This window comes from Aquabacter albus (genome assembly GCF_040049275.1).
Taxonomy (GTDB): Bacteria; Pseudomonadota; Alphaproteobacteria; order Rhizobiales; family Xanthobacteraceae; genus Aquabacter.
In genome coordinates this window covers 1-54,933 of sequence record NZ_JBDZDT010000012.1, presented here as the reverse complement: position 1 = coordinate 54,933, position 54,933 = coordinate 1, and the positions used below count along the sequence as shown (strand labels likewise).

Sequence of the window (54,933 nt, the reverse complement as noted above, 5' to 3'; positions counted from 1 at the left end):
ACTGGCCGAGCTCGCCGCGGGTGATCGGCTGGAAGTAGGCGATCGCCAGCAGCACCAGTTGCTCGGACTTGGACAGCGGCTTGGGATCGGCGGTGCCAAGCCCCGTCGCCACTTGGATCGCTTCCGCAAACCCCTTCCTGGTGCGGTGCTGCCAACCGCCGGCGACCGCCACCAATTCGTAGGGCCGGCCGCGCAATTCGGCACGAAGGTCGTCGATGAGGAGGTCGAGGCTGCACTCGCGGCCGACGACGCGGGCCAACACCTCGCGTGTCACCGGCGCGGGCGCGGCGAAGATCACCGCTTCCACCCGGCCCATCCATTCGCGCCAGCGCAGTTCCGGCGGCAGGTGCGCCAGCTCGGTGTCGAAGGGTTCGGATGCGCGCGGGCGGCGGGCCATGTCACAGCCCGAACAGCTTGAACTGCGGCCGGCCGGACAGCTCGCGCACCGCGCCGAGCGCGACCAGGCGGTCGAACAGCCGCCGTGCCGCCCAGCGCGACAGCGCGTCGGTCTGCAGGGTGCCGGGCACGACGTCGTCGTCCAGCAGCCGCCGCACCGCGTCGCCAGCGCCCTTGGCACGCAGCTTGGGCACCACGGCTTCCAGCCGGGCGGCGCGCGGCGCGATCTCGGCGGCCAGCCGGCAGGCGCGGACGGCACCCTGCGCAGCGGCGACGCAGACCGTGGCGTCGAGACCGTCCGCGTTCGGAGGAAGCTCCCCTCCCCGCCCCGCCCGGCGCACACCGCCGGCGTTCGCCATCAGCAGCGGCACCGGCAGCGGCCAGCGCAGTCGCAGCGCCAGCACCTGGTCGGCGAGCCACCAGCCGAGCAGCGGGGCGCCCGGCTGCGCGGCATCGACGGCGCGGACGATCGCAGCGGCCGCCAGCGGCGCCGGCCGGCTGCCGGCAAGCAGTCGCTCGATCTCCACCGGGAGAGCAGCCAACCGAGCGCCCCAGCTGACGCCCAGCAGCGCACACACCGACTGGAGCGCCACGGTGTCGACGCCTGGCGAACGCTCCGCGAGCCGACGCCACGCGACCAGCAGGCGACCGGCCGGCCCGGGATCGTCGCCCGGCGCGCACAGAACCCAGGCGTCGCGGAGCGCGTTCTCGTCTTCCGATCGACCGGCTTGGCGGCCGGCCACGACGGCGCATTGGAGGGCCAGCCGGGCGCGCCAGGCGCCGGCCCAGGTGGGGTCCGCGCGCACCAGATTGTCCAACGCATTCAACGCCGCGCCGGCGAGAAACGCGGCCTCGACCGGGTCCGGTACCGGGCCGCGCGGGACCGCCCAGCTGGGGACGGCCGGCACTCTCTGAGGTGCTTTAGAGTGGGGAATCGGCGCGAGATCCATGTGCCGAGCCTAACCGCGTCGTGCGGTTTTAGCTACCGGAGTTCAACTTAACCGCACGCCATGTCGGAAGAAAAGAACGTCCGATAATCTTGCATTATCGGACGTTTTTCACCTTTATATGGAAGAGCGCCGCGGATGCAGCAAAAACACCCCTCCCGGGGCACGGAAATCGGCGCATTGACGTGTCGGAGTCGGATCTTATATAGCTAGACAGTCTAGCTAGAAAGGTGTGCGCATGGAGTGGCCGCTGCAGGATGCCAAGAACCAGTTCTCTAAGGTGGTGCAGAAAGCCCGCGCCGAGGGCCCGCAGGTCGTCACCCTGCGCGGCGAGCGCGCGGCCGTCGTGCTCTCGGCCGCCGACTATGACGCGCTGCGGGCCGGCCGGCCGACGCTGGTCGACGATCTGCTGTCAGGACCGGCGTGGGACGATGCGCTCGCCGAGACGGTGACACAGCGGGCCGTGCGCCCCAGCCGTGATGTGGCCTTCTGATGTACCTCGTGGACACCAACGTGGTCTCCGAGGCCCGGCGCGGCACGCCGGCGGCGGTCTCGTGGCTGCGCGCAATCGACCCGCTCAGCGTCCACCTCAGCGCCCTTACCCTCGGCGAGATTATGCGCGGGATCGCGCTGAAACAGAAATCCGACCCGAAGACCGCTGGCCACCTCGCCGAGTGGCTGCGCAAGCTGCGCCATGATCATGCCGATCGGATCCTGCCGGTCACCGACCAGATCGCCGTCGAGTGGGGGCGGATCGCCGCGCTTCGGCCACGCGGTGACATCGACGGGCTGATCGCGGCGACGGCCATCGTCCACGACCTCATCGTCGCCACCCGCAACGTAGCGGATTTCGAGGATACCGGCGCGTCGGTGATCAATCCGTGGGATCTCGAATAATGACGGTCGAGACCGAACCGGAGCTGCGAGAGGGAAACCCGATCACACCCCCCTCCCCTGCCCTCCCCGAACCGGTGAATCCGGTGCAAGCCGCAGTGCCGGCGCATCTCGAGCGCCTCACCGAACGGGCGCGGGAGTATATCGAGGCGGCGAGCTCGGCGAACACCCGCAGGGCCTATGCCTCCGACTGGAAGCATTTTTCCGCCTGGTGCCGGCGGCAAGCTCTGGAGGTCCTCCCTCCGTCCCCCGAGGTCGTCGGGCTTTACATCACCGCCTGCGCGTCTGGCGCCGTCATCCCGGGCGACAAGCCGCACGCAGTCTCGACCATCGAGCGCCGGCTGTCGGCCATCTCCTGGAACTACACCCAGCGCGGCACGCCGCTCGACCGCAGCGATCGCCACATCGCCACCGTGCTCGCCGGCATCCGCAACACCCATGCTTCCCCTCCCCGGCAGAAGGAGGCCGTCCTTCCTGAAGACCTCGTCGCCATGCTGGAGACGCTCGACCGCGGCACGCTCCGCGGCCTGCGCGACCGGGCCATGCTGCTGCTCGGCTTCGCCGGCGGCCTGCGGCGCTCCGAGGTCGTCGGGCTCGATGTCGGCCGGGATCACACCGAGGACGGCCGTGGCTGGGTCGAGGTCCTCGACAAGGGGCTTCTCGTCACGCTCCGTGGCAAGACCGGCTGGCGCGAAATCGAAGTTGGCCGCGGGTCCTCCGACGCCACCTGCCCCGTCGTGACGCTCGAGACCTGGCTCAAGCTCGCGAAGATCGGCCATGGCCCGCTGTTCCGCCGCGTGACCGGCCGGGGCAAGGACGTCGGACCCGATCGGCTCAACGACCGGCAGGTCGCGCGACTGGTCAAGCAGACCGCGCTCGCTGCCGGCGTCCGCGGCGATCTCAGCGAAGGCGACCGGGAGGAAAGGTTCGCCGGCCATTCGCTGCGCGCCGGCCTCGCCTCCTCGGCCGAGGTCGACGAGCGCCATGTCCAAAAGCAGCTTGGCCACGCCTCGGCCGAAATGACCCGCCGCTATCAGCGCCGGCGCGACCGGTTCCGGGTGAACCTCACCAAAGCCGCCGGGCTTTAGACCCGGATTCGGGGTTCCGCAGCCATCCATCCGCGCCGAGGGCCGCATCACGGCGTCTCCTCGGGGATCCGGCGGCCAGGGCTCGCTGATCCCCGCACCGCGCCGCCGCCCCCTGCCCCATCGGCTTTCGCATCCAGCTTCGCACGCAGCAGCGCCATCACCATCGGCCAGGTCGAGAATTTCCCGTCCTGCGCTCGCTTCGTCAGGCTGCGCAGATAGCCCCCATGGCTCGAGATGTGCTCGGCCCGCTGCAGGATCGCGGCGATGACCGTTGCCGCATGGGATTCACCCATGGCGGCGCAGGCGTCCTGATAGGCGCTCGGGCTGATCCCAAGGTAGCCCCGCGCAAGCTGCGCCGTCGCCAGGAGATCGCGCCAGCTTCGGATCTCACCTCCCGGCGCCAGCGCCACAATCTCCGGACAGGCTTCGAGGACGATTCCAAGTGGCAGATCCCGCTCTGGGAGCGGACGGACGTTGTCGGGAGCTACCGGCTCCGCCTTCTCACTCTTCCGTAGGCCCTGTTCAGATTCATTTTTGGAGTCTGTGTTTGAATTCTGTTTGTGGCGCTCATTATGAGACTCATTGGCGTTTTGATTTTGTGATTTTACGAAGTTCTCCAGCACTTTATGCACAAGGGCGCGGAGCTCGTTTAGTTCAGCCAGAATGGCTTCAACCGTTGCCTTTGACGCCGACCGCGGCAGCCGTGCCATGAGCCCCTCATAGACCACGCGATATCCACGCCAGTCGCCAGGGACCCCCTCCTCGATGCCGACGGCGATCATCTTCACAACGTCCCGCCGCGCGATCGTCAGCCGCTCGCGCAGGACCTGGAAGGCCTTCTTCTCCGCCTGGGTGGTTTCCGCCAGTCTTTTGAACTCATCCGCCCGGGCCACGATGGGCGCCAGGTCGAAGCCGTAGGCCTGCTCGATCTCACCCGCCGGTCCTTTGCGCGCGAAGCGCTTACCGTTCGGGCTGTCTCTGCGAATGACCAGGCCACAATGCACAAGGACGGCGATATGTCTGCGGAGTGTCGCCGGCGCCATGCCGTTTGCGCGGTCGCTGAGCTGCGCATTGGACGGAAAGACGACGAGATCTCCATCTGCGCACATCGTCGTCTCCTGGTGGAACGATAGTAACGCGGTGAGGATCGCGAGCGCGCGGTCGGTCGCGCCGATTGCTTCCCTCGCCTCCCGGATATGCTGGAAGACCTTCCATTTGTGAACCACCACATCGGGCGCGACGGCCTGAGCTGCCACTTGGCTGGCCAACAGGCCAAGCGACATCGACCGCCGCCCGAAGGGCGTCGTGGGTAGCTGCTGCGTCATGGTTCAGCCCTTCAGCTTTTTGGCAAAGCGAAAGCGCTCACCGAAACGGCGCCAATCTCCTTTCGGAGACTCTTGACTGTGATTCGCGAAAGTGAGATTCTCGGAGTTGCGACACTAACGAGAAGGGCTTCCGGGACACCTGTTTCGGGGGCCTTTCTTTTTACCTCATGCTTCCTCTTCAGTTGTTGCGACTAACAGCGACGTCAGCCGAGGCCTCCGCCATTTCCAGTGGTCCCGCCCAACCTTGTCAGCTGACAAGGTTCTAGCGCGCGACCCTGAAATCACTCATCGCCCTCTCGAGCGAAAAACCGCTCCATCAGGCCCGGCAGCTCCTCCTCCAGGAAGGCGCCAAATGCCCGCGCATGGCCGCTCGAGACCGAAAACTTGATGTCGCCCGCCGAGAACGTCGCCTTGCCGACCACCTTTCCCTTGGGGCTTTTGAGTTCGAGCTCGGAGCGCGCGCGCTCTACCGGTGCCTTGACTGCTGCCAAAGCACTCTTGAACCGATCGTCCGACGGCAGATCCAAAACCTTGTCAGCTGACAAGGTTTTCCGGATGCGCAAGAGCGCAGCCTTGTCTTCCTCAACTGCCGACGCCAAAGCAATCCAGCGCGGGCGCCCCACCTTGGGTGCCCGCCCGATTGCCTCGATCACATCTGGCGGAAGCACCTTGGTGACTGCCCGAAACCGTGCAAGCTCGGGGTCATCAATTGAAAGCGCCGCGCGAATATCGCGGGTCTTGATCCCTGCCTGATCCATGCGCCACGCAAAAAGCGAGCGCTCGATCCAGGAAAGATCCTGGCGAGCCGCATTCTCGATGCCCTGGGCGACGACCAGCTCGCTATCCGACAGATCGAGAATTGTCGCTTTGACTTTAATGCCCAATTCCGATGCCGCGCGCCAACGCCGGTGCCCGTAAACGACTTGATAGCGCCCCTCCGCACTCGGATGACGACGCACCTGAATGGGAACCTTCTGGCCTTCCTCCGATATCAGCGCCTTCAGCGATTCAAAGTCCGCGCTGCTGTCGTCGGGCAATCGGTCCGGGAAAGGGGAGGGGTCAATCAGCATCGGGTCCAGCTCGGCACCGCCGCCCGCATCCACCATAGTGCGAAGCCGATCACGCTCTTCTCTCAACTCCGAGAGCGAACGCTGTGTCGCCCCGATTACACCCGCACCTACACGCGGCAACGGTTGGGCTGCCGAGAGCCTGCCCCCCTCTCGGAGATTGTCCGCACCACCTTCCGGCGCCGGATCGGAGAAAGCGCCGAAATTTTGCAGTATCGACTTCCCAATAGGGCGCTTGTTCATCACGTCCGTCCCCAGCTGCTCTTGATGAGGTCCAGGATCTGATCGTTGACGGCATCAATCGATTCGCGAGCACGCTTTACCGTCGACGCCGCGATGTTCCCCGCTTCCAGCTCATAGAGCGTGCGCTTCGCGAGGCCCGCCGTCTCGATCGCAGCACTCTCGACCGCGGTCGAGGTCAGCACGTCTTGTCCAAAAAGGTGCCGAAGCATCGAAACGACGTGGACTTGCGACTGATCCATCGGATCATGGCGTGTCACCACGTAGCGCAGGAAGTCCTGCTTCATGGTTGCACCGGCGTCACGGATGACGGAGATTAGATCCCCCATCATCAGCAGGAACTGGCTCATAGACATCACGTCGAGCATAGCCGGATGGACTGTGACGAGGAGACCTGTCGACGCGTAGATGGCACCGAGAGTCAGAAATCCGAGGGAAGGGGGGGTGTCGAGAACGACGACGTCGTAATTGTCCTCGACCTCCGCCAGAGCCAAACGCAAGCGTTCGAAGAAAATGCTCTCCGTGTCCGCCTGCCGCCTCGACAGAAAGCGCGGCGTCTCGTGTTCGTACTCCATGACTTCGATATTGCCGGGGATGAGGTCGATCCCGGTGAAGTAGGTCGGCCGGATAATGTCGGCGATCGGCCGACGGTGTTCGTCATAGCGAAGAGCCGCATAGATCGTCTCGTTCTGCTGAACATCCATCTCGGGCTGCGCGCCGAACATAGCGGACAGCGATGCTTGGGGATCCAGATCAATCGCCAGAACCCGATATCCGTGCAGGGCAAGATAGTGGGCTAGGTGTGCGCTGGAGGTCGTCTTCGCGCTGCCGCCCTTAAAATTGGCAACGGCCAGGATCTGCAGGTGTTCGCCCTCACGGCGGTGGGGCAAAAACCGCAACGCCTCGCCGGGTCGCTGGGAAGCAAATAGCTCGCGGAGCTCGTTGATTTGCGCGAGCGTATAGGCCCGATGGTTGTTCTCGAGCCGTGCCGGCACTGGGCCCTTGCCCTCATTCGACATCAGCTTAAGAGTCGATTCTGGGATCGAAGTCAGCTTCGACACCTCATGAATCATGAAGTACCGGAGGCCCTTCTGAGCATCCGGCGGATACATCTGCTGCCTGCGAGCCTGCAGGTGCTCCGAGAGCAGGCCGGCGTGACGAACAATCTTGTCCGCCGGATCCTCCGCCTCAATGATGGTCATGGCTGGTGCAGCCATTGTCGCTCCGGCTCCTATTTGTCGGCCGCGATGCGCTTTAGCGCCCTGCGCCCGACAAAAGGTAGGCCACGATTCTGCCGTGCCGTCCAGAGATTTAGTATTAACAAGTACTTAATATGGCGGGGTGTCTATCCTGCCCTCTCGCTCACTCCACACAGTATCCACTAATGGCTCCAGCCACTTAGCCTCTGGCATGCCGCCGGCATCTGTGGCCTCCATCCTGGCGGGAAAGCCGGGTCCCTGGTCTTCGCCACCGTCTCCGCGACAATGCACGCGATAGACGGGACCAGCGATCCGGTTAGCAGGGGAGGGGGCTTCACGCGAAGTCCGGGACGGCTCGAGAACTCCCCATAGCCATTGGCTGCCACCGCAGACCGATAATCGGCGCGACCCGCTACTCCGTATCGCCACCAAGCGAAATCTTCATCTACCCGGCCGGCCCGGCACCCGTCGGCGCGAGCACAACCGCGCTGGTGCCGCCCCATTCGGTAATCTACGGCTCGGTCTCTTTTAGACGGTGCTACGGCGCCCCGATGTCGCCACGTTCCCTGGCAACCTATTCCGTCATCCACGATTGCAGCTCGCCGATCCCAGCGCCGTCCGGCTGGATCACACTGCGGGCGTTGCGGCGATAGTCGTCATCGATCTGGGTGAGGTGAATTTAAAAGCGGGGAACGTTCGGGTGAAGCCAGGGATCAGCGTCAAGTCGCCGACGCCGAATGAAGCCCGACGAGGACGGTTTCAAGCGATACGACGTCGGGTATAGGAAAGCCGTCAGCTCGATTGGCTGCCGTCGATCCAGGGGTTGAAAAGCGACACGCCGAGCGGTGCAAAGCCCTCAGTGTTGCGGGTGGCCAGAACGAGGTCGCGGTCGAGCGCCGTGGCAGCGAAAAAACCGTCCATCACGGAGAGCGCAAAGCCGCTCATGCGGGCCTCCACCATCAGGTCTCCCCAGCGTCCGGCAATCGCGGGGTCGATAGGCAGGATGCGACCAGCGAAGCGCTCTAGGAGATCCTGTGCAAGCCAATCGGAGAGCGCGCTGCGCCGACGGCCGTCGTCCATTAATGCGATCCCGCGCTTGAGCTCGGCGATCGAGGCTACGCTGATGTAGGTCCGGTCCTCGTCGATCGCATCGAGCCAAGCGAGAACCCGGGGGTCGGGCACCGGTCGCCGGACCTCCGACAAAACATTGGTGTCGAGCAGAACATTCACAGGTCGAGGTCGCGGGGCTGATCACGGACGCGCTCGAGATCGAGATCGACGTCTCGCAACGGTGAAGCAAGCAGAAACTCGGCCAGCGTGCCCTTGCGCGCCGTCTTGCGGGACCATTCCTCCGCCGAAACGACAACGACGCTCGGCTTGCCGTGCCGCGTAATGACCTGGGGGTCGCGTTGCGCCCGCTCGATGACCTCGGACAGACGCGCCTTGGCATCGGCGACCGTCCAGCTCTCCGATTGATCGGGTGCGGGCTTTCTGGGCGTTGCCATGAGCTCCCTCACGATGACCATAATGACTAATGTAACCATATATGGCCGGCGGGTTTTTTCAACGTGCAGTCAAATGCGGGTACCGAGACAGGAGCGACGTACCCCGGGAAATGCCGGACGCGCGACCAGATGCACTGACCTGCCAGCCGTCCCTCGGGCGCAGCCCGAAGCAGGAAGCGGAGGGGAGGGCTCAACAGGCGCCACGGTCCGGACGACCCTTGGTCTCGCCCGCCAAGAACTGCCTACGTGCGATTCGGCCTGAGCGCGGGGCACTGACCGAACTCGACCACAGGCGCCATACTATCACAAATCCGATAGTTTGAGCCGACGCCGGCTCTCGGCCGCCGTGTGGCCCGACCCATCAACCGCCCTGTAGGCTGCGGAGCCTCTTGAAGATATCCGGCGCAATCTTGAATTCGCGCGCCTGCCCACGCCCCATCGAGTTCTTCACCATTGTCTCTGTCAAGATCTTACGACTAACAAGCTGATCAATCGTCTCTGTGACGCCGCCGCGTGTTAATGCCGTCAACTCAATTATATTCGTTAGCGTCAGGCGCTGATTACCCTGGTGCATATAATATAGAACGCTCATCATTCCGATTTGCTTGAGCCGCGACTGAGGCGTCTCATCGTCGAGCGGATTATCGAGGATCAGCCGCAGGATAAGTGCCGAGAACGAGAGGTTATGCCATTCGGCGTCGAGTGCTCTTGGCATCGGCTTAACTGCTCTGTATATGATAGTTAACCCGGCATGAGATTGTGGCCGCCAAGCCTTTCCGGGATCGTTTCGGGAGGGTGGTGGGCATGATTTCCCCTACTGCTAGGGCGCTTTTCTGCGCGTTCGTATTGCTGTCATCCTACTGCATTTCCAGCAGTAAAGCGCGAGCCGACGATTGGGGCTGCCAGGTTCTTCTCTGTCTTTCAAATCCAGGCGGTCCCATGCAGTTCGCCGAATGCGTCCCTCCAGTTCAGAGGCTTTGGAACGAACTCGCCAGAGGACGCTCCTTTCCCACCTGCAGTGGAGTCGGATTCCAGGCCTCCAGGCCTGGATACGAACCGTACCCTTGCGAGGCTGGCTACCGCCTGACCGCCCGGTTCGGACCCCAGGGGCAAGAAGCGGCCTGTGTGTCGGGTTCCCGCCAAGCCGTCGACGGGAGCCAGTGCGCGGCAAGCGCCGGCAATGGGACGCCTCGTTGGGTCTCCGTCGGCGGGCAGAGCCAGTGCATGGCCTATGTGACGATGCCTCCAACGCTGCGGCCGCAACCCAATTTCGTCGATGTGACGATCGATGGAGTCGGAACCCAGCGGGTGTGGTTCTAGCCTATGCCCATAGCATTCGCAGACCTCGCGCAGACATGCGCACCGACCGTTCAGGTCGAGATCCTCGCGGCGGTCGTGAGCCTCGAAAGCGGCTTCTCACCATTTGCCATCCGCATCAATAGCGGCGCGCCCCAGCACGATCCGCCAAAGAGCAAGGCGGAGGCGATCGAGGTTGCCAGCACGCTGATCGCGGAACGACAGGACGTCGATCTCGGCCTTGGCGGCATCAATGCCGATGATCTCGGCCGCCTCGCGCTCACCGTTGCCGATGCGTTCGACCCCTGCCTGAACCTCAAGGCGACCGCCCGATTGCTTGACGGCTACTACCGGGCGCCCATCCGCGGCGGTGCCCGTCCAGCCGAGGCGGCCACCGTCATGCTGCAAGCCCATTACGGCCGTGGCGATGCCTCCCTCGGCGAGATGGTCGGCCACGACAAGCAGGTGCGCGCCGAGGCGAAACGCCTCGCACCGACACTGGCTTCGCTGACAATCGACCCGGCCAGCACGTCCGCCTCAAATGATCGAGTGGGGGAGGGGGCCGCGGCAGCGCCTCCGGCTGCCACGCCACACGTCTCCCGGCGCGAGGCGAAACCGGCGCCCTGGGATGTCTTCGCGACAGGGCGGATGTCTTCCGTCCTCGTCTTCCAGAACAAACAATCGGAGTGAGCCGAATGAGTGAGAGTATTCGCGTACGTCCCATCGTAGCCATCATGCTGATGGCAGCCGTCTTCGCGATCGGGATGGCCGAGCCGGCATTTGCCCAGGCATCTGGTGGTATCGAGACCGTCCTTCAGAACATCGTCACCCTGCTCACGGGCAACGTCGCCAAGCTCCTCGCGACGATCGCCGTGATCGTCGTCGGCATCGCCTGGATGTTCGGTTATCTCGACCTGCGCAAGGCCGCCTACGTGGTGCTGGGGATCGGCATCATCTTCGGCGCCGCTGAGCTCGTCAGCACGATCTCAGGCGGCTGACGGTCATGGCGCAGACGGTGTCCCTCGAGGAAGACACGCTGTTCCTTGCCTGCACGCGGCCGGCCATGGTTGCGGGCGTGACCATGGAGGCCATGGGCATCAACGTTATCCTGACGACGCTGCTCTACATCCTCGCGGGCTCGATCGCCTACGCCCTGGTCGGCATCGTGTTCCACCTCATCTTCAAGGCCCTGGTGAAGCACGACCACAACATGTTCCGCGTGCTGCTGGCGTGGGTCGAGACCCGCGGCCGCTCACGCAACGGAGGCTTCTGGGCCGGCACGACGCTGACGCCCCTCAAGCTCGTGAGGCGCTACAACGAAAAGGACCTCGGCCTTGCCTAGCGTCGCCATCGTCAAAGCCCGCGAGCTCGAGCCCGAAACCTTCATCCCGTATGTCCGCCACGTGGACGAGACGGCGATCGCGCTCGATTCCCGGGCGCTGATGGTCATGATCGCCCTCGACGGCGTGTCGTTCGAAACTGCCGATCCGCTCGACCTCAACGGTCTTCACCGCGACCTCAACACCCTCTACCGCAATCTCGCCGATGAACGCCTTGCACTGTGGACCCACATCATCCGCCGGCGCGACAACGAGTATCCCGATGGAGCGTTCGCCAATCCCTTCTCCGCGAGCCTGAACGCAAAATATCGCGCCCGCATGGTGGAGGAGGACCTGTTTCGCAACGACCTCTATTTGACCCTGCTCTGGTATCCAACCCGCGATCCCGTTGAGAAAATGACAAAGCTCCTATCCCGCCTTCGCCGGGCGCGCAGAGCGGGGCGGGAGCTCGAAGAAGAAGCGCTGAAGCAGCTCCACGACAAGGTCACCGACGTGAGCGCCGGTCTCAAGCGTTTCCAGCCACGGGTGCTTTCTCTCTACGAGCACAACGGCCTCCTGTTTTCCGAGCCGAGCGAAGTGCTGCACCAGATCATCGGAGGCCGGCGGGAGCGGGTGCCCCTCACGGAGGGGCGGGTTTCATCTGCGATCTATTCCGACCGTGTCATTATCGGGCGTGAGACGGTGGAGATCCGCCACGAGGCCGAGACCCGCTATGCGGGTGTGTTCAGCTTCAAGGAATATCCCGCACGGACGAGGCCCGGCATGCTCGCCGGCATCCTCACCACGCCGTTCGAACTCATCCTGGCGCAGTCCTTCGCTTTTGCCTCGAAGGCCGATGCCCGGATCATCCTCGGACGCAAGCAGAACCAGATGGTGAGCGGCGGCGACAAGGCGAACTCGCAGATCGAGGAACTCGATGGCGCGCTGGATGATCTGGAATCCAACCGCTTCGTGCTCGGCGAACATCACCTCACGCTGTCCGTCTTCGCCCCATCGGTGAAGGACCTCACCAACAACCTCGCGAAGGCGCGTTCTCACCTGACCAATGGCGGAGCTGTCGTGGCGCGTGAGGACCTCGGCCTTGAGGCCGCCTGGTGGGCACAGCTGCCGGGCAACTTCCGCTACCGCGCTCGCTCTGGAGCGATCACGTCGCGCAACTTCGCAGCGCTGTCACCCTTTCATTCCTATCCCGTGGGCAAGAAGGACGACAACGAATGGGGTCCGGCCGTCGCCATGCTCAAGACGGCATCGGGCTCGCCCTTCTATTTCAACTTCCACCACGGGGATCTCGGCAACACGTTCGTGTGCGGCCCCTCGGGATCGGGCAAGACCGTCATCCTGAACTTCATGCTCTCGCAACTCGAGAAGCATGATCCGCATATGGTGTTCTTCGACAAGGACCGCGGCGCCGACCTCTTCGTGCGCGCCGCTGGCGGCACATATCTGCCGCTGAAGAATGGTGTGCCGACCGGCTGTGCGCCTTTGAAGGGGCTCGAACTCACCCCCGAGAACAAGGTGTTCCTGGCGCAATGGATCGCCAAGCTTGTCGGCTCGAAGTCGCGTGAGCTTTCCGTGAGCGACCTGCGCGACATTGCCGGCGCCATCGACGGTCTGGCGGATCTTCCGGCCCAGCGCCGCACCATCGGCGCGCTCCGCACCTTTCTCAACAACACCGACCCGGAAGGCATCGCCGCACGGCTTCGCCGGTGGGAGAGGGGAGGGCAGTTGGGCTGGGTCTTCGACAATGAGACCGACGACATCGGCATCGGTGCCAAGTTCCTCGGCTACGACATGACGGACTTCCTCGACAACGAAGAGATCCGCACCCCGCTCATGTCCTACCTGTTCCACCGAGTGGAGCAGCTGATCGACGGCCGCCGCATCGTCATTGTCATCGATGAGTTCTGGAAGGCCCTGCTCGACGAGGGCTTTCGCGACCTCGCCCAGAACAAGCTCAAGACGATCCGAAAGCAAGGCGGCCTCATGTTGTTCGCGACTCAGAGCCCGCGCGACGCCATCGCCTCGCCGATCGCCCATACGATCATCGAGCAGTGCCCAACGCAGATCTTCATGCCGAACCCACGCGGCAACCACGCCGACTATGTGGAGGGGTTCAAGCTCACCGAGCGGGAATATCAGCTCATCGCGCGCGAGCTGTCTCCTGAGAGCCGTCGCTTCATCGTCAAGCAGGGGCACAACAGCGTCGTCGCCGAGCTGAACCTCACCGGCTTCGATGACGAACTCGCCGTCCTCTCCGGCCGCACTGCCAATGTCGAGCTTGCGGATGCGATCCGCGCCGAAGTCAGCACCGGCCACGAGGACTGGCTTGCCCTGTTCCAGAAAAGAAGGAGTGTCGGCTGATGTCCACACGCACCATGCTGCTGGCGGCCGCGGCCGCACTTCTCATCTCCTCCGGCGCGGCCCAGGCGCAGGGCATCCCCGTGATCGATCAGGCAGCCCTTGCCAAGCAGCTGGAGAGCATCGCGCAGCTCAAATCCCAGCTCGACACCTTGAACCAGCAGCTCCAGCAGGCGCAGCAGCTCTATGGCTCGTTGAACAAGCTGACGAACATGGCGGACGTCGCGAGCGTTCTCAACGACCCCACGATCCGCAAGGCGCTGCCCCAGGACTTCAATGCGATCGAAAGCCTGCTGAGCGGTGCGGGCTCGGGCGCCTTCGGGGATTCCGCCTCGAAGTTCCTGCAGGCCAATTCCACCTATCAGACCAGCGCCAACGACTTCTACGCCCAGGAGCTGTCGCGGATCCAGAACAAGAACGCCGGCCAGATGAGCCTTGGCCAGCAGATTTACGATGCCGCCACGAAGCGGATCGACGGAATCGATCAGCTCCGGCAGCAGATCTCGTCGGCCGGCACCTCGAAGGACGTGGCCGACCTGCAGGCCCGGCTTCAGGCGGAAGCGGCCTTCCTTCAGATCGATGTGGTGCGCATGCAGGGCCTGCGCATGGTGCAGCAGGCCCAGGCCCAGGTGAACGACCAGCGCAAGGCCGAGGACTGGCGCCGGCGCGTCGATACGATGAGGGCGGCGCTGCCATGAGGAGGATCCTGGCCCTGTTCCTGATGCTTCCTCTCGCCGGGTGCTCTGAGCCAGGGGAGGGGACCCGCACCGTCAGTGACTACCTCGGCGACGACGCCCTGCGCGCCTCGCAGCTGGCGAAGTGCCGGGAGAATGCGGGCACGCTCGCTGAGACGCCGAACTGCAAGAACGCGACCGAAGCCGACGGCAAGGCCCGCCTCCAGCGGATGAACAAGGCGCTCGGAGGGTAGGGCATGTACCAGGTCTTCTCGTTCCTCGACGACCAGTTCAAGGCCCCGCTGGAGAACTTCATCAGCTCGGGGACTTCGGGCATCGCCTCCTGGGTGACGGGGCCGCTGACCGTCGCCCTGACGCTCTACGTTGTCATCTACGGCTTCCTCGTCCTGCGCGGCTCCATCCCCGAGCCCATCATGGAGTTTGCGTTTCGCGCGATGAAGCTCGCCATCATCCTGATGCTCGTGCAGAACGCGTCCAACTATCAGACCTACGTCACGAAGGTGTTCTTCGAGGACCTGCCCACCGAGATCTCCGGGGCTCTCAACACGGGGTCAGCGCCGAGTGCCTCGGCTTTCGACTCCCTCCTCGACAAGGGCCAGAAATCAGCGAACGACATCTGGGCGAAAGGGTCTTGGCCCGTCGACGTCCTGACCGGCGCGGCCGGGCTGGTGGTGATCGTCATGACCTTCATCGTCGCGGCGATCGGCTACGTGGTGTCGCTCTATGCGCGCGTCGCGCTCGCGATCGTCCTGGCCATAGGTCCGATCTTCGTCGCGCTGGCCATGTTCCAGTCGACCCGCCGGTTCACCGAGGCGTGGATCGGCCAGATGGCGAACTTCGTCATCCTGCAGGTCCTCGTGATCGCAGTCGGGTCGCTGCTGGTGACTTGCCTCGATGCCACCTTTGCGACCATGGACTCCTATGCCGACGTGCTGATGCGGCCGATCGCGCTCGGCGCCATCGCGCTCGCCTCGCTGTACGTCTTTTACCAGCTCCCTGGCATCGCGTCCGCGCTCGCGGCGGGCGGAGCTTCGCTGACCTATGGCTACGGCGCCGCCCGCGATGCGCATGACAGCACAGTCGCCCGGAGCACAAGACGCGCTGCACGCGCCATCGGCCGCGGCATCCGCACCGCGGGCGGCAACGCCCGATCGGGCGGAGCAAGCTGACGCGAATTGCCGAGATCAGAATTCAAACCCAGGTGGTGCATGTTGCGTGTGTTCGTATTGCTTAGCGTGGCGTCTGTCCTCAGCGGATGCGCATCGCTGTCCTACCCCTTGCCGAGATGCGACGGCTACGCTCGCCGGCCACTCAACCGGGCCATGTGGCAATGGGAGGAGAGCGGCAGCCCCAAACGCCAATCCGAGGCCGTGCCCGCAGCCGCAGGCGGTGCCACAGCATTCACCGAAGAGGCATCGCCGTCGTCGGCTGGGCTATTCGCGCATCTCGACATCGCCCATTCGTATCGAACTTGCGCGGGGCAGGGATGATGGTGACGAACGAGAGCCTCAAGAGCTACTTCGACAAGGCGCGGCGCTTCGACCAGGATCGCTTGATCAGGGCGGAGCGCTCGGTGCGGATCGCCTGGTTCGTGGCAATCGTCGCAAGCATTCTCGCGGCCACAGCCATCGCCGCCGTCGCGGGCCTGACGCCGCTGAAGACGGTGCAGCCCTTTGTCGTCCGGGTCGATAACTCGACGGGCATCGTCGATGTGGTCTCAGCGCTGACCTCGACCGCGGGAACCTATGACGAGGCCGTCACCAAATACTTTGCGGCGCGATACGTTCGGGCGCGGGAGAGCTATGTCTGGAGCGAGGCGGAGGAGAATTTCCGCACCGTTTCCCTGCTGTCCACCCAGGCGGAGCAGCAGCGCTTCGCCGCGCTCTATCGCGGGAGCAATCTGGAATCGCCGCAGAACATCTATGGGCGCAACGCCACCGCCCGGATCAGCATCGTCTCGATCTCGCTGATCAATCCGCATGTGGTGTCCGTCCGCTATATCCGCACGGTCACCCGCGGAGAGGATGTGCGCACCACCCATTGGGTGGCGACGCTGACCTTCGCCTATGTCAATGCGCCCATGTCCTCGACGGATCGCCTGGTCAATCCCCTCGGGTTCGTCGTGAGCGAATACCGGGCCGATCCGGAGGCCATCAATTGAAGCGCGCCGCTCTCATCTCCGCCATGGCCTGGGTCTGCCTTGTGACGTCCACATACGCCCTGGAAACGCCCACAAGCGCGCCCCAGGATAACAGGGTCCGCTTCGTCGATTACGAGCCCTACAACATCACCAAGATCGTCGGCTCGCTGCGCTCCTCGGTTCAGGTCGAGTTCGCGTCGGACGAGGAGATCGCCCATGTGGCGCTCGGCAATACTGTGGCCTGGGAGGTGGCCCCCGCCGGAAACATCCTGTTCCTGAAGCCGCGAGAAAACCAGCCGGTGACGAACATCTCGGTGGTGACGACGCGGCGCGATGGGTCGACCCGCAGCTATCAGATGGAGCTTACCGTACGCGATGGCTCGGTCGCCTCGGGCCAGCCCACCTACTTCTATGTGAAGTTCCGCTATCCGGCCGACGAGACGGAGCGCAGGCGCCAGGAAGCAGCTGCGCGGGCGCAGGCAGCCCAGGCCGGCTATGCCGATAAGGTGCTCACCTTCCACGAGCAATATGGCCCGCGAAACTGGCGCTATTCGGCGCAGGGCTCGGCCGCCATCGAGCCCGAAGCGGTCTACGACAACGGCAAGCTCACGACCTTTGCCTTCACCGGCAATCAGGAGATGCCGGCGATCTACATGGAGAACTCGGACGGGACCGAGAGCCTCGTGCCGAAATCGGTCGAGGGCGGCCTGGTGCTCGTTCAGGCCATCAGCCGCAAGTTCATCCTGCGACGCGGCGGGGACGTGCTCTGCATCTTCAACGAGGCTTACGACCAGGTCGGGATCAACCCGGGCACCAACACGACCTCTCCCTCGGTCGAGCGGGTCGTGAAGCCACAAGCGGCGCCCAGGGCGCAATAGGGGCAGGCGATGGCGGACGAAATCGAAAGCGGCGTGCCGGGAGAGCGAGGGCAGGCGGTCACAGGCCGGCGGCAGGACAACCCGCTGCTGAAGCGCGGTGCAGTGGTGCTGGCGGTCATCGCATTCGTCGGCTTTGCCCTCTGGTCAATGCGAGAACTAGGGCCGCAGACCGAGAACGAGAAGCCGGAGCGCGTCGTCATCCGGCAGGCGACGGATTTCGAGCCGGCCCGCCAGCCGCCGACACCGCCGCCTGCAGTGCCGCAGGTGCAGTTGCCGACACCCGTCGCCACGCCGCAGCCGGCTCCAGCGCAGGACCCGATGCTCGACGCCGCCCGGCGCGCACCGGTGATGGCATTCGGTGCCCAGCGGAGTACGGCCGGTGGCCGTCCGACCGCCGACGCGCCAGCCGATGCGCAGGCGGGCTATCTACCCCTTAATGCCGCTCGCGGCGGCTTCAACGGTCCCGGCGAGAACGAGGACCAGCGCTTCGGCCGGATAATGACGCCGACGCGCCTCGAAGGGTCACGCGCCGGCACGCTGGGAAATCGAGACTTCATCATTGCCATGGGCACGTCGATCCCCTGCATCCTGGAGACCGCCTTGTCCTCGGACCAGCCGGGCTTCGCCAGCTGCGTCATCAATCGCGACGTGCTGTCGGACAATAGCCGCGTCGTACTGATGGAGAAGGGGACGCAGGTCATCGGAGAGTATCGCGGCGGCCTGCGCCGGGGGCAGGCGCGTCTCTTCGTACTGTGGAATCGGGCCAAGACCCCGAAGGGCGTCATCATCACGCTCGCCTCGCCGGCCACCGACGCTTTGGGACGAGCCGGCATGGACGGCTATGTCGACACCCACTGGTGGGAGCGCTTCGGCAGCGCCCTGTTGCTTTCGATCGTCGGCGATGCCGCCAACTATGCGCAGGGCCAGCTCCAGCAGAGCGACATCCAGGTACAGAACAGCGCCAATGCCGGCCAGCAGGCGGCCGCCATCGCGGTCGAGCAATCCATCAACATTCCGCCGACGCTGGAGAAGCACCAGGGCGAGCTGGTCTCCATCTTCGTCGCCCGCGACCTAGACTTCTCCAGCGTCTACGGTCTGCGCGTCACCGAGCCTCGCAACACGATCTACGATCGCGGCGTGCTCGGAGACTTCAGCCGTCGCTCCACGCTGGTCACGAAATAGGCGAGGGGAGGGGGATGAGCGATGCCGCCGACGTCGGCGTTGTCCGTGAGCTGCTCTCACCCCTAGGACACTTTCTGAAGGATGAGTCGCTCTATGAGATCGTGATCAATCGCCCAGGCGTGGTGCTGACTGAGGGTCCCGGTGGATGGCGCACGCACGACGCGCCGGAACTGACCTTCGAAAAGCTGATGCGCCTTGCGCGCGCCGTCGCCAGCTACTCGCACCAGGCCATCGACGAGGCCCACCCGCTCTTGTCCGCTACGCTGCCGGACGAACACCGCATCCAGATCATCATTCCGCCCGCCACCACGAAGGGCACGGTGAGCATCACGCTCCGCAACCCCTCGGCGGTGACGCTGACGCTCGACGATCTAGAGACAGGGGGCCTCTTCTCGGAGGTCAGCCCGCTCGCCGACGAGCTCTCCCCCACCGACGTGCGGCTGCTCGGCCTCTACCAGGCCGGCAGCTACATGGCCTTCCTCCGAGAGGCTGTTCTTGCTCGGAAGAACATCATCATCTCGGGTGCGACGGGGTCGGGCAAGACGACGCTCTCAAAGGCATTGATCCAACATATCCCGGAGGACGAGCGCCTCATTACGATCGAGGACACACGGGAGCTCGTGATCCCTCAGGATAATCACGTACGGCTGTTTTACTCCAAGGATGACCAGGGGCTCGCAAAGGTCGGCCCGAAGGAACTCCTTGAGGCTTCGCTGCGCATGCGTCCGGATCGCGTCCTGCTCCAGGAGCTTCGGGACGGAACGGCGTTCTACTACATCCGCAATGTCAATTCCGGGCATCCGGGCTCAATCACCACCGTTCACGCAGATTCAGCACGGCTCGCCTTCGAGCAGCTCACGCTGCTCGTCAAGGAATCCGATGGCGGGCGCAACTTGGAGCGCGGCGACGTCCGTGACCTGCTGAAGATCGCAATCGATATTATCGTACAGTGCAAGAGGGCAGGGAGTCGGTTTCGCGTGACGGAGATCTATTTCGATCCGCATAGCCAGGCCAGAATACACGCCACCCCTCAGCCTAAGCACGCATTTATGAGAGGTAGTTTTTTTAAAGCTTAATCGCCGGTACATAATTGATCGATCCTCACACTCGATACTCGCGAATCCGGAATATTAGCGACTGATCAGCTCTACCGGTAGATAGAGATTGACAGCGGCGGCGCTCGCCCGTAACTATTTCAAGTAGCGATCTATCGATAGATAGATTCCGAAGGTGGAATTCGGCGAGCCCCGGTACATGAGGCGCGTCACACGCGCGGGTTCGCGAGGTCTAGAACAGGAGAGCCACAATGAGCCAAGCCAAGAAAGCCAAGGAGTTCACCGCCCTTCACGTCAAAGGGAAACCGGTGATTCTGTATAATGCCTGGGATGCGGGCAGCGCCAAGGCGATCGTCGAGGCGGGAGCGAAGGCGATCGCGACGAGCAGCTGGTCTGTGGCGGCCGCGCAAGGATTCGATGACGGCGAAGACCTTCCGATCGCGATCGCCGAGCAGGTCGCCGGCAAGATCGCCGCGAGCGTCAATGTGCCGGTCACTGTGGATTTTGAAGGCGGGTACACCGACGATGACCACGAGCTCGCGTCCAATATCTCAAAGCTTCTTGATCTCGGCGTGATCGGCATCAACTTTGAGGACCGCGTCGTGAAGGGCAAAGGTCTTTACGACATCGGCCGGCAGGCCAAGCGCATCGCCGCAATCCGTCGCGTAGCCGAGCACAAAGGCATCCCATTTTTCATCAACGCTCGAACCGACGTCTTTCTTGGGAACAGCGCTGATGTCGAAGAGGTCCTGCAGCGCGAAAAGGCCTATGCGGTCGCCGGCGCGTCCGGCTTCTTCATCCCCGGTCTGACGGACGCCGATCAGATCAAGCGGATCGCGAACGAAGCGACGCTGCCGGTCAATGTCATGGTGATGGAAGGCATGCCGTCGAATGACACGCTCGCGAAGCTAGGCGTCTCTCGTGTGAGTTTTGGGCCGATCCCGTATATTGAGGCGATGCAAGCGCTAACCCAGAAGGCGGCCAAAGTCCTTTAGCGCTCAATCGCCCGTCGAAGAAACGGCTGGTCTCCGGCGAGCCGAGCAGGGCTCGCCGAGATTGCTCAGCATTTCGTTGGATTAGGAGTATCGATCATCGCACCTTTGGTCAGATCGCCTCAATGCCGAGGAGACATTCTTTGGCCGCGAGACCTCCCGCAAAACCAGTGAGCGACCCGTCCTTGCCGATCACGCGGTGGCACGGGGCCACGATGGATAGTGGATTCTTTCCGTTGGTCGCACCGACCGCCCGGACGGCGCGGGGCCTACCGATCGCGTTGGCGATTTCGCCATAGGTTCGGGTTTGTCCGAACGGAATCTTGAGAAGCTCGAACCAGACTTGCTTCTGAAAAGGTGTGCCGGAAAAATCGAGCGGCAGGTCGAACGACTTGCGTGTGCCGGAAAAATATTCCCCGAGCTGCTGTTCCGCCAGCAACAAAACGGGATGGCCGACGTCCTCGACGAGCGGCGCGAGACGCACCCGCCTCGGATTGTCATTCTCCCAAAGGATAGCGATCAGCGCAGCGTCGCTCGCTACGAGCTTGAGCAAGCCGACCGGGGTCGCGACGGTCTTGAACGCACAGGTCATGCGCTTCCTCCAGAAAATGCATTTGAGAGATGCGATGCGAGCGGCCCCGCATGTCAGCAGTAAATATGGGATAGCAACCGGCACATCTGAAGCGCTCAACGCTGTCTGCGGTGATCAGCTGACACTTTTCGTCTTGCGCAATCCCGGAACGGGTCGGCTCACGAAGCGCGACCCTTCCAACCAAAAGCGCCACAGCTTTTCCTTTCCACGCGAAAGGCCGATACGCGGCCCCACCTGGATGGTCGTCAACGCGCTGCCAGAGAGCTCAAATGGCGGCCGGTCGAGCGCGCGGCCGTCGAAACTCCCATCGATCCCGAGTGCCTGGCATAGTCGCCCGGGCCCCGAGCAGAGCCCACGCAAATCGTCAATGCCGCGCCTTGCAATCATCGCAGCGACGCCGGCGGATGGCTCGATCGCCCTGATGAGAACAGCTCCGCCGACCTCGGTGCCGCAGACGACGTTGAGACACCAGTGAATGCCGTAGCTGCGATTGACATAGGCATGGCCTGGCGGCCCGAAGACGGCGGCGTTTCGGGCGGTTCGCCCGCGATAGCTATGTGCTGCCGGGTCGAGGGCATCATAGGCCTCCGTCTCGACGATCCACCCGCCAACACCGTCGATGAGCAGCGACACACCGATCAGTCGGCGCGCGACTGTCTCAACGTCCTGCTTGAAAAATTCGAGCTGGATGCGGTCCATTGGCGAAATACCATCGTGCTCAGCGGGGTCGCCCTTCACGTCCCGCCTCCGGCGAGCAGATCTCGCAGCTCCGGGTGATGCTCGACATAAGTCGTCACGAATGGGCAGATCGTGCGAAACTTCAGTCCACGCGCCCGCACATCCTCCAGGGCACCTGCAATGAGGCGAGCGGCGATGCCCCGCCGCCGTATCTCGGGCGGGACTTCCGTGTGGATGAAGGTGATGACGTCGCCCTTCATGCGATACGTCGCGACCGCCAGGCCTTGATCGGTTTCCAGCTCGTATCGCGCGGCGCTTTCATTATCGCGTACGTCCATGCGCTCTTCCTCGTTTACATCTCACGGACAACGGGCCAGCAGCCAGCGCCGCCGCCCGCTCGATAAAGCGACACCTACCAATGTCGATGCGATTGACGTCGATGGTGGGATGATGTGACCTGCCCCGCCTATTGCCGTCCAGCCATAATGCCGCCATCGACGGACAGGACGACGCCCGTGATGAAGCTCGCCTGATCAGAGGCGAGGAAGAGGAGGGCTTCAGCCGCGTCGGCCGGCTGGCCATTGCGGCCGAGAGGATGCATTCCGTTGAAGGTTGGAAGCACCTGGGCGACCTGCTCGTCGGTCAGGAAGGTCCTGAACACCGGTGTCTCGATCACGCCCGGCGCGATCGCATTCACACGAATATTGTCGGATGCGAGCTCGATGGCGAGGTTCTTCGTCAGGGCATGGACACCCGCCTTCGCAGCCGAATAGGCCGCGGAGGGCGTCGCACCGATCGCCTGGAGCGCCCACATCGAGCCGGTCTGGACGATCACGCCGCCACGGCCCGCTGCCTTCATTGCCTTCGCCGCGGCTTGAGCGGTGAAGAAACTCCCTTTCAAGATGCCGTCGGCGAAGCGGTCGTACTCGCCTTCATCAACCTCGAGAAAGGGCTTTGGCGTAAAAATTCCCGCGTTGTTGAAGAGCACGTCGAGCCGCCCGAAGCGGTCGAGCGCCACTTTCACGACCGCTGCGCCGGTCGCCGGCAACGCGACATTGCCGAGCTGCGCGACCGCTCGCTTGCCCGTGGGATCGATATCTCTGACCGCCGCTTCTGTTTTCTCCGCGTTCCGGCCGTTGACCACCACACGGCCGCCTTCCGCCACGAAGCGCCGCGCCACTTCTTTGCCCATCCCAGAGTTTCCGCCGGTCACGATCGCTACTTTGTCTTGGAAACGCATGTCCATCCTCCTCGCGTTCGAAACCTATCGATAGATAGAATGCTGTCAGATATCTTGGGGCAGAATGACGGTCAATCCCTATCTATCGATAGACAGATATGTCGATGCGCGCTAATGAGGACGCACGAAGCGACGTGTACAGCCAGGACGACGATCACGGTCACTTCCGCTCGAACGATGGAGCGCCCAATGGACGACATGTCCGATGCGATGGACTCTCGATCTTTACCGGGCGGGACCGGCTGCGTCGAATGCCTAGCGACCCGCCAGCGGTGCTACGCGAAATGCGGCTACATAGGTTGCTGTGATACGTCCTCCAATCAGTACGCGGCCGCGCACTGCCGGGAACCGGGTACTTCGTCGTGACGAATTTCGAGCCCAGTGAAGACTGGTTCCGGAGCTATCGCACCAACAAACCGCCACCGACCCGGCCTCGCACCGCTGGCGTCACGGCGTCTCGACCAGTCGTGTTCGGCGGGACCGAAGGACGCGTTCCGCCGGAGTGGGAAGATCGGCTCAACAAATGAACTGCGATTCCCATCTTGTTCGCGGAAGCCATGATACTCGAGAGAGAGGATAAATTAATGTACTATGAAGTTGTGTCGCAGTGCACGCAGTCCTTGAGACTGCTTGACGGCTGGCTTGATAAAGCCGTGGCATTCGCCGAAGCGAAAAATATCGACGTTGATTCTTTGTTGAACGGTCGGCTGGCGCCGGATATGAAGCCATTGATCTATCAGGTCCAAAGTGCTTGCGATTATGTCAAAGCTGCCGCCGCCTGGCTGTCGGGACAGACGCTGCCCAAGCACGAGGACAATGAAACGACGGTGGAAGAACTGCGCGCGCGCATCCGCAAGACGGTCGACTTCGCCGAAAGCGTTCCTCAAACAAAATATCAAGGCGCGGACGGCCGAACAGTGAAACTTTCGTGGGCGCAGGGGAAGGTCATGGGCGGCAAGGACTATCTGCTTCAGATGACGATTCCGAACGTCTATTTCCACATTGCAATGGTCTATGCGGTGCTCCGCAGCAGCGGCGTCGACGTCGGCAAGATGGACTTTCTTGGAACGCTCAATTTCATCGAAGCCTGAAGCTGTGCATACCCCTGAAGGATGGTTTGCCGCGCCCCGAAAGCGCAGCGCTGACATGGATCGTTCAGGCAGGATCTGCGGAATGGTCGGGGCCTCGGCGATCCTCGCGATCGCCGAGGCCGCGGCCGCTCTCAATCTCGGTGCGGAACGCCGAATACGCCTTGACCAGAGCATCAAGGCTATAGCCCCGATTGAGACCACTGGGGTTCGGCAGCACCCACGCCGGGACGCCGCCGAAGGCCGTTGGTTGACGCCCCCAAGCGACGTCCCTGACCTGAAGCATTCCCGCGAGCGCGCGTTTGCCAAGAAATGCGACCGAACGCGGCGCTAGGCCGCGGATTCGCTGCTCGAAACTCGCACGGGCATCAGCGAATTCGCTTGCCGAGATCTCGCTCGCGCGACGCGTCGGGCGACGCACCACAGCTGTGATCCCACAGCCATAGGCGAGAAGTTGCCGCTCGTCGTCGGGCGCGAGCCGCACGTCGGTGAAGGATGCGAGGTGGAGGACGTTCCAGAATCGATTGCTCGGCGTCGAAAAGCTATGTCCTGATCTCTCGGTGCTGATACCTGGGTTCAGACCGCAAAAGATGACATTCAGGTGCTTCGCGAGGATGTCAGGCTGATATCCGCTCATATCGATCGTTCTTAACTTTCCGTTCGGTCAGCGGGCCCATCGGCTTTGATCGCCCACTCGCCGGGCCGCCAGGTCGGTCTGATGGCGAAGAAGACCTATGCTGCCAGCGCGGGTGTGACCAGGCTCGCTGTTGCGTGGTCGAATGCGCTGATGTCGCCGTAAGCGCGCGCGAGGATCAGACCGCCTTCGAGCGCCGCCATGACATGAAAGGCCTGGCCAATCGCGTCCGGTCCGCCGATTCTGCTCGAGAGATCGTCGATGCATCGGCGAAAGTAAGTCTCGATCTCGTTGACGACTTCCGGCGGCAAGCCTCCGGCTTCGGCGCCGAGCATGCCGTTGAGGCACATCCGGCCGTCGCGCTCGATCTCCTGGCGAAAGATCGCCCGATAGATCCCGATCACATCGTCCTGAGTTTCGTCTTCACGCCGGCCGACCAGCTCGAAGAAGCGCTCGCCATATCGTCGCGCCACCGCCGCGGCCATCCCCGCTTTGGTGGGGAAGTGGTGGTGAACGCTCGCGCTCTTTATCCCGATCTCCGCAGCGAGATCGCGGAAACTGAACCCTCTATAACCAGCCTCGCGTATGCGGGCCTCGGCAAGGTCCATTAACCGATCGGCAGTCTCACCCATCTCTAAATCTCCTGTCTATCGATAGATAGATTATGATGACGACAATTTCCAGAGGCATCGGTGCTTTACCTATCGATAAGATAGATCCGCGGGGAGCAGCACCGGCCGTCGTCATCAAATGTTTCGAGACGGTGTCGGTTTCTCAGGAACGGAGGCTCTGACTCATCTGAGTGTGAGGCCACCCTGAGAAATCGTCCAACACGGTCGAGAGATTATACCGGTCCCAGCCGGTGATCTTCGAGTAGATCAAGTCGATCTGCCAGAGCCGGTTGGGCACTGTGATCTTGTTCTTGAGCTCCGACGCCTCCTTGATGACGGCGTAAGGCCGGGAAGGAGTCAGGTCATGCCCTTTAGGAGCTGATGCACTGTGGCTTCCGAGAGGAAGTTTGTCTTTCGCTGGCGAGCATCAGTGCAACCCCGCGCTGATCGGCGACACCGGTAAGACCCATCTCATCATCGCCATCGCCCGCACGAAGGCCCATAAGCGCCACGGCGGAGACGGACTTCCTCCGCCACTTCCCCGAGGGATTGTCACGATGCCTGCGGCATCATCGTCGGCGCGGCCATAAAACGCGCCGACCCTATCGGAGGACCATTCAAAATGATCTATCGATAGATATACCGACGGGACAAAATAAGTTATTCGGCGGCCACAAGGCGCGAGGATTGCAGGCCTCCCATCGGCCGTCGGTGACGCCCGGATCACGGGGACAAAAGAATGACGAAGGTCGCTTCCTGGATGCCGCTCGTTGCCCTGTGGACCTGTGGAGCAAACCTGCGACTGACCATCCTTGCGGTTCCTCCCGTGATCTCCATCATCCAGGCGGAGCTGGGTCTGTCGGGGACCGAAGTCAGGCTTCTGTCCGCCATACCGGTTATCATGTTCGCGATCGCGGCCACGCCAGGGTCGAGCCTTGTCAGCCGATTTGGGGTGAAGCGGGCCCTTCTCACGGGGCTGGTCATCACGGCAGCCGGAGCCGCCTCGCGAGCTGCGTCGTCGAACATCTGGCTGCTCTGCGCAACGAGCCTCGTCATGAGTTCCGGCGTGGCGCTGATGCAGCCCACGATGGCAGCTGCGGTGCGGGCCTGGGTTCCAGCGCGCGCCGCGTTCGGAACTGCCGTCTACACGAACGGATTGATCGTCGGCGAAGTCCTTCCCGTTGCAATAATGCTTCCGCTGCTCCTGCCCGCACTCGGCGACTGGAGGCTGGCTTTGGGGATTTGGGCCATCCCGGTCGCGGCGGCCGCCGTTTTCGTGGCGACGCTTCCCTCGACGTGGGATCCGGCCGCGGCTGCCCCCGAGCCGATCCGGTGGCTGCCGGAACTGAATGGCCAGCTCAAATGGCGCGTCGGCCTGATCCTGGGCAGCGTCAGCAGCACCTACTTCTGTACGAACGCTTTCCTTCCCGCTCTGTTGAACGGAAACGGGCATCCAGAACTCATAAGCGCGGCGCTCACCGCCCTCAACCTCGGGCAGTTTCCCACCTCATTCCTGCTCCTGTTCGTGGCCGACAGAGTGCAGGGCAAGCGCTGGCCTTACCTATTGCTCGGCCTGCTCCTCATCGTCGGCCTCGCCGGTCTCGTGTGCTTTGGAGCGAGCTGGAGCGTGTTCTGGGCGGCAATCCTGGGAGCAACGTGCGGAGCGGCACTGGCCCTCGCGCTCGCGCTGGCTCCGCTCCTCTGTGGTAATCCCGACGAGGTCGCACGCGTATCCGCCGCGGCCTTCGCCATCTCCTACAGCTTCGCGATGCTGGTGTCCTTTGCGTCCGGCGTCGCGTGGGACGTCACCGGAAACGTGAACGCCGCATTTGCACCGATCCTGCTCGCGACAGTGCCGATCTTGGCGTTGCCGCCGACGCTCTTTGCGTGGCGACGTTGAGGATATCCTGCCCGCACTGGCAGTGCGTAGGACAAGTACCTAGGGGCTCAGGACAGCGCCGCTTTCGGTCGCGAGGCCCTTTGCCTGCATGTAGTAGCCCCACAACAGGAGCGCGGCGACCCCGCGATAGGGCTTCCACATCTCGGCGCGCGCGTAGAGCGCCTTCTCGGTCGGACGCTGCTCGGAACCCTCGAGCAGCCGGAATCCTTCCTGCAACGCGATATCGCCAGCGGGAAAGAAATCAAGCCTTCCCTCGGAGAACATGAGGTAGGTCTCGGCCGTCCATCGGCCAATGCCTTTGATCGCGATCAACGCAGCCGACGCTTCGGCGTCTGTCAGCGCCTCGAGCCGCTCGAAGAGCTCGGCCGCCTCGGCGATCGCCCGCAGATAGCGGACCTTCTGGCCCGACAATCCAAAGCCTCGCAGTCGAACGTCGTCCGCGGCGAGCACGGTCTCAGGGCTGAGTGAGCCGAGGCCCTCGATCATTTTTCGCCGGATCGAGTCGGCTGCAGCGACTGAGACCTGCTGGCCGATGATCTGACGAACGAGCCCTTTGAACCCCCGCTCGCGGACGATCCAAGTGCTAGGCAGGACTTCGGTGTGGGCCTTTGCCATCAAGGGATCGATGCGGGCGAGCGCAAGACGACCAGCTAAGAGTTCAGCGTCGGTGGGGGTCACGGCGTTGCAGACCTTCTAGGATTGACTTCATTCGCTTGGCGCTTCAGCCTGCAAATCCGCCGCCGTCGAGGAATGCTTGTTCCTCCGGTGTCGTATCGCGGCCGAACATGGGATTTCGGTGCGGATAGCGGCCAAAGCGCGCGATGATGTCCTGGTGGATATGCGCGAATTTGATAGCTTCTGCATCGAGCGACGCGTGACAGAGTCGGACCGCCCGGTCCTGGTCCTCGAGCTCCTCCGAGTGCTCGAAGGGCAGATAGAAAAAGACGCGGAGCTCTTGCTCGATCTGCATATCAAGACCGCGATCGACGGCGATCCGGGCAAAGCGCAGTGCAAGCTTGTCGGTCGCGAACATGTGCCCCGTATTCCGATAGCTGTTCCTCGGAAACTGGTCGAGCAACACCATGAGCGCGAGCGCGCCCTCGGCGGTATCGACCCAATGGTCAAGTTGGCGGGCGGCGGCAGCGAAGTGCAGAGCTTCGAAGCGCTGCCGGAAATCCGTGTCGAAGGTCGGGTCTTTCGCGAACCACTTGTCGATGCCGGCGTGACGCCAGAAGGCGTTGACGGCGGCGATGCGCGGATCGACGTCGGGGACGTGCCGTGCGCTTTCGTTTTCGAGCGAATGCGGAGGCGTTTCGGTCATTGCGGTTCGGCTCTTTCGCGCCGCGCTTCAAGACGGGCTGTTACCGGCGGTCCAGATCAGCCGCCAGCTCGCCAAGCTTGAAAGGACGGCGATGAACGCCGCGACGAAAAGCGCCGCACCGAAACCGGCACCCACGCTGGCATGCACGGAGCCGGCGAGGGCGTTCTGGATGGGAGCCGGCAGCGCGGCCAACGCGCCTTGCGCGTCGCCGCCGACGATGCGCAGGCTGAGATCGTGCCAGTCGACCGCGTGGTCGGGCACAAGCGGCGTCCCGAGCTTGCGCAGATGGGCTTCCGCGACGCCGGCGAGGACCGCGCCGAGACCGGCGACGCCGGCGATGATGCCGATAAACCGCGTCGTGCTGGCGAGGCCGGAGGCCATGCCGGCGCGCTCGGGCGGCACCGAGCTGACTTGCGCTTTCGCGGTCTCGCTGTTCAGCGGCCCGGCGCCCGAGCCGGTTACGAACATGCCGATCGCGGCCGCCCAATAGGCGAGGTCAACGAGGACGGCGGTTGCCGCGATGGCATTGCCGATGGCGACCAGGCCGAGGCCGAAACACAGGATGGCCCGGCTCGACATGCTCGCGGCAAGCCTGCCGCCAATGCTCGGACCGATCAGCAGCGGCAAGGCGAAGGGCGTCATGGCAAGGCCGGCGACCGCCGGCGAAAGAACGTAGGCATCCTGCAGATAGAGCGGCAGGATCGTCATCATGACCTGCGCGGCCGCCGCATAGCCGAGCATCGCGACCGCGGCGCCGACGACGGTCGGATCGCGAAAGATCGATAGGTCAATCATCGGGTGCGGATGCCGGCGTTCGGCGAAGACGAAGGCGACCAGCAGGACCGCACCGACGACGAGGCGCAGGATCGTGCGTGCGCTCTCCCAACCGACGCTGTTGGCGTCGATGAGCGCCCACACCACGCTGAACAGGGCGGCGCCGAAGAGCACGATGCCCGGATAGTCGAGACCCGACGCTTTCGGATCGCGCGACTCGCCAACCGAGGCGAGCGCGAGCGCGATCAACCCCGCGCCCAAGGGCAGGTTGATGTAGAAGGCCCATCGCCATCCGAGATAGGTCGTGACCAGGCCACCAACGATCGGCCCGAGCGAGGGCGCCATTCCCATAACGGTGCCCCAGATCGCATAGACCTGGGCGCGCTCATGCGTCTCGAAGCCCTGGGCGACAACGGCGAGCGAGGACGTGAGCTGCAGGGCGGCGCCGACCGCCTGCAGCGCGCGCGCCGCGTTGAGCGTGAGCAGATCGGACGCGGCTCCGCACAGGAAAGAGGCGAATGTGAAGATCGACAGTCCGAGGAGCAGCATGCGCCGGCGTCCGAGTCGATCGGCGAGCGCGCCGGCGGGCATCAGGAGCGCCGCGAAGGGAAGGATGTAGGCGCTGACGACCCACTCGACGTCGGTGAAGCCGCCCTTGAGATCGCGCGCGATCGACGGCAGCGAGACCGCGACGATGTTGGTGTCGAGCATGATGAGGAACGGCGCGCCGGCGCAGCACAATAACATGCGCAGCTTTCGGCCCGAAAACGGCGCCGTCGCCGACGGCTGAAGTATCTCGCCCCCTGGCGCCGGCGTCGCTGTGCCGACGCCATTACCTGCACCTGTGGGCACGCCGTGTCCAATCATTGTCTATCTATCGATAGGTTCAATGCTATAACACGCGACCTTGTCCAGTCAAGCAAAGCCGGCCCTCAATATTCGGATTGAAAGCGAACTCTCACGCAGACGCGACGAGCCGGGGATGGGAAAATCTCGCCAGCAGAGCTTTTAGATCCTCATTCCAGTCGTCGCCGCGTGGCCGCGACCGGATATAGCGAGCACCAGCCTCCGCGGCGATCGCCTGGATGCGCTCGGCATAGACATCGCCTTGCCGATTGTTGTCGGTCGCTGCGACAAGATGGAAATGGCTTCCCATGGCGATATGTCGAAGCGCCTCGTCCGTCGCGGGGGACCAGCCGCCGCCGGTGCTGACGTAGAGCGTATCGGGCCGCAGCACCTCGATCGCGGCCAGGCTCATGGCGTCGATTGCGGCTTCGGTCACGCAGATCCGATCTGCGGCCTGCGCACCAAACCGGAAAAGCTCCTTCGCTCCGTTGGTGGCAAAGCCACGCCAGAATGGCCCGCGCTCTTCCCAGCCGGTGAGCACGCCGACCGCCGATCGATGCGCGGCCCACATGCTGCCGTGCGGTCCCTCCCGCAGGCAATCCTGCGCGATCGCACTTTGAACGACGTCGTCGGGTAGCGCGCGCTCGGACGTCAGGTAGCGCCAGGTGGCCGAACCGGGCTGCGGCTTGAACCGTCGCTGCCACCGTTCGGTGATCGGGGCCGCCGGCGACGGCCGGGCCGGGCGCGTCCAGGCCGGCTTGCTCGGAGCGAAGCCGACGAGGGGGGCGAGGTGTTCGCATGCGGCGACGAAGCCGTCGGCGCCGAGATGCACGGCGAGATCGAAGATATCGCCTCTCTCCGGTGAGAGGGGGTCGAACCAGCCGCGTCCCTCGTGGATCACGATGATGATCTCGCCGTCGGCACGCCTGAACTTCACGGAGCGGCGGGTGCTTTCCTTCAGATCGATCTTCCAGCCAGCGGCTTCGAGGACGATCGCGCAGGTCACTTTCTCGCGCAGATTTTCAATTTCGTGCTTCTCCATCCGTTCACCCGAGCCGCGCCGGAGGCGCGCGCTCGCCCTTTCTTCGGTTGATTCTCCTCGTCCCGCACCTCGCGGAACGCAACCGACAGGCTGCGAAGCCTGCCGGACGCAAGGGCGCGCTGATAAGAGATCCAAGATGTTGAATGCTCGGCGCGGCGAAGCCTCCCTTGCGTCCAGCAAGGCGCCAGCGGCACCGGCCGCCATCCTCCGCCGCGCCCGCCGTAGGCGCGCGTCAGGGATGGCTATCCGGAAGGGGGAACCCCCGCTTCTTGCCCACACAGAATCCCGATGAGAGGTCTGGCAAGCCACAAATTTTATAGAACGTCCAGAAGCCGAACGAGCGAGCGATTACGCGTCGTGCGGGGCAGTACGCGTTGCCCTGGGGCTTGAAAAACCCCTGTCAGCGGTTGGCGCCAGCCGACTGGCAACCTGTCCGATCTGCCGCCCCGAATGGCTCATCGAGGAAGAGCATGCGCTCCGTCGCGACTCGGCCGAGACGAAGAAGGAGCGGCGACGCATCGCGTTCCGAGACCCATGCGATGAACTCGGCTACGTGCCCAAGGATCCCGCGTGAAGCTCGTGCCGGAAACAAAAAGCTGTCCTAACCGCCGCACGGATTCCTGACATCGCGACCTGACAGGCGACAGAGCCCTGCCGGAATGCATCCGGCAAGGTGGTTGCAGATATCTCAGGCTGCGGGAAGCGGATCGGGCACCGTGGCCTCGTAGAACGGGTAGTCCGTATAGCCGCGCGCGTCGAAGCCATAGAACGTGCTGCGGTCATACGGGTTGAGCGGCAGACCGCGCTCGATCCGTTTCGGGAGATCGGGGTTGGCGACGAAGTGGCGGCCGAAGGCGATCAGACTGGCGTCGCCGTTGGCGACGCTAGCCTCGCTGTCGCAGGATTGAAGCCGCCTGCGGCGATGACCGGCCCCCGGAAGATCTTGCCGAGCTCCTGCGCGGCGACCGGCGGCTGGGTTTCGGCAATCGTGTCAGCGCCCTTCACGCGGGGCTCGATGATGTGGAGATAGGCGAGGCCCAGGGCGTCGAGCTGCTGCACCACGTAGCGGAACAGCGCGTGCGGATCGCTGTCGCCCATGCCGTTGAAGCTGTTGCTCGGCGCGAGCCGCACGCCGACCCGATCTGCGCCCCAGACATCCGCAAGCGTGTTGACGACCTCGAGGAGAAGACGCGCCCGGTTCTCGATCGATCCGCCATATCGGTCGGTGCGCTTATTTGTGTTGTCCTGCAGGAATTGGTCTATCAGATGGCCGTTGGCGGCCATGAGCTCGATGCCGTCGAAGCCTGCGGCCTGGGCATTCTCGGCACCGGTGCGATATTGGTCGAGAATTGCGGCGATCTCCGCCGTCTCGAGCGCACGGTGCGGAGACGTCGGTTCAAATCCATTCGGCGTGTCGACGACGATGCTCGTATCGTTCCAGTAAGCGGGATCGACCGAAGCGGTCACCGGCTGCGACCCCGTGATCGCGATGTGCGTGGTGCGACCGGCATGCCAAAGCTGCGTGAAGAAATAGGCACCCTTGGCGTGAACCGCATCGGTGATGCGCTTCCAACCCGCGATTTGCTCGTCCGTGTAGAGGCCGGGCGCGTGATAATAGCCGCGCGCAGATGGTGCGATCGCGGCCGCCTCGGTGATGAGCAAGCCGCCGTCCGATGCGCGTTGCGTGTAGTATTCAAGCTGTAAGTCGCTCGGAATGCCGGCTCCCGGCTGCGCGCGCAGCCGGCTCAGCGGCGGCATGACCACGCGATGTTTCAGCGTCAGCGGTCCGATCTGCACGGGCGTAAATAGTTTCTTTTCGGCGTAATTAGCCATCGGAATTCTCCGTCGCATCGAGGCCGCGTTCCGTGGGCGCAGGGTGAAGTGATGCGTCCCGCGCGTTCACGCGCGGGACGCAATGGCCTTGGCAGTTGGGGGCGGGTCACTGCCGGCCGGCCATGATGCCGCCGTCGACCGGAAGGACGACGCCGGTGATGAAGCTCGCCCGGTCAGAGGCAAGAAAAAGGAGCGCTTCGGCTGCGTCAGCCGGCTGGCCGTTGCGTCCGAGGGGATGCATCGCATTGAAGGTCGGCAGGATGGCCTTGACCTGCTCCGGAGTCAGGAAGGTGTCGTAGACCGGCGTTTCGATCACTCCCGGCGCGATCGCGTTCACGCGGATCTTGTAGGGCGCCAGCTCGATCGCGAGGTTTTTAACGAGCGCATGGACGCCACCGTTCGCGGCGGAATACGCCGAAGACGGTGTGGCGCCGATCGCCTGGAAAGCCCACATTGAGCCCGTCTGCACGATTGCCCCGCCATGGCCGGCGTCCCTCATCGCCTTCGCGGCAGCCTGCGCGGCGAAGAACTTGCCCCTCAGGATCGTGTCGATGAACCGATCGTATTCGACTTCGGTGAGCTCTAAGAACGGCTTGGGGCTGAAGATGCCGGCATTGTTGAACAGGACGTCGAGTCGCCCAAAGCGTTCGAGCGCAACCTTCACAATGGCCTCGCCGGTGCCGGGGAGCGCGATATCACCGACCTGAATGACGGCACGCTTGCCGCTCGGGTCGATTTCCTGAGCGGCGATCGCTGCCTTCCTGGCGTCGCGGCCGTTGACAACGACAGACCCGCCCTCGGCCACGAACCGGATCGCTACCTCCTTGCCGATGCCCGAGCTACCACCTGTGATGATCGCGACCTTGTCGTGAAAGCGCATGAAAACTCTCCTAGCTCGACCTATCGATAGATCGATTGGGCCGCTGAGATTAATCGCTGGAAATATTCGTCGTCAAGATCTATCTATCGATAGAGAGAACAAGCATGACGCGGGCGATTGGGATCAAGCGGAGCGGTCGGTTGGTGCACCACAGCACCCGCTGTTAGGCGCTGTTGCTTCGACCGGGCGAGAGAGAAGCCGAAATGACCAAGAATTCTGACCTGTCCGCTGAGGTAGCGACCGAGCTGCACAACCGGGTCGCTCGGCAGGTGGTCGCACAGATCATCCACGAGACCAAAGCGGCGGGCGGCTCTTATTCGGACCTTCTGGTCATCTGCGAAAGCGTTCTGGTCGGTGTCGTCGTCGAATGCTTCAGGCTTGGCCACGACAGCAAGGTGATCGACCTCGTCTTCACCGCCGCCAAGAATCGTCTCGCCAGTGTGCGATTGGAAGATCTCGACGCCAAGGGTACAAGCTGAGAGCATCTTGAGCGGACCGTTCCTTCCGCCTCGCCGGCGGCAGTCAGCGCCGGCTGGCATAAACCGAAACCAGAGAGAAGATCGAACCCCGGAGGGGTCAATGAGCGGCAAGAACAAACAGGAAACCTCGGGTCTGCGCGGTGATCAGATTGAGGTGCGGGGCCGCTCGTCGCGCTCGAACGGGTCCGGCCGGTTCGAGCCGTATCAGCGCGACCGCGTCGATGACGGGTGGGCACATGGCGATGAGGACGAGAACGAGCGTGTCGAGACGACGCTGACCGCCGAGAACGCCAAGACGATCCTGTCACGCAACGACAGTCCCGACATCGGCTTCGATCGCTCGGTCAATCCTTATCGTGGCTGCGAGCATGGCTGCATCTACTGCTTCGCTCGCCCGACGCACGCCTATCTCGGTTTGTCGCCCGGCCTCGATTTCGAGACCAAGCTGTTCTTCAAGCCTCATGCCGCGACGCTTCTGCGGACCGAGCTCGCGAAACCCGGCTACGTGCCGGGTCGCGTCCAGCTCGGCGCGAACACCGACTGCTACCAGCCGATCGAGAAGTGCCTTCGGATCACGCGCGGCGTCATCGAGGTGCTCGCCGAATTCCAGCATCCGCTCGGCATCACCACGAAGAACCATCTTGTCACCCGGGATATCGATTTGCTCACTCCGATGGCCGAGAGGGGCTTGAGCGTCGTGGTGATCTCGATAACAACGCTCGATCGTCAGTTGGCGCGGGCCATGGAGCCGCGGGCGTCGACGCCGGGCCGGCGCCTCGATGCCATTCGCGCGCTCTCGGGCGCCGGCATCCCCGTGATTGTGAGCGTGGCGCCGATCATTCCCGGCCTCACCGATCACGAGATCGAGGGCATCCTGGAAGCCTCGGCCGACGCCGGCGCCCGATATGCGCATTATTCGATGCTGCGCCTGTCGCACGAGTTGAAGGATCTCTTCAAGCAGTGGCTCGCGGCCGAACGGCCCGATCGCGCGGAACGCGTCATGTCGCTTGTGCGCCAATCGAGGGGTGGAAAGGAAAACGACACCCGCTTCGGTCTGCGCATGGTCGGCGAGGGCCCGGTTGCCAACATGCTGGTCGATCGATTTCGACTGGCGCGCCGCAGATTCGGACTCGATCGCAAGATTGCCCCGCTTCGCGTTGATCTCTTCAAGCCCCCGCCGAAAGCGGGAGACCAACTCGCTCTTTTCTGATCAAGGCTCGCAAGCACGCCGCGTTGCGTCGATAGGTTTGGCTCGGCCTGCCGCAAGAGCGGGCGCCTGATCGCCCCGACACTCATCACAGGAGAAGACATATGTCCGCGACGATCGTCCGCCCGCTCGAACAAGCCGATCATTCCGAATGGCGCCGGCTATGGACTGCCTATCTGACCTTCTACAAGGCGACCGTGTCCGAGGAGGTCTATGAGACGACCTGGAGGCGGCTGTTCAGCGACGGCGAGTTCGAACCCAAGGGATTGCTCGCCATAATCGACGAAAGACCGATCGGGCTCGTCCATTACCTCTATCACCGCAGCTGCTGGTCGGTTGTGAACAATTGCTACCTTCAGGATCTGTTCGCCGACCCGGACGCACGCGGCAAAGGGGTAGGGGCCGCGCTGATCAAGGCGGTCCAGGATGAGGCCGCGAAGATCGGCGTCACCAATGTCTATTGGATGACGCACGAAACCAACGCAACGGCACGGCGCCTCTATGATCGCGTCGCTCGGCTGACCGGATTCATTGAATACGACCTTCAATGATCCAAAGCGAAGACCTTCGGCGCAAGGCTATCGCTTCTCAAAGCATCGTAACTGCAAGTCACACTCAGCGCTGCGGCTGCGTCATCCACGCAAGCGCGGCCGCCGCAAAGCAAAGTGCCGCGCAGATCGCAGCGATCCATTGAAACGCGACCGTGGTCGCCGCAACGCGAGTGGCTTCCGCGAGCGGCTCGAGCGCCACGATCGGACGCACGCCAAAATCGCCGGAGACCCCGGCGCTGGCGGAAGAGCGTATATAAGCGGCAGACGCCACAGCACCGAGCGCGGCGACCGCAATGAGGCCGCCGGCTCGAGCCACCGCATTGTTGATGCCGGAAGCCAATCCGGAATCAACCTCCGGGGCGGCCGCCAATGCCGCCGTTGAGAGCGGCGAAACCAGCGCGGCCATGCCGAGCCCCATCACCGACAGCAGAGGCAGGGTCAGGATCCAGAACTCTCTGTATGGCATGCTGAGCGCAACCCCCGCGAAGGCGACACCGACGATCGCCGCGCCGATGGTCATGGGCAGACGGGGCCCTATGCGATCCGCCAGACGCCCGGCGGTTCCCGACAGGACCCCAATGGCGAGCGCAAGCGGGAGGAGCAGCAGGCTCGCCTGCCACTCGGGCACGTTCCACGCGGAAATGACGGTCATCGGAAGGAAGAAGAGCAATGCATTGAGGGCGATGAAAACAGCCAACGTGTAGAGGTTTGCTCCGGCGAATGCGCGCGAGGAAAAGAGCCCGATCTTCACGAGCGGCGCCTTCACCCGCAGCTCCCACCGGATGAAGATTGCAAAAATCAGCGCTCCGCCGCCGAGAGACAGCCAGGCAAGCAAGTCTGGGCCGCCGGCAGGCCCAGACGCCGTCAAGCCCCAGGCAAGCGCGCCGAGGGCGACGGTCACCAGGACGGCGCCCACCAGATCGAGTCGCTGGCGGTCGCGCCGGGCATCGCTGGGGACACGCCTGAGCAATATGACGAGCGCGAGCGCGCCGATCGGGATGTTCAACGCAAAAATCGATCGCCATGCCCAACTTGAGTCGAACGAAAGAACCAGGCCGCCGATCAGCGGTCCAACCGCCGTGGTCAGCGACGAGGCCGCCGCCCATATCCCGATCGCGGCGCCTCGCTCCTCGGGTGGGTAAGCCCTTGCGATGACCGCCAGGCTGCCGGGGACCATGAAGGCTGCGCCGAAGCCTTGTGCTGCACGCACCAGGATGAGCGACAGTGCGTCGGGGGCTGCGGCGCACGCAAGCGACGAAACGGCGAAAACGGCGATACCGAAGGCGAATGTATTGCGCGCGCCGAAGACGTCCCCGGCAGCACCGCCGAGCAGGACAAGAGCCGACAGAAACAACATGTAGCTGTTCGATATCCATTGCGCATCGACGAGCGATGCGCCGAGGTCGACGCGGATCGCCGGCGTTGCGAGCGCCACAACGGTGGTGTCGATGAAGCCCATTGCCGACGCGAGGATTGCCGCTATGAGGACGAACTTTCTGCTCTCGACCGGACAGAACTGTCGCTCAACGAGCGCTTGGGCGCGGGCGGCGGGCATGTCCGGCGGGGCGGGCGCGCGGCTACTCAAGTCGCCACGCGAAGCGCGGGCATGTCGGCGTCAGCCGCCTGCAATTCGACATTGCCCGCACTGAAGGGCGCCATCGCGTCGAGGCGCTCGCCCAGTCCTCCCCGGGTGAACAACGCCGACCTCACGCGCGATCGAACCGATTTGGCGGCCTCCTCAACCCCAGACGGTCACGCAGCGTAGCGCCAGCATATTCCGACTGGGCCAGGCCGCGTCGCTGCAGCTCAGGAACAACCTGCGTGCAGAACTGCACGAGATCCTCCGGAAGCAAGGGAAACATCAGATTGAATCCGTCGCCGGCGTCTGCCGTGAACCATGCCTCGAGCTGATCGGCGACGTCGGCTGGTGTGCCGGTTACCGATGGGACCGCGCCGGCATTGATGAGACCGTGGGCGACGTCTCGGATGCTCAGGCCTTGCGCGGCGAACGCCTTCATCCGTTCGAGATTGGAGCGTTGGCCATCATAGGTCTCGATATCGGGCAATGGGGGCAGGGGACCGTCTATCGGAAAACCCGACGCGTCGATTCCACACCAGCTCGAAACGAGATCGACACCGATACGCTCGGGAACAAGGGTCTGGAGAAATTCCTCCTTTTCTCTCGCCTCGTCGCGCGATGAAGCGACGACGGGATGAATTCCCGGCAGGATCTTGAGATCCTCGGGCAGACGGCCCGCACGTTCCAGCCGCGCGTTGAAATCGGCTCGATATTTCTGGCCTTCTTCGACCGACCGCATGACGGCAAAATGAACGTCGGCATGTCGTGCGGCGAGATTCTTGCCATCGTCCGACGAACCCGCCTGGACGATAACGGGATGGCCCTGCGGTGGGCGCGGCACGTTCAGGGGACCGCGGACCTTGAGATATTTGCCTGCGTGGTTGATCCGGTGGATCCGGCGGGGATCGGCGAAAAGACCCGACTCACGGTCGAGCAAAATAGCGCCGTCCTCGATACTGTTCCAAAGAGCTTTGACGACATCGAGATACTCGCCCGCGCGCTCATAGCGATTGGCATGGTCGATGTTGCCGTCATGGCCAAAATTCATCGCCTCTTCAGGCATCGACGAGGTCACGACATTCCAGCCGGCGCGACCATGACTGAGATGATCGAGCGAAGCGAACATACGCGCCAGATTGTAGGGCTCGGTATAGGAAGCCGAGGCCGTCGCGAGAAGCCCGATATGTGACGTTACCGCTGAAAGCGCCGACAGCAGGGTGATCGGCTCAAGGCGCGGATTGGCGTAATGGGCGATGTTGCTTTCGTACGTGTCCCACATACCGACATGATCAGCGACGAAAATCGCGTCGAGCTTCGCCGCTTCGCTCACCGCAGCCAGGGACTGGAAATAGGGAAGGTCGTAGATCTCGCGTGACGGCGCATTAGGATGCCGCCAGGAAATTCGGTGATCGCCCTGAGGATTGAAAAAGAAGGCACTCAAGATCATTCGTTTCATGCAGTGATCAATCCTCTTCGCGGCCGAATGGCCGCCCCTCAACGCTCTTTGTCTACCTCTCGATAGATAGTCTCTTGCATTTTGTTAAAGCTCTGCGCTATCGTCTGTCAATATCTATCGGAAGATAGGCGCGGTCGACGGGCCGCGCGAGCAAGAGGGAGATGAGGCTATGCTGGTGATGAAACCGGGATGTGAGTGCTGCGATCGCGACCTCTCGCTTGACAATGGTGAGGCGTTAATTTGCTCATTCGAGTGCACCTTCTGCCCCGACTGCGCGGACACCAAGCTGCACGGCATTTGCCCGAATTGTGGCGGAAACCTCGTCGAACGTCCCGTGCGCCCGGCAAAAATGCTCGAAAAATACCCCGCGGCGACGGTGCGGACCTTCAAGCCTGCCGGCTGAGCGGCGGCCTGACACCATCATCGACTTGACAGCACCTGTCTGGCCGGGACCAGGAGCGCGTCGGTAAGCATGGCCGGTTGGGGCTCGTGCGGTTCCGTCGCCACCGCGCGAATGGTGTTCTCTCCGATCGCGCTCTCGGTGGCAGTGCGGTCGATTGCCGCCGCCCGTAGCCCAGCTGGATAGAGCCCCAACGCTCAGCCAGACGTTGAGGAACCTGGAACACGAAAGTATTTGCGAAGAGGGCAGTAGCCGATCAGAGAAACGGAATGGGGGATTCGCGCTGTTCCTTCGGCGTGCGATCGTCGACAAACCATTTCAGGCAGAGCCACGGCCTTTCGTCCAGATATTGCGCCGCCTCCTCAGCGGCTTCATCGCCGTACTCCCCTCTAACGTATCTTATCCAATTGGCCCTCCACGCCTCGACATCCGCCCGCAACGTCTCGTAATTCGGTCGCCGAGGCATCTCGCCTTGCGGTTCGGTTGATTCTGCTGCACTCGACGCGTTCTGCATCATCGCTCCTATCTCGACCCTCCGATCGCCCGCCTCCGGCGCCGGATATCACCGGCGCTCCCGGGCCTACGCCGCAGCGGAGAACGCGAAGATGAGCTCTGCGAGCCTCTCCAGCTCGTCTTCCGGCGAAAAGTGCCGGGCTTCCGTGATCTGCATGAGCCGCCCGCTCGGAGTGCGGGATTTCCAATTCGGCGTCCACGACCTGGCTCTTCTTTTCGATTCAACGAAAACCACTAGAATGACCGGAGCGGAGACCGGCAACGCGCCGATCTCCGCTCCGGTCGAGGTCAAGCGGATTGGGAAACCGAGGCCTCCTCCACCACATCTGCCTTCTTTGCCCGGAACCGCTGGACCATCACGTAGAAGGCCGGCGTGAAAAGAAGCCCGAAGATCGTCACGCCCAGCATCCCGAAGAAGACGGCGGTTCCAAGCGATTGTCGCATCTCGGCGCCGGCGCCGGTCGCTGTCGCGAGCGGCAAGACACCCAGGATGAAGGCAAAGGACGTCATCAGGATCGGCCGAAGTCGTGTCTTCGCCGCACTCACCGCCGCGTGTTCGGGCGACTCGCCCCTCGCCTCCTCTTGCCGGGCAAACTCGACGATCAGGATCGCATTCTTAGCGGCGAGGCCAACGAGCACGACGAAGCCGATCTGCGCGAGGATGTCGATCGGCATGCCGCGCAGCTGCAAGCCGGCGGCTGCGGTCAGAAGGCACATGGGCAGGATGAGCACGATCGACAGCGGCGTCTTCCAGCTTTCGTACTGAGCGGCCAGGACGAGGAAGACGAACAAGGCGGCCGCCGCGAAGACGACGATCGTAGGCGTGCCCTGCTGCTTCTCCTGATGCGACAGCTCGGTCCACTCGAATCCGACACCCGTCGGAAGCACCTGCTTGGCGAGCTCTTCCATTCGCGTCATGGCGGTACCCGAGGAGATGCCGGCTCCAGCCGCGCCCATGATCTCGGCCGCGGGGTAGAGGTTGTGGCGGGGAACACGGTATGGCGCGGTTTCGCTGCGGAAAGTCGCGACCGAACCGATCGGCACCATTTCTCCAGCGGTGTTGCGCACTTTCAGACGCGCGACATCGTCCGGCGTTCCACGGAACTGTCCGTCGGCCTGAGCGATGACCTGGAAGGTGCGGCCGAGGTAGTTGAAGTCATTGACATACTGCGAGCCGATATAGAGCTGCAGCGTCGAGAATACGTCAGTCGGCGTCAAACCGACTTTCTCGGCCTTCAACCGATCGATATCGGCAAACAACGACGGCGACCCTGCATTGTAGAGGGTGAAGACTCCCGCAAACGCCGGATCCTTGTTGGCGGCCGCCACGAGATCGTTGGCGGCTTTGGCAAGTGCCTGAGGCCCGAGCCCGCCTCGATCTTCGAGCATCAGCTTGAAACCGCCGGCCGAGCCGAGGCCCTGAACGGGCGGGGGCATGACCGCGATGACATAGGCATCCTTCACGACGGCGACCTTCTCGCGAAGGATCTTGAGCATCGCCGCGGCGTTCACGCCCGGAATGTTCTTTCCATAGAGCGACGGCAGCGCGACGAAGATCGTGCCGGCGTTCGGCGCGACAGTGTTGGTCGTAACGTCGAAACCAGTGACCGGCGAGGTATGCTCCATACCCTTGATGTTGAGCGCGATATCGTTCACCTGACGGACAACTTCATCCGTGCGGGCAAGACTCGATCCAGGCGGAAGCTGAACGACCACGACGAGGTAACCAATGTCCTGCTCGGGGATGAAACCCGTGGGCATCCGCGACATCTGGAAGCCTGTCAGGCCGATCAGCGCCACGTAAACCAGACCAATGATGGCGGTGACGCGGACGAAACGCGCCGTCATCTTGCCATACGCAGACGACAGCCACTCGAAGCCGCTGTTGAAGCGGCCGAAGACGGCATGCGTGATCCGGCGAAAACCACGCGGCTTGGCGTGCTCGCCGGTCGGATGTGGCTTGAGCAGGACGGCGCACAGGGCAGGACTCAGCGTCAGAGAGACGAAGCAGGAGATCACGGTCGAAGCCGAGATCGTGATCGCGAACTGCTTGAAGAACAGACCGCCGATCCCTGAAATGAACGCAGCAGGAACGAAGACGGCGCAGAGTGTCAATGCAATGGCGATCAGGGCCGTCGAGACGTCGGTCATCGTCTGATGCGCAGCATCGCGCGGCGACATGCCCGCTTGCATATTGCGCTCGACATTCTCCACCACAACGATCGCGTCGTCGACGACGATGCCGACTGCGAGAACCAAGCCGAACAGCGACAAATTATTGATCGAGACTCCGAAGGCCGCGAGGATCGTGAACGTGCCGATCAGCGAAATCGGGATGGCCAACACCGGGATGATCGTCGCCCGCCAGTTTTGCAGGAATACGAACACCACGATCACGACGAGGACGATAGCTTCGAAGATCGTATGCACGACTTCGTCGATTGACTGGCTGACGAAAGTCGTCGGGTCATAGATGTTGATGTAGTCGAGTCCTGGTGGAAAACTCTTTTTCAGCTCCGCCATCTTATCCCAGACCGCTTTCTCGACCTGAACGACGTTAGCACCCGGCTGAGCGATCACCCAAAACGGCGATGAGTCATAGCGATCCGCATAAGCTTTCGAGCCGTAATCGGCGGCGCCGAGTTCGACGCGCGCGATGTCGCGGATTCGTGTGACCCGGCCTTGCGCATCCGACTTGACGATGACGTCGCCGAACTGCTCCGGCGTCGTCAGACGACCGAGCGCCTCGACGCTGATCTCATAGGCCGCTGGATTCGACACCGGCGGCTTGTTAAGCACGCCTGCCGAGACCTGGGCGTTCTGGGCACGCAACGCGCTCAGGATCTCGTTCGCGCTTATGTTAGAGGAGGCGGCCTTGTCGGGATCGACCCAGATCCGCATGGCGTATTGACGTTCGCCGAGATTCCAGAGGTCGGCAACTCCCGGCAGGCGGGAAATCTCGTCTTTGACGTGGAGGATGAAGTAGTTCGAGATGTATTCGGCGCTGCGTGAGCCGTCGGGCGAGTAGGGATGCACGCCGAGCAAGAGTGCCGGGATGGTTTTCTTAACCTGCACACCCTGAAGCTGCACTTCCTGCGGGAGACGTGAGAGCGTGTCCTGCACTCTGTTTCGGGTGAGCATCAGCGCCGTGTTGGGATCGGTGCCGACCTTGAAGATGACCGTAATCGTCAGAAGACCGTTCCCAGTCGATTGGCTGGTGATGTAATCCATGTTCTCGACGCCATTCACCGCCTGCTCAAGCGGGGTGGCAACGGTCCGGGCCACGGTCTGGCCGGAAGCGCCAGGGTAGGCGGTCGTGATCTGCACTGTCGGCGGAACGATATTGGGATATTGCGCGACTGGCAGCGACGTCAGCATCGCCAGACCGATCAGTACGAAGAAGATGTTGACCACCGTCGCGAAGCGGGGATGATCGATGAAAAAATGCGCGAGCTTCATGGTTCGACTCAGCCTGGGTGTTGGATAGACGTGGCTTGAGCCAGTTCACCGCGAGCGTTATCGCGCTACGTTTTCAAGCCGAAACTATCTATCGATAGATTGCTAGACAATTAGAGCGACCGGCGGAGGCATGTCAATCCTCTATCTATCGATAGGGCTATGCTTTCGCGAGCTTTTGTCAGGATCGGTCAGTCGAGACGGAGGAGCGACGAACGCCCATCCGTCTTGCTGGGGCTCGGAGATTCCCCGAGACTGATTGGCGTCAGGCAGCCGCGTGTCGGCTGCGCTGTAATTTCACTCGATCGCGTTCTTGTTCCAGGCGACCTTGGACGGCTCGATGCGCGGATCGACGACCGAGCCGGGGCGCGCCATCGGAATACCATCGACAATGACCTTGTCGGCAGCTGTAAGGCCCGAGCGGACGACGCGCAGGCCGCCACGCAGGTCACCGAGCTCCACGGGTTTCGGCACGACGACGTTCTTGTCGCTGACGGTAAGAACAATATGCGCTGACTGATCGGCAAGGACCGAGGCGTCCGGCACAAGGAGTGCGGGGGCGGGCGCGGTCAAACCGATGCGCACGCGCGCAAACTGTCCCGGAGCCAGGAAGAGGTCCGGGTTCTTGAACGTCGCACGGGCATGTATCGTGCCGCTCGAGCGGTTGACCGCGTTGTCGAGGAAATCCAACGCGCCCTGATAGCCATAACCGGTCTCATCGCTCAACGACGCCTCGACCTTGTTATCGAGCGGGCCACCCTGCTTCTGGCGTTGACGCTGGAACGTCAGGTAGTCCTGCTCACTCATGTCGAAGTCGAGATAGATCGGGTCAAGCGAGACGAGCGTCGCGAGCAGCGTCGTGGGGCTGGTGGCGGCGCGGCTGCCAGCAATCAGGCCGCCGATCGAGACTTGCCGCGCACCGATGCGTCCGGTGAACGGTGCCGTCACTCTGGTGTATTCGAGATCAAGCTGTGCGTCGCGGATCCGCGATTGAGCATCGTCGATCGCGGCCTGGGCGGCCTGCTGCTCGGCAATGCGCTGGTCATAGATTTCCCGGGTCGAATTGCCGGTCTTGAGGAGAGCCTGCACCCGCTCCAGCTGGTTGGTCGCGAGGCTGTACCGCGACTTGGCGGATTCGAGTGCGGCATTCGCCTGGCCGAGCTTGATCTCGTAGGGCCGGGGGTCGACGACAAACAAGAGGTCGCCCTTACGGACGATCTGCCCGTCTTCAAAGTGGATCTCGGAGAGCGTGCCGCCGACCTGGGCGCGCAACTCGACCCGATTGATGGCCGAGAACTGGCCGATCGCTCCGAGGCGCGTCTCGACATCGCGCTGCAGAGGGTTGCTGACCGTCACAGCCGCGAGCGGAGCTGCAGGGGGGACCGAGGCCTGGGAGGCCTCCTGGCCGAAATAGGCGAACCCACCGACGCCACCGGCGAGTAGCACGGTGAGAAGCGGCAGCTGCCAGCGCAAGTTCCTGCGGTGACTAGAGTTATTGGTCGCTGCGGGATTGACCGGGGCTTCGATGACAATGTCGCTCATGGTTGGCCTGCCGTGTGGTTTGAGGAATTTCGTCTGGGGTCTTTATTTTTGGAGTATCTGCTCCTATAATCATCAATATGGCGAGAGCCCAAACCAAGTCAAGTGAATTTTGGAGTGAAAACACCAAAAATGTCGGAGACACAAAAACGCGGCCGCGGTCGGCCGTCCACATTCGACCGCCCCTCAGTGTTGCGCGAGGCGATGAAGCTGTTTTGGGACAATGGCTACGAAGGTACGACCTTCGAGGAGCTCATCTCCAAGATGAGCATCAGCCCGTCGACCTTTTATAACTCGTTCGGCAGCAAGGAGCGGCTCTACCGCGAGGCAACCGAGAACTTCATGGATTATGCCCAGACGTGGATCCAGAGCGCGCTGTCGGAAGACGGAGCAACGACGCGGCAAGCCTTCGCGCATCTCCTTGAGTCGGCTGCCGAACAGTTCACGCGCGAGGACTTGCCACGCGGCTGCATGGTCTCCTTGTCTGGCACACATCAGGCGCCCGACCTCATGCCGATCCGTGACATGATGGTCGAGTATCGCGCGGCATCCGAGGTCTACCTCGCCGATCGCATCCGAAAGGGGATCAGGGAGGGCGACATGCCAAGCACGATCGACGTCGACGCGCTTGCGGCCTTCATCCACGCCATCGTTCGCGGAATGGCCGTTCAGGCCCGGGATGGAGCAAGCCGCGCGAAGCTCGAGAACATCGGCCGGGTTGCGATGGAAGCCTGGCCAGAAGCGAGCAAAGTGGCAGCCTGACACGATTTCGGAGCTGGTTTGCGCCCGACGAGCGTCGCATGCTGAGCTCCTTCGAGCAACGCGCCAAGTGCGAAGCCCTTGTCAAGATTGATGCTCGGAGAGGCAAAGAAGAGCGGTCATGCGCGAAACCGTGCGACGCAGTCGCGCATACCCTGGCGACAACAGCCGATCCAGTCCCGGGATCGAGGCGGGCTCGCGTCGCTTCCCGCCTGATCGGTGCTGCTAGTTGATGGCCGCCTGCGGCGGCGCGCTGCGCCCGCCGCCCAAGAGATAAGCGACAATCGCAGCGATCTGAATGGCCACCGACGCGACGAAAATGATCTGATCGGACCAAAGCTCGCGGAAGAGACCGAACACGGCGGGAGCGATGGCATAAGCACCCTGCGAGATCGCGACGATCAGTGCCACCGCCCTGGCAGCGTCTTCCTTGGAGAATTCGAGATTGGCGATCACCGGCGGAACAGAGATGGCGTTACCGACGCCAAGGCCGAAGAGCACGACGCCGACCACGAGGAGGGCAGGACTGCTTCCGTCAGCGAGCAGGAGAACGCCGCATCCCAACGCTTGCGCAACAAGGCTGTACGACGCGATCGCACGCCAGTTTGAAGTGCCCGATGCGCGCCAGCCGACGGCGACACGGCCGACAACGGCGGCAACGCCAGATGCGCCGGCGGCGAGCCCGGCACCTTGCCTTCCGAGCGTGGGTGCTAGCACCGAGACGAGGTGCGCGACGAGCCCGGTCTGTGCGAACAGGGCCAGGGTCATTCCGATGCACAACGTAAGAAAGGCGCGATCGCGGAAAAGGTGGAGCCGGGGGGCCGCCGCGGAAGTCTCAACGGTCGCGCCGGAGTGAAGGGCCGAAGCGGTCGGCAGGCTGCCGTCGGGGGCTTGTTTCAGGGTCTCGGGCGTCCGCGTTAACACAAAGCCTGCCAGCACGCCCAGTGTGGCGAGCATCGCCACACTGACCACAATCGCCGCTGCAGGGAAGCCGATCCTATCGATCAATGCGACCCAGAAGGGAGAGAAGATCACGCCTCCCACACTGCCGCCGTTGAATGCGACACCGAGCGCCAAGGGGCGTTTAGCGGCGAACCACGGGGAAACGATAGCGTTGATGGCGACCGCGCCGAGGACGGACCATCCGATACCGGACAAGAACGCGGCCGCGTAGAGCTGCCAAGGCATGTTCGCCAGAGCCCAGCCCAGGATGCCGAGCGCCATGACGACCCCGCCAGCGAAGGTGACGATCGGCAGTCCGAAGCGCCGATAGAGGCCGGGCAGGTTCGGGATGAGGGCGAGGCCGACCAGGAAATGTAAGGTCACGGCGCCTGAGATGAGCGCGATCGGCCAGCCTCGCGATTGGCGCACGACCTCAAGATAGACGGGTGGGCCATAGAAGCCGGTGCCCCAGCCGAACACCGCGACGGTGAAAGCTGCGGCGACGACCCGCCAACCGAAGAAGCCGGGCGTGGCACTGATCGCGTCGACCACTGCCTCCACCGGAGGGTTGGTCAGATTGGTGTTGCGATTGGCCACGATGAAATCTCCCGCGCGTCCACACCCACGCATCGCGGGCCACCGAAGCAGCCCTCGGCCGGGCCGTCAGTAAACGGTGTTGGCGTTCTTGGACGTGGCGGGGACGGGAGTGAACACGTCCCAATGCTCGACGCGGAACATGTCGATGCCGACGTCGCCATTTTCGCTGAGCAGCCCGGTCCAATATGCGTGGACCGCGACGAGGTCGCCATCTGCGAGCACACGGCGGATATCGCCCTTGGCGTCGGGGAAGGCGGTCAGGAAACCGTTGATGAAGGCCCGAAGCCCCTCGACACCGTCTTCGGCGCCGGCAGTGTGCTGGGTGTAGGTGTCGCCGACATAGCGAGCGATGGCGCCATCGGCGTCGCCGTCGAAATGGGCATCCTTGTAGAAGGCCAGAACGGTCTTCTTGTTCTGTTCGGAGATACTTTCGGTCGTCATGGTGAAGTCCAATCGTGTGTCGTCCACGGCGCGTGCCGTCGCGGATGAAGGGCTACTGTGCGTGGGTGCCCCGGAGGGCGGGCGGCAGCGCGATGACCCGGCCGGGATGCTGTTACTGTGCTCGTCACGCGGCGCGCTGCAGAGGGGGATTGGCAACGCGCCGCGAGGAGAACGTCTGATCGACGATCCGTCGAGAGGCGTTCGACAGAGGTGCGATCACAGCCTATTCGGTCGTGGGCGGAATCTGCGCGTCGAACTTGTTTTGCTGGACGATGTAGATCAGGCACGGCTGCTTGGAGACGCACGCGGTCGTATGAGCTTGCTTGCCACGCTGATACCAGTACGAACCCGGCCCAAGCTTCTCGGGCTTCTGCCCGGGTTGATAGTTTTCCAGCTGACCTCTGATGACGACCGCGTAGTAGTCGTAGGTGTGGCTGTGGAGCTTACTCACAAACCCCGGATCGAACCGGAAGAAAGCGCCGTGAGCGCCTTTGGTCGCATCACCCCAGACGTTGGAGAACTGGATGCCGGTGTTGGGGTTCACACCCCTCGCGCCGGTGTCGGTGAAAGAATAGTGGCTCGCCGGATTGGTGACCGACGTACCGCCGTTGGCCGGAGGAAAGGACTCGTCCTGCGCGTGCGAGGAGGCCGTGAACGCAAAGAGTGCGAGAGTCGCGACCGCGAGTGATCGGAACTTCATGTTACTTCGCCTTTGTGTAGCTCTGCTGGTGATGGTGATGGTGATGGTGATGGTGACGAAGCGGCCTCAAGCCGCCTTCTTTAGGGCCTCGATGAACTTCGCGGCGAGCTCATGGTCCGACATCGGATTCTGAGCAGTAATTAGCTCGCGGTCGACAACGACGAACGAGGTGAAGTTGTCGGCGTTGACGACGTCGGCGCCGGCTGCTTCGAGCGCGTCGGGCATGTTGAAGATCAATTTCTTGTGGAAGACATGATCTTCGGCGTATTCCTCCTCGCTGCGCGAAAAGACGGTCATGCGATAGCCGGCATACTGCCAACCCTTGCCCAATTCGCGCGCCTTCACCTCGTTGCCGTCGATCAGGGCTGCGCGCAATTCGCGTGCCTTATCGAGCGCGGCCAGAACGCTGATCGGGCCGTGGCAGATCGCGGCGGTGGGCTTGTTGGCTACGTGGAAGTAGCGAAGCACTTCGCCCGCATCGGGGTCCTGCATCACGTCGACGATCGGCGCGTGGCCACCCGGGAAGAAGACGCCGGCGAACCGATCAAGTCCTGCATCGATCACCGAGCGGATCGTGCGGACGTCGTTCATGGCAGGATCGTTGTTGAAAAAATCGCGGGCCTTGGTGCGGGCCACGTCGTCCTGGGCGAAGTAGATCAGCGCATCGGAGTCCTTGTCCATGTGCGGCTTCTCGCCGGTCGGGGTGGCGAGGACGAAATCGTATCCGGCGGCGACGAGCGCCATCAGAGGAACTGCGGTTTCGTTGAGGAACTGGCCGATGGTGATCGTGCCACCGCCCTTTGCCTCAAGCTCGGTCCCGTTCGAACCGACGACGAGGATAGTGCCCTTACTCATTTTGAATCTCCTGTGGTCGAAGAATTGGCTGTGCCTGCCTGCGGGCGATGCCGCGTGAACGCGCAGCGCAATGTCCCGGCGGCGCGCCATGTCCACCGGTCTTTTTGGCGACGGCCTGCGCGGCCGTATCGATCTCAGGCGGTCGCCTTGGCCGCCTCGGCCATCCGGCGCACGGTCTCCTCCGTGCTCCACACCGCGTTGGCCATGAAGCGCCAGTTGATCATGGCGGCATCCAGGCCCGAGCCTTCCTCATTTGCTGCCGCGGCGACGGCGTCACGGACCATCACGGTCTCGAACCCGTCGCGAATGAGGTTGCGCATGTGATCTTCGAGACAGAGATTTGCTACCGGACCAGCCATGATGACGGTCTCAATCTTCCGTCGACGCAGCATATAGGAGAGGTCACTGGTGGGCGCGTAGGTGACGTGGCGTGACACGACCGTCGTATTCTCGTCTTCCATATATGGCTTAAACCGGTCGGGAATGTCGGCGCCGCCGCCGGGGACATCGTGGGTGTGAAGAGGACTCTCGCGCGCTACGACCCCGCCGTGGAGTGCGAGATCCTCCATGGGGCCGAGGCGGGTTTTGCCTTTGTGATCATGCGGGAAGAAGTAATGCGGTGACATGAAAACCGGATATCCATGATCCTTCGCAGCTCGAAGCAAGGATTCCAGGTTGGCGTTCACGTTGTTTTTCTTCATTAACTCCTCAATCATGACGAAATATTTACCGCCGTCAGTGAGAAAGTCGTTCTGGATATCGACAAGCACGAGCGCGGTCCGATCGCCACTGATCTCCATATTGACCTTGTGTTCGAACAACATTTGAAGCTCCTTGCGGTTTTGGCGAGCACTGGCTGCGCGGCCTATGGTCTACAAGATGGCCAGACGCTATCTACCGGTAGATAGCTAGCGGAGCCTCATTAGTGAGTCAAGCTCTATCTATCGATAGACCGGCGCCGCTTTGTTGACCGAGTCGGTGGGCACCCTGATCGCGCCGCTCGCTTTTGCGGGCATGGTCGCCGCATCCCTATCGATAGATAGACCATCGGCAGACCTGCTTAACGGGTGCCGACGGTAGCGGGCAAGGTCAGCGCGACGCGGTGGAAAGCGCCCCGATAACCGGAAAGACGAAACTTGTTGTGAAGTGAGATGGGGGGCGATTTCGGCGCCGAGCGCACTGTGTCGTTGCAGATCATGATCAAGATCTGCGTCTGGCTCGGACGTCAGCAGGCATCCTGACCGGACGGACCGGGTTTATCGTTTCCGCCATGCGATCTTCGTCTAGGAAAAAGGTTGGGATGGTCTGCGTAATCCCACGGCCTCGAACGTGGTCAGTTTGATGACGTGTATGCGATCCATCAATTTCGCCTGCGCAACGACGCGATCGTTGGTTATCAGCGCCTGCAGCCAGGAAGTGGAATTCGCCGCGACGTTGAAGGTTCTGCATGCGGACATAGGAACAAGGCGCGGGCAGCCGCAGGCGCTCTCCAAGCCCCCGATCGATCATTTGGCGAAGAGGGTCGCTCCGAATGATCAAGGGCGGTTGCGTATGATGCTCTTTGTGAGCGAAACCCTGGCGCCTTCTTCGCAACTCACATATTGAGCTATATCGATCGATCGGTAGATTCGTCTGCGCGGTCTCGCGCGATCACTAAGGCTCTGGAAGTTAGCTGCGGGAATCGATCTCACGATCGGTCATAATAGGAAGGACAGTTCCGGACTAGATGCGTTCGCCTATGACAGAGGTTTTCCATCTCGCGGAGGCAACCAACCTTCCGTCCATATTCGAGCATGGGCTGACGAGCACAAAGCGGTTGTTCGGCCTGACGCTCCTCCCGGAGGCGGACCAGGCCAGCCGCCTACGTTCGCACCGACCGGACAATGAGCGCCTTTCGGACTCGGTACTGATCCGAGACCAGAAGCCGATGCCTCCATCGGCTCTCGAGCGGGCGCTTGAAGACGGTCTCGCCCCGGCCGACTGGTATGCCCTTCTCAACGACTTTGTCTTCTTCTGGCTCGATCCGAGCAGGGTAGAGCGCCAGCGCCGTGCATGCGGTGACCGCCCGCAAGTCCTGCTGACGTTCGACGCGGCTTCGCTGCTCGACCAGTTCGGCGCCGAAGCTTTTGTCTCTCCCATAAATAGCGGTAACGCCCGCCGGCGACCGGCGCTTCGCGGACGCCGCACGTTGATGCCGTACGGCCGGTGGCTGGAGAGCGGATGGCCAACCGGAACGCGACATCGGGCGCCGGTGGAGCTTCTTTTTCGAACCACGATCCCCGTTAAGGCGCCTTACTTATTGGAGATGCGCGGCGTCTAAAGGATCCCTTGGGATTGGCGTCGGCAGCAACCGACACGAGGGCGGCGTCACCTAGAAAACAAGCGCCGAAAGGCCGTTGCATCGGTCCGACCGATATCTCCGGGTGCCGTCGCGGAATTCCTATTGGGCTACGCGCGCAATCTCCGGGTAGTATTGCGGGCTCTCGCGTCGGTCGAACATGCCGTAGTCGCGCACGATGCGCACAACGCGATGCCTGATCATGCCTGCGGTCGCGGCAGGACTGACGTCGAACGCCTCCGCCGATCGGCGGTCGCGCCACGACGTGAGGAGCGCCAATTTCCCCTCGTTGTAGATGCTCGCGAAGATATCGTGGTCCAGCAGGGCCGGGCGGTGTCGATCGAGCGCTAGTAGCTCCGCGAGGTTTTCGGGGACGGGGTGGCCGGCAGGAGAGATTTCAGTCAACGCAGCAAATTTTGCGTCGCCGACCTCAGTCTCATCCAGTCGCTGCTCGATGAGCCTTACCCCGTCCGGCGGCACTGAATCGGACACCACCTCGCCGACACGCAGATGGTAGTCCTGAAAAACCTCGTCGCGGCCGCGTTGCTGTGTCTCGTGGTGCTTGGCGATCGTGCGCCAGCGAACGACGGACTTTTCGTCGCGCCAGGTCGAATGTGAAAGTATCCATCCCGGCCGGCGCTTGCTCTCAAATCGTTCGTTGTCGATGAAACCGTCGATCCCCTCTAGGACTGGCTTCAGGTCTTTGGCGAGCGCGAGATAAAGCTCGAATTCACTACGCTTCGGGTGGACTTCGAAAATAACAGAGAACATTCTGCTGAACCCGTTCGCTTGGATTTTAAGTCGGAGACAGACGCCGCCGTCCCGGCGGATCACGGTCCGCGCCCCATGGTCAGGCAGAATCGTTCCCCATTCAAATACCGACCGAATCATATAGCACGACGTCCTACCGATAGATAGATTAAAGTTGTTGTTTTTGGTCTCTCGAAGCCCTACCTATCGAGAGATAGCCATGGGAGCAGATCTGATGAGTGATGTCGCTGCCGCCATCATGGACGCCGCGGAGCGGCGGATGCGGAGAGGCGGCTTCAACGGTTTCAGTTTTCGCGAGATCGCCGCAGACGTCGGCGTGAAAAGTTCGAGCGTGCACTACCACTTCCCAACCAAGGAAAACCTCGCTGCAGCTGTCATCAAGCGCTACACCACGGAGAGCGCGGAGATGTTCGAACGCGAGCTCGCCAAGGAAACCGACCCGGTCAAGGTCTGGGTGAAGGCGTTTCGTGTAACAATTCACTCCCAGGACCGGATGTGCCCATGCGCGGTGCTTGGAGGGTCGTCGCAGGACTTGCCTCCAGAGGTCGCCGCGGAAGTGAAGCGCTTCTTCAAGATGTGTCACGACAAGCTCGTCGAGCGAGGACTGCCGCCGGATGAGGCGTCACATCTGCTTTCCACGATCACCGGCGCGCAAGTGGTCGCCAACGCGATGAACGACTTGAGTGTTTACGACAGCGCAACGCGGGAATTCACCAAGAGCAAGACACCTGCGCCGGCGAAGGCGACGTCGCGGCGCGCCAAATAAACTCGCGGACCTCCCGAAATCCAGGCTTTTAAAGAACCGTGACACGAGCGATTAGCTTCCATTAGGATCTCGCGAGACAAATTTCCCTGGCCAATCGCGCCGAATTAGTCTATCTATCGATAGACAGGAGGGTTTCGTGAGCGGAACGGCTGAACGTTTGATGGATCTCGCCGAAGCCCACATTCGAGATCGCGGGTATGCCGGTTTCAGCTTCCGCGACCTAGCGGCTGAGGTGGGCATCAGGAGCGCGAGTGTCCATCACCACTTTCCGACGAAGGCGAAGATGGCGGCTGCCGTGGCTCACCGCTACGCAAGGCGATTCCTCGCGTCGGTTGAGGCAAAACCCGATGAGAGACCCGAGGATGCGATCAGCGCCTATCGTGCTGCGGTCAGAAAGACGATCGAGCACGACGGGCGCATGTGCCTCTGCGGCATTCTGGGCGCTGAGGCCGGCGCGCTGACACCGGAGGTGAAGGCCGAGGTGCAGTCATTCTTCCAGCACTGCATCGAGGACCTCGCCAGTCGCGTCGGAGGTCCTGGCGCAGTTGCGCGGGCGCACCACGTCATCGCCACACTGGAAGGCGGGATGATTCTTGCTCGCGCCTATGATGACATCGGCGCCTTCGACCAGGCGACATCCACACTGAGTTCAACGACAATCGAACCGACATCTTAAACACGCGAATAGCTGGCAAGACCGTGAACCAGGGGGATCGAATAAATGAGTTTTATTGTTGTGGCGCGCTGGGTCGCAAGAAAAGAACATCGAAGCGAAATCGAGAACATTCTACAGGAATTCGTACCGCAGTGCCGTACCGAGCCTGGCTGCCGAGGCTTTATCGCGCACCAGTCGATCGAGCGGCCAGAGGAGTTTCTCTTGTACGAACACTATGGAGAGGAAAAGGACTTCGTCGATCACCAGGGGACACCGCATTTCAAGGAGCTGGTCCTCCGACGCGCGGTGCCATTGCTCGAGAGTAGAGGGCGTGTGCCATACAAGATCCTGGTTTGAAACGTGACCGTCGGGCGGCGCCAAGGGACGGATCCCGAGGTACCGGCGGCTTTGATTTGCCCACCGGGCGCGATCAGTCTATTTTGAGATTTCTGTTGAAAATTAATGGCTTATGTTCCATAATCTTCCTTCTGCGATTCACGCAGATGAGAGCAATGTCCCGGGCGTAACAAACGCCCGGGCAAGCCGATGCCCGGCAACTGTGCCTCTTGACGTCGAATTGGCGGGCAGGTGACGGGTCGGCGTCCACGAGGCCCAAGTTGAGCATGAAGGCCAGTGGGTAATACTCGCTGAGACCACATCCTGAAGCGCAAGTCCTCCTCGTGGCTTCATATGCCCCGGCCGGGGATCTCTGGCCTTATGAGTTGCTGGCCTGTCAATGTTCGCTCGATCGCCGGCGGCGACGACATGGCCTGCCGCCGGTTTTGTGGACACCAGGTTAAGCTAATTTAGCTCGCTCCTCGAACTCGATCGGGCTCAGATAGCCTAGCGTCGAGTGCCTGCGTCGGCGATTGTAGAAGCGCTCGATGTAGTCG

Annotated in this window: 59 protein-coding genes and 2 pseudogenes (1 of these 61 only partly in view); 28 read left to right on the top strand and 33 right to left on the bottom strand. The window is 62.7% G+C overall.

All coding sequences use genetic code 11. The features are described from left to right. Together scpB and ABLE91_RS25615 are read right to left on the bottom strand one after the other, a co-directional pair. Positions 1-397, bottom strand: partial view of an SMC-Scp complex subunit ScpB gene (scpB, locus tag ABLE91_RS25620; RefSeq protein WP_348935383.1) — the 5' portion only. It extends 311 nt beyond the left edge of the window; the window shows 397 of its 708 coding nt (coding positions 1-397); it begins with the start codon at positions 395-397; the stop codon falls past the left edge of the window. 1 nt (position 398) lies between these two features. Then, positions 399-1,346 carry a DUF1403 family protein gene (locus ABLE91_RS25615; protein WP_348935382.1) on the bottom strand — a complete coding sequence of 316 codons (948 nt, stop codon included), beginning with the start codon at positions 1,344-1,346 and terminating at the stop codon, positions 399-401. 235 nt (positions 1,347-1,581) lie between these two features. On the opposite strand from ABLE91_RS25615, the gene ABLE91_RS25610 reads away from it, so the two are divergent. From ABLE91_RS25610 to ABLE91_RS25600, 3 genes are read left to right on the top strand one after another with little or no spacing between them, the layout of a single operon-like run. Beyond that, on the top strand, positions 1,582-1,836 hold the full coding sequence (locus tag ABLE91_RS25610) for a type II toxin-antitoxin system Phd/YefM family antitoxin (RefSeq protein ID WP_348935381.1): 255 nt from the start codon (positions 1,582-1,584) through the stop codon (positions 1,834-1,836). Continuing rightward, positions 1,836-2,240: a type II toxin-antitoxin system VapC family toxin gene (locus ABLE91_RS25605; protein ID WP_348935380.1), complete on the top strand. Its 405-nt coding sequence runs from the start codon at positions 1,836-1,838 to the stop codon at positions 2,238-2,240. The genes ABLE91_RS25610 and ABLE91_RS25605 overlap by 1 nt, the downstream gene beginning before the upstream one ends. Beyond that, entirely contained in the window at positions 2,240-3,325 is a 1,086-nt protein-coding gene (locus tag ABLE91_RS25600) for a site-specific integrase (protein ID WP_348935379.1), read from the top strand. Before ABLE91_RS25605 ends, ABLE91_RS25600 begins: the two co-directional genes overlap by 1 nt. Before the next feature lie 47 nt (positions 3,326-3,372). On the opposite strand, the gene repC is transcribed toward ABLE91_RS25600, so the two are convergent. From repC to ABLE91_RS25570, 6 genes are all read right to left on the bottom strand, one after another. Beyond that, complete coding sequence (repC, locus tag ABLE91_RS25595) at positions 3,373-4,650, bottom strand: plasmid replication protein RepC (protein WP_348935378.1); 1,278 nt, start codon at positions 4,648-4,650, stop codon at positions 3,373-3,375. A gap of 281 nt (positions 4,651-4,931) precedes the next feature. Beyond that, on the bottom strand, positions 4,932-5,960 hold the full coding sequence (gene repB, locus ABLE91_RS25590; protein ID WP_348935377.1) for a plasmid partitioning protein RepB: 1,029 nt from the start codon (positions 5,958-5,960) through the stop codon (positions 4,932-4,934). Further along, the gene (gene repA, locus ABLE91_RS25585; RefSeq protein ID WP_510181998.1) at positions 5,960-7,174 is read right to left on the bottom strand and encodes a plasmid partitioning protein RepA; all 1,215 of its coding nucleotides are present in this window, start codon (positions 7,172-7,174) and stop codon (positions 5,960-5,962) included. The genes repB and repA overlap by 1 nt, the downstream gene beginning before the upstream one ends. 774 nt (positions 7,175-7,948) lie before the next feature. Then, complete coding sequence (locus ABLE91_RS25580) at positions 7,949-8,386, bottom strand: type II toxin-antitoxin system VapC family toxin (protein ID WP_348935375.1); 438 nt, start codon at positions 8,384-8,386, stop codon at positions 7,949-7,951. After that, positions 8,383-8,661 carry a type II toxin-antitoxin system Phd/YefM family antitoxin gene (locus tag ABLE91_RS25575; RefSeq protein WP_348935374.1) on the bottom strand — a complete coding sequence of 93 codons (279 nt, stop codon included), beginning with the start codon at positions 8,659-8,661 and terminating at the stop codon, positions 8,383-8,385. Before ABLE91_RS25575 ends, ABLE91_RS25580 begins: the two co-directional genes overlap by 4 nt. Before the next feature lie 361 nt (positions 8,662-9,022). After that, positions 9,023-9,376, bottom strand: coding sequence for a MarR family transcriptional regulator (locus tag ABLE91_RS25570; protein WP_348935373.1), 354 nt, complete (start codon positions 9,374-9,376; stop codon positions 9,023-9,025). Positions 9,377-9,465: 89 nt separating this feature from the next. Between ABLE91_RS25570 and ABLE91_RS25565 the strand changes: the two genes are divergently transcribed. From ABLE91_RS25565 to ABLE91_RS25500, 14 genes are all read left to right on the top strand, one after another. Continuing rightward, entirely contained in the window at positions 9,466-9,981 is a 516-nt protein-coding gene (locus tag ABLE91_RS25565) for a hypothetical protein (RefSeq protein ID WP_348935372.1), read from the top strand. Positions 9,982-9,984: 3 nt separating this feature from the next. Further along, complete coding sequence (locus tag ABLE91_RS25560) at positions 9,985-10,647, top strand: lytic transglycosylase domain-containing protein (protein WP_348935371.1); 663 nt, start codon at positions 9,985-9,987, stop codon at positions 10,645-10,647. 5 nt (positions 10,648-10,652) lie between these two features. Beyond that, a complete protein-coding gene (locus ABLE91_RS25555; protein WP_348935370.1) occupies positions 10,653-10,955 on the top strand; it encodes a TrbC/VirB2 family protein in 303 nt (100 codons plus the stop codon). 5 nt (positions 10,956-10,960) lie between these two features. Beyond that, positions 10,961-11,299, top strand: coding sequence for a VirB3 family type IV secretion system protein (locus ABLE91_RS25550; RefSeq protein ID WP_348935369.1), 339 nt, complete (start codon positions 10,961-10,963; stop codon positions 11,297-11,299). After that, positions 11,292-13,658, top strand: a complete 2,367-nt coding sequence (locus ABLE91_RS25545; RefSeq protein ID WP_348935368.1) for a VirB4 family type IV secretion/conjugal transfer ATPase — start codon at positions 11,292-11,294, stop codon at positions 13,656-13,658. Before ABLE91_RS25550 ends, ABLE91_RS25545 begins: the two co-directional genes overlap by 8 nt. Continuing rightward, positions 13,658-14,353 (top strand): P-type DNA transfer protein VirB5, encoded by a 696-nt coding sequence (gene virB5 / locus ABLE91_RS25540; protein ID WP_510181997.1) that lies wholly within the window; start codon positions 13,658-13,660, stop codon positions 14,351-14,353. Before ABLE91_RS25545 ends, virB5 begins: the two co-directional genes overlap by 1 nt. Then, the gene (locus ABLE91_RS25535; protein WP_348935367.1) at positions 14,350-14,583 is read left to right on the top strand and encodes an EexN family lipoprotein; all 234 of its coding nucleotides are present in this window, start codon (positions 14,350-14,352) and stop codon (positions 14,581-14,583) included. The genes virB5 and ABLE91_RS25535 overlap by 4 nt, the downstream gene beginning before the upstream one ends. 3 nt (positions 14,584-14,586) lie before the next feature. Continuing rightward, positions 14,587-15,519, top strand: a complete 933-nt coding sequence (locus tag ABLE91_RS25530; protein ID WP_348935366.1) for a TrbL/VirB6 family protein — start codon at positions 14,587-14,589, stop codon at positions 15,517-15,519. A gap of 39 nt (positions 15,520-15,558) precedes the next feature. After that, positions 15,559-15,840, top strand: coding sequence for a hypothetical protein (locus tag ABLE91_RS25525; RefSeq protein WP_348935365.1), 282 nt, complete (start codon positions 15,559-15,561; stop codon positions 15,838-15,840). Continuing rightward, positions 15,840-16,511 (top strand): VirB8 family type IV secretion system protein, encoded by a 672-nt coding sequence (locus ABLE91_RS25520; RefSeq protein WP_348935492.1) that lies wholly within the window; start codon positions 15,840-15,842, stop codon positions 16,509-16,511. Before ABLE91_RS25525 ends, ABLE91_RS25520 begins: the two co-directional genes overlap by 1 nt. Positions 16,512-16,534: 23 nt before the next feature. Then, positions 16,535-17,368 carry a P-type conjugative transfer protein VirB9 gene (virB9, locus tag ABLE91_RS25515; protein WP_348935491.1) on the top strand — a complete coding sequence of 278 codons (834 nt, stop codon included), beginning with the start codon at positions 16,535-16,537 and terminating at the stop codon, positions 17,366-17,368. A gap of 9 nt (positions 17,369-17,377) precedes the next feature. After that, a complete protein-coding gene (virB10, locus tag ABLE91_RS25510) occupies positions 17,378-18,550 on the top strand; it encodes a type IV secretion system protein VirB10 (protein ID WP_348935364.1) in 1,173 nt (390 codons plus the stop codon). A gap of 14 nt (positions 18,551-18,564) precedes the next feature. Next, entirely contained in the window at positions 18,565-19,626 is a 1,062-nt protein-coding gene (gene virB11 / locus ABLE91_RS25505; protein ID WP_348935363.1) for a P-type DNA transfer ATPase VirB11, read from the top strand. Positions 19,627-19,856: 230 nt separating this feature from the next. Continuing rightward, positions 19,857-20,600: an isocitrate lyase/PEP mutase family protein gene (locus ABLE91_RS25500; RefSeq protein ID WP_348935362.1), complete on the top strand. Its 744-nt coding sequence runs from the start codon at positions 19,857-19,859 to the stop codon at positions 20,598-20,600. 109 nt (positions 20,601-20,709) lie between these two features. Here the strand turns inward: ABLE91_RS25500 and ABLE91_RS25495 are convergent, their stop codons facing one another. The 4 genes from ABLE91_RS25495 to ABLE91_RS25480 all read right to left on the bottom strand — a co-directional run bounded on the left by ABLE91_RS25495 (position 20,710) and on the right by ABLE91_RS25480 (position 23,107). Beyond that, a complete protein-coding gene (locus ABLE91_RS25495; RefSeq protein ID WP_348935361.1) occupies positions 20,710-21,189 on the bottom strand; it encodes a methylated-DNA--[protein]-cysteine S-methyltransferase in 480 nt (159 codons plus the stop codon). 114 nt (positions 21,190-21,303) lie between these two features. Beyond that, positions 21,304-21,888, bottom strand: coding sequence for a DNA-3-methyladenine glycosylase (locus ABLE91_RS25490; RefSeq protein ID WP_348935490.1), 585 nt, complete (start codon positions 21,886-21,888; stop codon positions 21,304-21,306). Positions 21,889-21,923: 35 nt separating this feature from the next. Beyond that, positions 21,924-22,205, bottom strand: coding sequence for a GNAT family N-acetyltransferase (locus ABLE91_RS25485; RefSeq protein ID WP_348935360.1), 282 nt, complete (start codon positions 22,203-22,205; stop codon positions 21,924-21,926). Between the two features lie 128 nt (positions 22,206-22,333). Further along, positions 22,334-23,107, bottom strand: coding sequence for an SDR family NAD(P)-dependent oxidoreductase (locus tag ABLE91_RS25480; protein ID WP_348935359.1), 774 nt, complete (start codon positions 23,105-23,107; stop codon positions 22,334-22,336). 584 nt (positions 23,108-23,691) lie between these two features. On the opposite strand from ABLE91_RS25480, the gene ABLE91_RS25475 reads away from it, so the two are divergent. Continuing rightward, a complete protein-coding gene (locus tag ABLE91_RS25475; RefSeq protein WP_348935358.1) occupies positions 23,692-24,198 on the top strand; it encodes a DUF1993 domain-containing protein in 507 nt (168 codons plus the stop codon). Between the two features lie 64 nt (positions 24,199-24,262). Here ABLE91_RS25475 and mug read toward each other — a convergent pair whose 3' ends face one another. The 3 genes and pseudogenes from mug to ABLE91_RS25460 all read right to left on the bottom strand — a co-directional run. After that, complete coding sequence (gene mug / locus ABLE91_RS25470) at positions 24,263-24,832, bottom strand: G/U mismatch-specific DNA glycosylase (protein ID WP_348935357.1); 570 nt, start codon at positions 24,830-24,832, stop codon at positions 24,263-24,265. A 95-nt stretch (positions 24,833-24,927) separates the two neighbouring features. Beyond that, a complete protein-coding gene (locus ABLE91_RS25465; RefSeq protein ID WP_348935356.1) occupies positions 24,928-25,461 on the bottom strand; it encodes a TetR/AcrR family transcriptional regulator in 534 nt (177 codons plus the stop codon). Positions 25,462-25,645: 184 nt separating this feature from the next. Then, positions 25,646-25,854 (bottom strand): annotated as a pseudogene (locus tag ABLE91_RS25460) (IS3 family transposase); the annotation flags it as partial. Between the two features lie 325 nt (positions 25,855-26,179). On the opposite strand from ABLE91_RS25460, the gene ABLE91_RS25455 reads away from it, so the two are divergent. Continuing rightward, entirely contained in the window at positions 26,180-27,340 is a 1,161-nt protein-coding gene (locus tag ABLE91_RS25455) for an MFS transporter (RefSeq protein ID WP_348935355.1), read from the top strand. A 39-nt stretch (positions 27,341-27,379) separates the two neighbouring features. On the opposite strand, the gene ABLE91_RS25450 is transcribed toward ABLE91_RS25455, so the two are convergent. The 6 genes and pseudogenes from ABLE91_RS25450 to ABLE91_RS25425 all read right to left on the bottom strand — a co-directional run bounded on the left by ABLE91_RS25450 (position 27,380) and on the right by ABLE91_RS25425 (position 34,036). Beyond that, the gene (locus ABLE91_RS25450) at positions 27,380-28,018 is read right to left on the bottom strand and encodes a DNA-3-methyladenine glycosylase family protein (protein ID WP_348935354.1); all 639 of its coding nucleotides are present in this window, start codon (positions 28,016-28,018) and stop codon (positions 27,380-27,382) included. A gap of 43 nt (positions 28,019-28,061) precedes the next feature. After that, positions 28,062-28,661, bottom strand: coding sequence for a DUF924 family protein (locus ABLE91_RS25445; protein WP_348935353.1), 600 nt, complete (start codon positions 28,659-28,661; stop codon positions 28,062-28,064). Positions 28,662-28,688: 27 nt separating this feature from the next. Continuing rightward, the gene (locus tag ABLE91_RS25440; protein ID WP_348935489.1) at positions 28,689-30,182 is read right to left on the bottom strand and encodes a DHA2 family efflux MFS transporter permease subunit; all 1,494 of its coding nucleotides are present in this window, start codon (positions 30,180-30,182) and stop codon (positions 28,689-28,691) included. Positions 30,183-30,393: 211 nt separating this feature from the next. Further along, entirely contained in the window at positions 30,394-31,323 is a 930-nt protein-coding gene (locus ABLE91_RS25435; RefSeq protein ID WP_348935352.1) for a DUF3991 and toprim domain-containing protein, read from the bottom strand. A 688-nt stretch (positions 31,324-32,011) separates the two neighbouring features. Continuing rightward, a pseudogene (locus ABLE91_RS25430) lies at positions 32,012-33,081 on the bottom strand (alkene reductase). Positions 33,082-33,262: 181 nt separating this feature from the next. Then, complete coding sequence (locus ABLE91_RS25425) at positions 33,263-34,036, bottom strand: SDR family NAD(P)-dependent oxidoreductase (protein WP_348935351.1); 774 nt, start codon at positions 34,034-34,036, stop codon at positions 33,263-33,265. A gap of 203 nt (positions 34,037-34,239) precedes the next feature. Here ABLE91_RS25425 and ABLE91_RS25420 point away from each other — a divergent pair, with 203 nt between their 5' ends. The 3 genes from ABLE91_RS25420 to ABLE91_RS25410 all read left to right on the top strand — a co-directional run bounded on the left by ABLE91_RS25420 (position 34,240) and on the right by ABLE91_RS25410 (position 36,273). Further along, positions 34,240-34,515, top strand: a complete 276-nt coding sequence (locus tag ABLE91_RS25420) for a hypothetical protein (protein ID WP_348935350.1) — start codon at positions 34,240-34,242, stop codon at positions 34,513-34,515. Between the two features lie 100 nt (positions 34,516-34,615). Continuing rightward, positions 34,616-35,725 carry a PA0069 family radical SAM protein gene (locus ABLE91_RS25415; protein ID WP_348935349.1) on the top strand — a complete coding sequence of 370 codons (1,110 nt, stop codon included), beginning with the start codon at positions 34,616-34,618 and terminating at the stop codon, positions 35,723-35,725. Between the two features lie 101 nt (positions 35,726-35,826). After that, positions 35,827-36,273, top strand: a complete 447-nt coding sequence (locus ABLE91_RS25410) for a GNAT family N-acetyltransferase (protein ID WP_348935348.1) — start codon at positions 35,827-35,829, stop codon at positions 36,271-36,273. Between the two features lie 64 nt (positions 36,274-36,337). On the opposite strand, the gene ABLE91_RS25405 is transcribed toward ABLE91_RS25410, so the two are convergent. Continuing rightward, a complete protein-coding gene (locus tag ABLE91_RS25405; RefSeq protein WP_348935347.1) occupies positions 36,338-37,828 on the bottom strand; it encodes a DHA2 family efflux MFS transporter permease subunit in 1,491 nt (496 codons plus the stop codon). Between the two features lie 151 nt (positions 37,829-37,979). Next, positions 37,980-39,308, bottom strand: a complete 1,329-nt coding sequence (locus tag ABLE91_RS25400; protein WP_348935346.1) for an LLM class flavin-dependent oxidoreductase — start codon at positions 39,306-39,308, stop codon at positions 37,980-37,982. Between the two features lie 169 nt (positions 39,309-39,477). On the opposite strand from ABLE91_RS25400, the gene ABLE91_RS25395 reads away from it, so the two are divergent. Continuing rightward, positions 39,478-39,711, top strand: coding sequence for a DUF1272 domain-containing protein (locus tag ABLE91_RS25395; protein WP_348935345.1), 234 nt, complete (start codon positions 39,478-39,480; stop codon positions 39,709-39,711). A 253-nt stretch (positions 39,712-39,964) separates the two neighbouring features. Here ABLE91_RS25395 and ABLE91_RS25390 read toward each other — a convergent pair whose 3' ends face one another. The 3 genes from ABLE91_RS25390 to ABLE91_RS25380 all read right to left on the bottom strand — a co-directional run bounded on the left by ABLE91_RS25390 (position 39,965) and on the right by ABLE91_RS25380 (position 45,219). Beyond that, on the bottom strand, positions 39,965-40,222 hold the full coding sequence (locus ABLE91_RS25390; protein ID WP_348935344.1) for a hypothetical protein: 258 nt from the start codon (positions 40,220-40,222) through the stop codon (positions 39,965-39,967). Positions 40,223-40,509: 287 nt separating this feature from the next. Then, positions 40,510-43,680: an efflux RND transporter permease subunit gene (locus ABLE91_RS25385; protein WP_348935343.1), complete on the bottom strand. Its 3,171-nt coding sequence runs from the start codon at positions 43,678-43,680 to the stop codon at positions 40,510-40,512. A 294-nt stretch (positions 43,681-43,974) separates the two neighbouring features. After that, entirely contained in the window at positions 43,975-45,219 is a 1,245-nt protein-coding gene (locus ABLE91_RS25380) for an efflux RND transporter periplasmic adaptor subunit (protein WP_348935342.1), read from the bottom strand. A 129-nt stretch (positions 45,220-45,348) separates the two neighbouring features. Between ABLE91_RS25380 and ABLE91_RS25375 the strand changes: the two genes are divergently transcribed. Next, positions 45,349-45,978 (top strand): TetR/AcrR family transcriptional regulator, encoded by a 630-nt coding sequence (locus ABLE91_RS25375; protein WP_348935341.1) that lies wholly within the window; start codon positions 45,349-45,351, stop codon positions 45,976-45,978. A gap of 222 nt (positions 45,979-46,200) precedes the next feature. Here the strand turns inward: ABLE91_RS25375 and ABLE91_RS25370 are convergent, their stop codons facing one another. The 5 genes from ABLE91_RS25370 to ABLE91_RS25350 form a co-directional block, all read right to left on the bottom strand. Further along, a complete protein-coding gene (locus ABLE91_RS25370; protein ID WP_348935340.1) occupies positions 46,201-47,514 on the bottom strand; it encodes an MFS transporter in 1,314 nt (437 codons plus the stop codon). Between the two features lie 66 nt (positions 47,515-47,580). Next, positions 47,581-47,955, bottom strand: coding sequence for a nuclear transport factor 2 family protein (locus ABLE91_RS25365; protein ID WP_348935339.1), 375 nt, complete (start codon positions 47,953-47,955; stop codon positions 47,581-47,583). 223 nt (positions 47,956-48,178) lie between these two features. Continuing rightward, positions 48,179-48,655, bottom strand: coding sequence for a cupin domain-containing protein (locus ABLE91_RS25360; protein WP_348935338.1), 477 nt, complete (start codon positions 48,653-48,655; stop codon positions 48,179-48,181). Between the two features lie 66 nt (positions 48,656-48,721). Continuing rightward, positions 48,722-49,510, bottom strand: coding sequence for a type 1 glutamine amidotransferase domain-containing protein (locus ABLE91_RS25355; protein WP_348935337.1), 789 nt, complete (start codon positions 49,508-49,510; stop codon positions 48,722-48,724). A 134-nt stretch (positions 49,511-49,644) separates the two neighbouring features. Further along, positions 49,645-50,334: a cysteine hydrolase family protein gene (locus ABLE91_RS25350; protein WP_348935336.1), complete on the bottom strand. Its 690-nt coding sequence runs from the start codon at positions 50,332-50,334 to the stop codon at positions 49,645-49,647. Between the two features lie 914 nt (positions 50,335-51,248). Between ABLE91_RS25350 and ABLE91_RS25345 the strand changes: the two genes are divergently transcribed. Next, positions 51,249-51,830, top strand: a complete 582-nt coding sequence (locus ABLE91_RS25345) for a DUF7002 family protein (RefSeq protein ID WP_348935335.1) — start codon at positions 51,249-51,251, stop codon at positions 51,828-51,830. Positions 51,831-51,950: 120 nt separating this feature from the next. Here ABLE91_RS25345 and ABLE91_RS25340 read toward each other — a convergent pair whose 3' ends face one another. Further along, entirely contained in the window at positions 51,951-52,619 is a 669-nt protein-coding gene (locus ABLE91_RS25340; RefSeq protein ID WP_348935334.1) for an antibiotic biosynthesis monooxygenase family protein, read from the bottom strand. Between the two features lie 214 nt (positions 52,620-52,833). On the opposite strand from ABLE91_RS25340, the gene ABLE91_RS25335 reads away from it, so the two are divergent. From ABLE91_RS25335 to ABLE91_RS25325, 3 genes are all read left to right on the top strand, one after another. Next, the gene (locus ABLE91_RS25335) at positions 52,834-53,385 is read left to right on the top strand and encodes a TetR/AcrR family transcriptional regulator (RefSeq protein ID WP_348935333.1); all 552 of its coding nucleotides are present in this window, start codon (positions 52,834-52,836) and stop codon (positions 53,383-53,385) included. Between the two features lie 136 nt (positions 53,386-53,521). Further along, complete coding sequence (locus ABLE91_RS25330) at positions 53,522-54,061, top strand: TetR/AcrR family transcriptional regulator (RefSeq protein WP_348935332.1); 540 nt, start codon at positions 53,522-53,524, stop codon at positions 54,059-54,061. A gap of 45 nt (positions 54,062-54,106) precedes the next feature. After that, the gene (locus ABLE91_RS25325) at positions 54,107-54,397 is read left to right on the top strand and encodes a putative quinol monooxygenase (protein WP_348935331.1); all 291 of its coding nucleotides are present in this window, start codon (positions 54,107-54,109) and stop codon (positions 54,395-54,397) included. A gap of 439 nt (positions 54,398-54,836) precedes the next feature. Here the strand turns inward: ABLE91_RS25325 and ABLE91_RS25320 are convergent. Continuing rightward, the coding region (locus tag ABLE91_RS25320; RefSeq protein ID WP_348930610.1) for an IS3 family transposase at positions 54,837-54,933 on the bottom strand (97 nt) is incomplete at its 5' end.

Bases quoted from the DNA above. Each gene is read 5' to 3' on its own strand.
- ABLE91_RS25560 (WP_348935371.1), top strand. From the start codon at position 9,985: ATGCCCATAGCATTCGCAGACCTCGCGCAGACATGCGCACCGACCGTT.
- ABLE91_RS25610 (WP_348935381.1), top strand. From the start codon at position 1,582: ATGGAGTGGCCGCTGCAGGATGCCAAGAACCAGTTCTCTAAGGTGGTG.
- ABLE91_RS25530 (WP_348935366.1), top strand. From the start codon at position 14,587: ATGTACCAGGTCTTCTCGTTCCTCGACGACCAGTTCAAGGCCCCGCTG.
- ABLE91_RS25440 (WP_348935489.1), bottom strand. From the start codon at position 30,182: ATGTTATTGTGCTGCGCCGGCGCGCCGTTCCTCATCATGCTCGACACC.
- ABLE91_RS25445 (WP_348935353.1), bottom strand. From the start codon at position 28,661: ATGACCGAAACGCCTCCGCATTCGCTCGAAAACGAAAGCGCACGGCAC.
- ABLE91_RS25390 (WP_348935344.1), bottom strand. From the start codon at position 40,222: ATGCAGAACGCGTCGAGTGCAGCAGAATCAACCGAACCGCAAGGCGAG.
- ABLE91_RS25615 (WP_348935382.1), bottom strand. From the start codon at position 1,346: ATGGATCTCGCGCCGATTCCCCACTCTAAAGCACCTCAGAGAGTGCCG.
- ABLE91_RS25475 (WP_348935358.1), top strand. From the start codon at position 23,692: ATGTACTATGAAGTTGTGTCGCAGTGCACGCAGTCCTTGAGACTGCTT.
- ABLE91_RS25325 (WP_348935331.1), top strand. From the start codon at position 54,107: ATGAGTTTTATTGTTGTGGCGCGCTGGGTCGCAAGAAAAGAACATCGA.
- virB5 (WP_510181997.1), top strand. From the start codon at position 13,658: ATGTCCACACGCACCATGCTGCTGGCGGCCGCGGCCGCACTTCTCATC.
- ABLE91_RS25485 (WP_348935360.1), bottom strand. From the start codon at position 22,205: ATGGACGTACGCGATAATGAAAGCGCCGCGCGATACGAGCTGGAAACC.
- repB (WP_348935377.1), bottom strand. From the start codon at position 5,960: ATGAACAAGCGCCCTATTGGGAAGTCGATACTGCAAAATTTCGGCGCT.
- virB11 (WP_348935363.1), top strand. From the start codon at position 18,565: ATGAGCGATGCCGCCGACGTCGGCGTTGTCCGTGAGCTGCTCTCACCC.
- ABLE91_RS25525 (WP_348935365.1), top strand. From the start codon at position 15,559: ATGTTGCGTGTGTTCGTATTGCTTAGCGTGGCGTCTGTCCTCAGCGGA.
- ABLE91_RS25425 (WP_348935351.1), bottom strand. From the start codon at position 34,036: ATGCGCTTTCACGACAAGGTCGCGATCATCACAGGTGGTAGCTCGGGC.
- ABLE91_RS25375 (WP_348935341.1), top strand. From the start codon at position 45,349: ATGTCGGAGACACAAAAACGCGGCCGCGGTCGGCCGTCCACATTCGAC.
- mug (WP_348935357.1), bottom strand. From the start codon at position 24,832: ATGAGCGGATATCAGCCTGACATCCTCGCGAAGCACCTGAATGTCATC.
- ABLE91_RS25490 (WP_348935490.1), bottom strand. From the start codon at position 21,888: ATGGACCGCATCCAGCTCGAATTTTTCAAGCAGGACGTTGAGACAGTC.
- virB10 (WP_348935364.1), top strand. From the start codon at position 17,378: ATGGCGGACGAAATCGAAAGCGGCGTGCCGGGAGAGCGAGGGCAGGCG.
- ABLE91_RS25380 (WP_348935342.1), bottom strand. From the start codon at position 45,219: ATGAGCGACATTGTCATCGAAGCCCCGGTCAATCCCGCAGCGACCAAT.
- ABLE91_RS25480 (WP_348935359.1), bottom strand. From the start codon at position 23,107: ATGCGTTTCCAAGACAAAGTAGCGATCGTGACCGGCGGAAACTCTGGG.
- ABLE91_RS25535 (WP_348935367.1), top strand. From the start codon at position 14,350: ATGAGGAGGATCCTGGCCCTGTTCCTGATGCTTCCTCTCGCCGGGTGC.
- ABLE91_RS25600 (WP_348935379.1), top strand. From the start codon at position 2,240: ATGACGGTCGAGACCGAACCGGAGCTGCGAGAGGGAAACCCGATCACA.
- ABLE91_RS25355 (WP_348935337.1), bottom strand. From the start codon at position 49,510: ATGAGTAAGGGCACTATCCTCGTCGTCGGTTCGAACGGGACCGAGCTT.
- ABLE91_RS25435 (WP_348935352.1), bottom strand. From the start codon at position 31,323: ATGGAGAAGCACGAAATTGAAAATCTGCGCGAGAAAGTGACCTGCGCG.
- ABLE91_RS25555 (WP_348935370.1), top strand. From the start codon at position 10,653: ATGAGTGAGAGTATTCGCGTACGTCCCATCGTAGCCATCATGCTGATG.
- ABLE91_RS25420 (WP_348935350.1), top strand. From the start codon at position 34,240: ATGACCAAGAATTCTGACCTGTCCGCTGAGGTAGCGACCGAGCTGCAC.
- ABLE91_RS25575 (WP_348935374.1), bottom strand. From the start codon at position 8,661: ATGGCAACGCCCAGAAAGCCCGCACCCGATCAATCGGAGAGCTGGACG.
- virB9 (WP_348935491.1), top strand. From the start codon at position 16,535: ATGGCCTGGGTCTGCCTTGTGACGTCCACATACGCCCTGGAAACGCCC.
- ABLE91_RS25400 (WP_348935346.1), bottom strand. From the start codon at position 39,308: ATGAAACGAATGATCTTGAGTGCCTTCTTTTTCAATCCTCAGGGCGAT.
- ABLE91_RS25410 (WP_348935348.1), top strand. From the start codon at position 35,827: ATGTCCGCGACGATCGTCCGCCCGCTCGAACAAGCCGATCATTCCGAA.
- ABLE91_RS25500 (WP_348935362.1), top strand. From the start codon at position 19,857: ATGAGCCAAGCCAAGAAAGCCAAGGAGTTCACCGCCCTTCACGTCAAA.
- repA (WP_510181998.1), bottom strand. From the start codon at position 7,174: ATGGCTGCACCAGCCATGACCATCATTGAGGCGGAGGATCCGGCGGAC.
- ABLE91_RS25565 (WP_348935372.1), top strand. From the start codon at position 9,466: ATGATTTCCCCTACTGCTAGGGCGCTTTTCTGCGCGTTCGTATTGCTG.
- ABLE91_RS25455 (WP_348935355.1), top strand. From the start codon at position 26,180: ATGACGAAGGTCGCTTCCTGGATGCCGCTCGTTGCCCTGTGGACCTGT.
- ABLE91_RS25365 (WP_348935339.1), bottom strand. From the start codon at position 47,955: ATGACGACCGAAAGTATCTCCGAACAGAACAAGAAGACCGTTCTGGCC.
- ABLE91_RS25405 (WP_348935347.1), bottom strand. From the start codon at position 37,828: ATGCCCGCCGCCCGCGCCCAAGCGCTCGTTGAGCGACAGTTCTGTCCG.
- ABLE91_RS25465 (WP_348935356.1), bottom strand. From the start codon at position 25,461: ATGGGTGAGACTGCCGATCGGTTAATGGACCTTGCCGAGGCCCGCATA.
- ABLE91_RS25605 (WP_348935380.1), top strand. From the start codon at position 1,836: ATGTACCTCGTGGACACCAACGTGGTCTCCGAGGCCCGGCGCGGCACG.
- ABLE91_RS25495 (WP_348935361.1), bottom strand. From the start codon at position 21,189: ATGACCTGTGCGTTCAAGACCGTCGCGACCCCGGTCGGCTTGCTCAAG.
- ABLE91_RS25335 (WP_348935333.1), top strand. From the start codon at position 52,834: ATGAGTGATGTCGCTGCCGCCATCATGGACGCCGCGGAGCGGCGGATG.
- ABLE91_RS25415 (WP_348935349.1), top strand. From the start codon at position 34,616: ATGAGCGGCAAGAACAAACAGGAAACCTCGGGTCTGCGCGGTGATCAG.
- ABLE91_RS25570 (WP_348935373.1), bottom strand. From the start codon at position 9,376: ATGCCAAGAGCACTCGACGCCGAATGGCATAACCTCTCGTTCTCGGCA.
- ABLE91_RS25360 (WP_348935338.1), bottom strand. From the start codon at position 48,655: ATGAAGTTCCGATCACTCGCGGTCGCGACTCTCGCACTCTTTGCGTTC.
- ABLE91_RS25520 (WP_348935492.1), top strand. From the start codon at position 15,840: ATGGTGACGAACGAGAGCCTCAAGAGCTACTTCGACAAGGCGCGGCGC.
- ABLE91_RS25345 (WP_348935335.1), top strand. From the start codon at position 51,249: ATGACAGAGGTTTTCCATCTCGCGGAGGCAACCAACCTTCCGTCCATA.
- ABLE91_RS25340 (WP_348935334.1), bottom strand. From the start codon at position 52,619: ATGTTCTCTGTTATTTTCGAAGTCCACCCGAAGCGTAGTGAATTCGAG.
- repC (WP_348935378.1), bottom strand. From the start codon at position 4,650: ATGACGCAGCAGCTACCCACGACGCCCTTCGGGCGGCGGTCGATGTCG.
- ABLE91_RS25395 (WP_348935345.1), top strand. From the start codon at position 39,478: ATGCTGGTGATGAAACCGGGATGTGAGTGCTGCGATCGCGACCTCTCG.
- ABLE91_RS25550 (WP_348935369.1), top strand. From the start codon at position 10,961: ATGGCGCAGACGGTGTCCCTCGAGGAAGACACGCTGTTCCTTGCCTGC.
- ABLE91_RS25385 (WP_348935343.1), bottom strand. From the start codon at position 43,680: ATGAAGCTCGCGCATTTTTTCATCGATCATCCCCGCTTCGCGACGGTG.
- ABLE91_RS25350 (WP_348935336.1), bottom strand. From the start codon at position 50,334: ATGTTGTTCGAACACAAGGTCAATATGGAGATCAGTGGCGATCGGACC.